General features: G+C 68.6%; 52 protein-coding genes (2 of these 52 running past the window's edge). 33 read left to right on the forward strand and 19 right to left on the reverse strand.

Translation table 11 applies throughout. The features are described from left to right. The 3 genes in view from ACSQ1W_RS17415 to hemF are tightly spaced (at most 9 nt apart) and all read left to right on the forward strand, a layout consistent with a single transcriptional unit that may run on beyond the window. A protein-coding gene (locus tag ACSQ1W_RS17415) for a prolyl oligopeptidase family serine peptidase (RefSeq protein WP_436044981.1) crosses the window boundary here: on the forward strand, positions 1-1,692 show its 3' portion. The gene continues 675 nt to the left of window position 1, outside the view; 1,692 of the gene's 2,367 nt are visible here — the last part of the coding sequence; its start codon lies off the left edge, out of view; it ends in the stop codon at positions 1,690-1,692. A 4-nt stretch (positions 1,693-1,696) separates the two neighbouring features. Next, on the forward strand, positions 1,697-2,266 hold the full coding sequence (locus ACSQ1W_RS17420; RefSeq protein ID WP_436044982.1) for a hypothetical protein: 570 nt from the start codon (positions 1,697-1,699) through the stop codon (positions 2,264-2,266). Positions 2,267-2,275: 9 nt separating this feature from the next. Continuing rightward, complete coding sequence (gene hemF / locus ACSQ1W_RS17425; RefSeq protein ID WP_436044983.1) at positions 2,276-3,205, forward strand: oxygen-dependent coproporphyrinogen oxidase; 930 nt, start codon at positions 2,276-2,278, stop codon at positions 3,203-3,205. Positions 3,206-3,222: 17 nt separating this feature from the next. On the opposite strand, the gene ACSQ1W_RS17430 is transcribed toward hemF, so the two are convergent. Next, entirely contained in the window at positions 3,223-3,711 is a 489-nt protein-coding gene (locus tag ACSQ1W_RS17430) for a DUF421 domain-containing protein (RefSeq protein WP_436044984.1), read from the reverse strand. 365 nt (positions 3,712-4,076) lie between these two features. After that, positions 4,077-6,854 carry a DNA polymerase I gene (gene polA / locus ACSQ1W_RS17435; protein WP_436044985.1) on the reverse strand — a complete coding sequence of 926 codons (2,778 nt, stop codon included), beginning with the start codon at positions 6,852-6,854 and terminating at the stop codon, positions 4,077-4,079. A 106-nt stretch (positions 6,855-6,960) separates the two neighbouring features. On the opposite strand from polA, the gene ACSQ1W_RS17440 reads away from it, so the two are divergent. Then, on the forward strand, positions 6,961-7,257 hold the full coding sequence (locus ACSQ1W_RS17440; RefSeq protein ID WP_436044987.1) for a DUF2782 domain-containing protein: 297 nt from the start codon (positions 6,961-6,963) through the stop codon (positions 7,255-7,257). A gap of 10 nt (positions 7,258-7,267) precedes the next feature. Here the strand turns inward: ACSQ1W_RS17440 and ACSQ1W_RS17445 are convergent, their stop codons facing one another. From ACSQ1W_RS17445 to ACSQ1W_RS17460, 4 genes are all read right to left on the reverse strand, one after another. Continuing rightward, positions 7,268-7,714, reverse strand: coding sequence for a universal stress protein (locus ACSQ1W_RS17445; protein ID WP_192273828.1), 447 nt, complete (start codon positions 7,712-7,714; stop codon positions 7,268-7,270). Positions 7,715-7,794: 80 nt separating this feature from the next. Continuing rightward, positions 7,795-9,996 (reverse strand): DNA helicase II, encoded by a 2,202-nt coding sequence (gene uvrD, locus ACSQ1W_RS17450; RefSeq protein ID WP_436044988.1) that lies wholly within the window; start codon positions 9,994-9,996, stop codon positions 7,795-7,797. A 49-nt stretch (positions 9,997-10,045) separates the two neighbouring features. Next, the gene (locus ACSQ1W_RS17455) at positions 10,046-10,546 is read right to left on the reverse strand and encodes a GNAT family N-acetyltransferase (protein ID WP_436044990.1); all 501 of its coding nucleotides are present in this window, start codon (positions 10,544-10,546) and stop codon (positions 10,046-10,048) included. A 3-nt stretch (positions 10,547-10,549) separates the two neighbouring features. Continuing rightward, a complete protein-coding gene (locus ACSQ1W_RS17460; protein ID WP_436044992.1) occupies positions 10,550-11,191 on the reverse strand; it encodes a TIGR00645 family protein in 642 nt (213 codons plus the stop codon). A gap of 114 nt (positions 11,192-11,305) precedes the next feature. On the opposite strand from ACSQ1W_RS17460, the gene ACSQ1W_RS17465 reads away from it, so the two are divergent. From ACSQ1W_RS17465 to ACSQ1W_RS17475, 3 genes are all read left to right on the forward strand, one after another. Next, positions 11,306-12,022: a glutathione binding-like protein gene (locus tag ACSQ1W_RS17465; RefSeq protein WP_436044994.1), complete on the forward strand. Its 717-nt coding sequence runs from the start codon at positions 11,306-11,308 to the stop codon at positions 12,020-12,022. Between the two features lie 64 nt (positions 12,023-12,086). Next, a complete protein-coding gene (locus tag ACSQ1W_RS17470) occupies positions 12,087-14,312 on the forward strand; it encodes a DPP IV N-terminal domain-containing protein (protein ID WP_436044995.1) in 2,226 nt (741 codons plus the stop codon). A 25-nt stretch (positions 14,313-14,337) separates the two neighbouring features. After that, positions 14,338-14,775, forward strand: a complete 438-nt coding sequence (locus ACSQ1W_RS17475) for a cytochrome c oxidase assembly factor Coa1 family protein (RefSeq protein ID WP_436044997.1) — start codon at positions 14,338-14,340, stop codon at positions 14,773-14,775. 49 nt (positions 14,776-14,824) lie between these two features. Here ACSQ1W_RS17475 and ACSQ1W_RS17480 read toward each other — a convergent pair whose 3' ends face one another. After that, on the reverse strand, positions 14,825-20,752 hold the full coding sequence (locus ACSQ1W_RS17480; protein WP_436044999.1) for an alpha-2-macroglobulin family protein: 5,928 nt from the start codon (positions 20,750-20,752) through the stop codon (positions 14,825-14,827). 87 nt (positions 20,753-20,839) lie between these two features. Next, the gene (locus tag ACSQ1W_RS17485; RefSeq protein ID WP_436045001.1) at positions 20,840-21,310 is read right to left on the reverse strand and encodes a hypothetical protein; all 471 of its coding nucleotides are present in this window, start codon (positions 21,308-21,310) and stop codon (positions 20,840-20,842) included. Between the two features lie 132 nt (positions 21,311-21,442). Here ACSQ1W_RS17485 and ACSQ1W_RS17490 point away from each other — a divergent pair, with 132 nt between their 5' ends. The 4 genes from ACSQ1W_RS17490 (at position 21,443) to ACSQ1W_RS17505 (ending at position 24,336) form a co-directional block, all read left to right on the forward strand. Then, on the forward strand, positions 21,443-22,468 hold the full coding sequence (locus tag ACSQ1W_RS17490; RefSeq protein WP_436045003.1) for a pteridine-dependent deoxygenase: 1,026 nt from the start codon (positions 21,443-21,445) through the stop codon (positions 22,466-22,468). 72 nt (positions 22,469-22,540) lie between these two features. Next, the gene (locus ACSQ1W_RS17495; protein WP_162338986.1) at positions 22,541-22,789 is read left to right on the forward strand and encodes a hypothetical protein; all 249 of its coding nucleotides are present in this window, start codon (positions 22,541-22,543) and stop codon (positions 22,787-22,789) included. 97 nt (positions 22,790-22,886) lie between these two features. Then, on the forward strand, positions 22,887-23,876 hold the full coding sequence (gene hemB / locus ACSQ1W_RS17500; RefSeq protein WP_436045005.1) for a porphobilinogen synthase: 990 nt from the start codon (positions 22,887-22,889) through the stop codon (positions 23,874-23,876). A gap of 1 nt (position 23,877) precedes the next feature. After that, positions 23,878-24,336 carry a GNAT family N-acetyltransferase gene (locus tag ACSQ1W_RS17505; RefSeq protein WP_436045006.1) on the forward strand — a complete coding sequence of 153 codons (459 nt, stop codon included), beginning with the start codon at positions 23,878-23,880 and terminating at the stop codon, positions 24,334-24,336. Between the two features lie 61 nt (positions 24,337-24,397). On the opposite strand, the gene ACSQ1W_RS17510 is transcribed toward ACSQ1W_RS17505, so the two are convergent. Continuing rightward, positions 24,398-25,147 (reverse strand): outer membrane beta-barrel protein, encoded by a 750-nt coding sequence (locus tag ACSQ1W_RS17510; protein ID WP_436045008.1) that lies wholly within the window; start codon positions 25,145-25,147, stop codon positions 24,398-24,400. A gap of 369 nt (positions 25,148-25,516) precedes the next feature. Here ACSQ1W_RS17510 and aroE point away from each other — a divergent pair, with 369 nt between their 5' ends. The 4 genes from aroE to ACSQ1W_RS17530 all read left to right on the forward strand — a co-directional run bounded on the left by aroE (position 25,517) and on the right by ACSQ1W_RS17530 (position 28,157). Continuing rightward, a complete protein-coding gene (aroE, locus tag ACSQ1W_RS17515) occupies positions 25,517-26,365 on the forward strand; it encodes a shikimate dehydrogenase (RefSeq protein WP_192273840.1) in 849 nt (282 codons plus the stop codon). Next, entirely contained in the window at positions 26,362-26,895 is a 534-nt protein-coding gene (locus ACSQ1W_RS17520; RefSeq protein WP_436045010.1) for a hypothetical protein, read from the forward strand. The genes aroE and ACSQ1W_RS17520 overlap by 4 nt, the downstream gene beginning before the upstream one ends. A 58-nt stretch (positions 26,896-26,953) precedes the next feature. Further along, the gene (locus tag ACSQ1W_RS17525) at positions 26,954-27,304 is read left to right on the forward strand and encodes a hypothetical protein (RefSeq protein WP_192273842.1); all 351 of its coding nucleotides are present in this window, start codon (positions 26,954-26,956) and stop codon (positions 27,302-27,304) included. A gap of 79 nt (positions 27,305-27,383) precedes the next feature. Then, positions 27,384-28,157, forward strand: coding sequence for a ThuA domain-containing protein (locus tag ACSQ1W_RS17530; protein ID WP_192273843.1), 774 nt, complete (start codon positions 27,384-27,386; stop codon positions 28,155-28,157). A gap of 10 nt (positions 28,158-28,167) precedes the next feature. On the opposite strand, the gene ACSQ1W_RS17535 is transcribed toward ACSQ1W_RS17530, so the two are convergent. Genes ACSQ1W_RS17535 through ACSQ1W_RS17565 form a run of 7 tightly spaced genes read right to left on the reverse strand, consistent with a single transcriptional unit; the run spans position 28,168 to position 35,921 of the window. Continuing rightward, positions 28,168-29,190, reverse strand: a complete 1,023-nt coding sequence (locus tag ACSQ1W_RS17535) for a DUF4380 domain-containing protein (RefSeq protein WP_436045012.1) — start codon at positions 29,188-29,190, stop codon at positions 28,168-28,170. A gap of 8 nt (positions 29,191-29,198) precedes the next feature. Then, the gene (locus ACSQ1W_RS17540; RefSeq protein ID WP_436045014.1) at positions 29,199-30,497 is read right to left on the reverse strand and encodes a DUF58 domain-containing protein; all 1,299 of its coding nucleotides are present in this window, start codon (positions 30,495-30,497) and stop codon (positions 29,199-29,201) included. Further along, a complete protein-coding gene (locus ACSQ1W_RS17545; RefSeq protein ID WP_225589540.1) occupies positions 30,494-31,495 on the reverse strand; it encodes an AAA family ATPase in 1,002 nt (333 codons plus the stop codon). The genes ACSQ1W_RS17540 and ACSQ1W_RS17545 overlap by 4 nt, the downstream gene beginning before the upstream one ends. Continuing rightward, positions 31,492-32,691, reverse strand: a complete 1,200-nt coding sequence (locus ACSQ1W_RS17550; RefSeq protein ID WP_436045017.1) for a DUF4350 domain-containing protein — start codon at positions 32,689-32,691, stop codon at positions 31,492-31,494. The genes ACSQ1W_RS17545 and ACSQ1W_RS17550 overlap by 4 nt, the downstream gene beginning before the upstream one ends. Further along, a complete protein-coding gene (locus ACSQ1W_RS17555) occupies positions 32,688-34,256 on the reverse strand; it encodes a DUF4129 domain-containing protein (RefSeq protein ID WP_436045019.1) in 1,569 nt (522 codons plus the stop codon). The genes ACSQ1W_RS17550 and ACSQ1W_RS17555 overlap by 4 nt, the downstream gene beginning before the upstream one ends. Beyond that, a complete protein-coding gene (locus ACSQ1W_RS17560; protein ID WP_436045021.1) occupies positions 34,246-35,244 on the reverse strand; it encodes a stage II sporulation protein M in 999 nt (332 codons plus the stop codon). The genes ACSQ1W_RS17555 and ACSQ1W_RS17560 overlap by 11 nt, the downstream gene beginning before the upstream one ends. Beyond that, the gene (locus ACSQ1W_RS17565; RefSeq protein WP_436045023.1) at positions 35,241-35,921 is read right to left on the reverse strand and encodes an RDD family protein; all 681 of its coding nucleotides are present in this window, start codon (positions 35,919-35,921) and stop codon (positions 35,241-35,243) included. The genes ACSQ1W_RS17560 and ACSQ1W_RS17565 overlap by 4 nt, the downstream gene beginning before the upstream one ends. A gap of 163 nt (positions 35,922-36,084) precedes the next feature. On the opposite strand from ACSQ1W_RS17565, the gene ACSQ1W_RS17570 reads away from it, so the two are divergent. Together ACSQ1W_RS17570 and ACSQ1W_RS17575 are read left to right on the forward strand one after the other, a co-directional pair. Next, on the forward strand, positions 36,085-36,369 hold the full coding sequence (locus tag ACSQ1W_RS17570) for a YkgJ family cysteine cluster protein (protein ID WP_436045024.1): 285 nt from the start codon (positions 36,085-36,087) through the stop codon (positions 36,367-36,369). A gap of 10 nt (positions 36,370-36,379) precedes the next feature. Continuing rightward, a complete protein-coding gene (locus ACSQ1W_RS17575; RefSeq protein WP_436045026.1) occupies positions 36,380-37,024 on the forward strand; it encodes a Pr6Pr family membrane protein in 645 nt (214 codons plus the stop codon). A 7-nt stretch (positions 37,025-37,031) separates the two neighbouring features. Here ACSQ1W_RS17575 and ACSQ1W_RS17580 read toward each other — a convergent pair whose 3' ends face one another. Both ACSQ1W_RS17580 and ACSQ1W_RS17585 read right to left on the reverse strand, forming a co-directional pair. Beyond that, positions 37,032-37,409 carry a VOC family protein gene (locus ACSQ1W_RS17580; RefSeq protein WP_436045028.1) on the reverse strand — a complete coding sequence of 126 codons (378 nt, stop codon included), beginning with the start codon at positions 37,407-37,409 and terminating at the stop codon, positions 37,032-37,034. A gap of 38 nt (positions 37,410-37,447) precedes the next feature. Beyond that, positions 37,448-38,008 (reverse strand): gamma carbonic anhydrase family protein, encoded by a 561-nt coding sequence (locus ACSQ1W_RS17585; protein ID WP_436045030.1) that lies wholly within the window; start codon positions 38,006-38,008, stop codon positions 37,448-37,450. A 49-nt stretch (positions 38,009-38,057) separates the two neighbouring features. Here ACSQ1W_RS17585 and ACSQ1W_RS17590 point away from each other — a divergent pair, with 49 nt between their 5' ends. From ACSQ1W_RS17590 to xth, 4 genes are all read left to right on the forward strand, one after another. Continuing rightward, the gene (locus ACSQ1W_RS17590; RefSeq protein ID WP_436045032.1) at positions 38,058-39,584 is read left to right on the forward strand and encodes a coniferyl aldehyde dehydrogenase; all 1,527 of its coding nucleotides are present in this window, start codon (positions 38,058-38,060) and stop codon (positions 39,582-39,584) included. Positions 39,585-39,590: 6 nt separating this feature from the next. Next, a complete protein-coding gene (locus tag ACSQ1W_RS17595) occupies positions 39,591-40,082 on the forward strand; it encodes a hypothetical protein (protein WP_436045034.1) in 492 nt (163 codons plus the stop codon). A gap of 75 nt (positions 40,083-40,157) precedes the next feature. Continuing rightward, complete coding sequence (locus tag ACSQ1W_RS17600; protein ID WP_436045035.1) at positions 40,158-41,717, forward strand: MFS transporter; 1,560 nt, start codon at positions 40,158-40,160, stop codon at positions 41,715-41,717. Between the two features lie 28 nt (positions 41,718-41,745). Then, positions 41,746-42,516, forward strand: a complete 771-nt coding sequence (xth, locus tag ACSQ1W_RS17605) for an exodeoxyribonuclease III (protein ID WP_436045037.1) — start codon at positions 41,746-41,748, stop codon at positions 42,514-42,516. Between the two features lie 116 nt (positions 42,517-42,632). Here the strand turns inward: xth and ACSQ1W_RS17610 are convergent, their stop codons facing one another. Beyond that, positions 42,633-42,890, reverse strand: coding sequence for a GlsB/YeaQ/YmgE family stress response membrane protein (locus tag ACSQ1W_RS17610; RefSeq protein WP_192273857.1), 258 nt, complete (start codon positions 42,888-42,890; stop codon positions 42,633-42,635). A 175-nt stretch (positions 42,891-43,065) separates the two neighbouring features. Here ACSQ1W_RS17610 and ACSQ1W_RS17615 point away from each other — a divergent pair, with 175 nt between their 5' ends. From ACSQ1W_RS17615 to ACSQ1W_RS17670, 12 genes are all read left to right on the forward strand, one after another. Then, positions 43,066-43,695: a 4'-phosphopantetheinyl transferase family protein gene (locus tag ACSQ1W_RS17615; protein WP_436045039.1), complete on the forward strand. Its 630-nt coding sequence runs from the start codon at positions 43,066-43,068 to the stop codon at positions 43,693-43,695. Continuing rightward, a complete protein-coding gene (gene rsmG / locus ACSQ1W_RS17620; RefSeq protein ID WP_436045041.1) occupies positions 43,692-44,348 on the forward strand; it encodes a 16S rRNA (guanine(527)-N(7))-methyltransferase RsmG in 657 nt (218 codons plus the stop codon). The genes ACSQ1W_RS17615 and rsmG overlap by 4 nt, the downstream gene beginning before the upstream one ends. A gap of 185 nt (positions 44,349-44,533) precedes the next feature. Further along, positions 44,534-45,331 carry a ParA family protein gene (locus ACSQ1W_RS17625; protein ID WP_192273860.1) on the forward strand — a complete coding sequence of 266 codons (798 nt, stop codon included), beginning with the start codon at positions 44,534-44,536 and terminating at the stop codon, positions 45,329-45,331. Further along, entirely contained in the window at positions 45,331-46,227 is an 897-nt protein-coding gene (locus ACSQ1W_RS17630; protein WP_436045043.1) for a ParB/RepB/Spo0J family partition protein, read from the forward strand. Before ACSQ1W_RS17625 ends, ACSQ1W_RS17630 begins: the two co-directional genes overlap by 1 nt. A 211-nt stretch (positions 46,228-46,438) precedes the next feature. Beyond that, on the forward strand, positions 46,439-48,178 hold the full coding sequence (locus ACSQ1W_RS17635; RefSeq protein WP_436046241.1) for a DUF885 domain-containing protein: 1,740 nt from the start codon (positions 46,439-46,441) through the stop codon (positions 48,176-48,178). A gap of 286 nt (positions 48,179-48,464) precedes the next feature. Next, complete coding sequence (gene rpmB / locus ACSQ1W_RS17640) at positions 48,465-48,701, forward strand: 50S ribosomal protein L28 (protein ID WP_192273867.1); 237 nt, start codon at positions 48,465-48,467, stop codon at positions 48,699-48,701. A gap of 13 nt (positions 48,702-48,714) precedes the next feature. Beyond that, positions 48,715-48,879 (forward strand): 50S ribosomal protein L33, encoded by a 165-nt coding sequence (rpmG, locus tag ACSQ1W_RS17645; protein ID WP_027070918.1) that lies wholly within the window; start codon positions 48,715-48,717, stop codon positions 48,877-48,879. Positions 48,880-48,994: 115 nt separating this feature from the next. Further along, entirely contained in the window at positions 48,995-50,404 is a 1,410-nt protein-coding gene (gene cls, locus ACSQ1W_RS17650) for a cardiolipin synthase (protein WP_436045045.1), read from the forward strand. 49 nt (positions 50,405-50,453) lie between these two features. Continuing rightward, positions 50,454-51,848 carry an FAD/NAD(P)-binding protein gene (locus ACSQ1W_RS17655; RefSeq protein ID WP_436045047.1) on the forward strand — a complete coding sequence of 465 codons (1,395 nt, stop codon included), beginning with the start codon at positions 50,454-50,456 and terminating at the stop codon, positions 51,846-51,848. Between the two features lie 63 nt (positions 51,849-51,911). Beyond that, positions 51,912-55,379, forward strand: a complete 3,468-nt coding sequence (locus ACSQ1W_RS17660; RefSeq protein ID WP_436045049.1) for a hybrid sensor histidine kinase/response regulator — start codon at positions 51,912-51,914, stop codon at positions 55,377-55,379. A 90-nt stretch (positions 55,380-55,469) separates the two neighbouring features. After that, entirely contained in the window at positions 55,470-55,898 is a 429-nt protein-coding gene (locus ACSQ1W_RS17665; RefSeq protein WP_436045051.1) for a hypothetical protein, read from the forward strand. 519 nt (positions 55,899-56,417) lie between these two features. Continuing rightward, on the forward strand, positions 56,418-56,710 hold the 5' portion of the coding sequence (locus ACSQ1W_RS17670; RefSeq protein WP_436045053.1) for a hypothetical protein. 253 nt of this gene lie beyond the right edge of the window; 293 of the gene's 546 nt are visible here — the first part of the coding sequence; it begins with the start codon at positions 56,418-56,420; its stop codon lies off the right edge, out of view.

Consider the following 56,710-nt stretch of genomic DNA (forward strand, 5'->3'; position numbering starts at 1 on the left):
GTGGAAATCGAATCCAGCTCGCTGTCGCCCAACGGGCGCTGGCTGCTGGTGGTGACGCGCAAGAAGGGCGCCGATGCCGGACAGGGCGGCAAGATGCCCAAGTACGTGACCGAGTCCGGCTACGAGGAATTCCAGGACGTCCGCACCCGCGTAGGCCGCAACGCGCCCCTGCCGCATGCGCTGTGGCGCGTGGACCTGACCGACGGCAGTGTCAAGCCGCTCGCCTTCGATCCACTGCCCGGCATCGACAAGGACCCGTTGGCTGCGCTGCGCAAGGCCGCCGGCAACGATCCGCTGAAGGGCAACCGCGACGTGCGCGTGGAAGGGGGTCGCGAGGGTGACGCCGTGGCCTGGACCAACGACGGCACGCAGGTCGCCGTGCAGCTCCATGCGGTGGACAACAAGGATCGCTGGATCGCCACAGTCGACCTGACGGGGGCACGCCTGCTGCCGCGCCATCGCCTGACCGATACCGCCTGGATCAACTGGGGCTTCAACGAGTTCGGCTGGCTACCGGACAACCGCACGCTGTGGCTGCTCTCGGAAGAGTCCGGCTACTCGCACCTCTACACCGCGGCCGGCACGGAGAAGTTCCGTGCGCGCACCTCCGGCAAGTGGGAAGTCTCCGAGCCGGAGATCGCGCCGGACGGCAACGGCTTCCTGTTCCTGTGCAACCGCGACTGGCCGGGCGACTACGAGGTCTGCAAGCTCGACCTGGCCAACAACGCGTTGCGCGAAGTGACTTCGCTGGACGGCGTAGAGAGCTTCAGCACGTCGCCCGACGGGCGCCAGTTGCTGGTCCGCCACTCGCGCAGCTACACGCCGGTGCAGCTGTCGGTGCTGGGCATCGACGGTGGCGACGCGAAGCAGCTGACGGATACCCGCAGCGCGGCGTTCAAGGCGCGCGAGTGGGTCGAACCGCAGTACGTGCAGGTGCCGTCGAAGCATGGCGCGGGTGTGGTGTGGGGCAAGTACTACGGCCCGAAGACGATGGAGCCGGGCAAGCGCTACCCCATCGTGATGTTCGTGCACGGCGCCGGCTACCTGCAGAACGTCACCGCGCGCTATCCCAACTACTTCCGCGAGCAGATGTTCCATCACCTGCTGGTGGAGCGCGGCTACATCGTGCTCGACCTGGACTTCCGCGCCAGCGAAGGCTACGGCCGCGACTGGCGCACGGCGATCTACCGCAACATGGGCCACCCGGAACTCGAGGACTACCTGGACGGCCTCGACTGGCTGGTCGAGCAGAAACAGGGCGACCGCGACCGCGCCGGCATCTACGGCGGCAGCTACGGTGGCTTCATGACGTTCATGGCGCTGTTCCGCGAACCCGGCAAGTTCAAGGCGGGCGCCGCGCTGCGTCCGGTCGTGGACTGGACGCAGTACAACCACGAATACACCAGCAACATCCTCAACACGCCCGAGCTGGATCCCGAGGCCTACCGCGCCTCGTCGCCCATCGAGTACGCCGCCGGCCTGCAGGACCACCTGCTGATCGCGCACGGCATGATCGACGACAACGTGTTCTTCAAGGATTCGGTGGTGCTGACGCAGAAGCTGATCGAACTGCGCAAGGACAACTGGGAGCTGGCGGCGTATCCGCTGGAGCGCCATGGCTTCACGCGCTCGGACTCGTGGCTGGACGAATACAAGCGTGTCCTCAAGCTGTTCGAGCAGAACCTGAAGTAGGACGATGGCCTCCATCCAGGCCAGCACCCTCGGTTCGGCCTTCGTCACCGTGACGGCGAAGGTGTCGATCGTGATCGGCGTCTTCGCCGCACTCTACGCCGCGATGCAGGTCATCGCGGCGGTGCTCCTGCTGGGCCATGTGGACATCGATGCGGTCCTCGGCTTCCTGTCGGCGCAGTCGGTTCCTGCCCCCGTGGTGTGGGTGCTCACGCACCTGACGACGATCGCCGTCGCCTTCCTGGCAATCTGCATTGCGTTCCTGGCGGTGTCGGTCGGGCTGCTACGCCGCCACGCATGGGGCTGGTGGGGCTTCGTGCTGTTCATGGTCATGGGCGCGGCCGCCAACTTCGCCGGCATTGCGGCGATGGATGCGGCGTTTTCCCTGGTGCAGGCCCTGCCGCACCAGCCCGAGACGGAGCAGTTGCGGACCGAACTCGCCGCGCTGCGGGTACTGACGCTGGCCACGCTCTGGGCGACCGCGATCGTGTTCGCAGTACTGCATGGCTTGGTGGTCTGGCAATTGTGCAAGCCTGCCGTGCGGTCGGAATTCGGGATGCCCCGCTCGCCCCGCTAGAATGTCGGCATGAACGACATCACGCCCGTCCGCGATTATCTGACCGACCTGCAGGACCGCATCTGTGCCGCCATCGAAGCCGCGGATGGCAGTGCGCGCTTCCACGAAGATGCATGGGCACGTCCACCGGGCGACGCATCGCCGATCCGAGGCGGCGGCCGCACGCGCGTGCTGCGCGATGGCGCGGTGTTCGAGCAGGCGGGCATCGGATTCTCCGATGTGTCCGGCGACCGGCTGCCGCCCTCCGCTTCCGCGCATCGCCCGGAGCTGGCCGGCGCGTCCTGGCGCGCCGTCGGCGTGTCGCTGGTCTTCCACCCCCGCAACCCCCACCTGCCGACCACGCACGCCAACGTCCGCCATTTCCGCGCCGAGCGCGACGGCGAGACAGTGGCATGGTGGTTCGGCGGCGGCTTCGACCTGACGCCCTTCTATCCTGTCGACGAGGACGTCCATCACTGGCACCGGACCGCACGGGATCTCTGCACGCCATTCGGCGGCCAGACGCGCTATGACGCGCACAAACGCTGGTGCGACGAGTACTTCTTCCTCAAGCACCGCAACGAGACGCGCGGCGTCGGTGGCCTGTTCTTCGACGACCTGAGCGAGGACTTCGACCGCGACTTCGCCTATCTGCGCGCAGTGGGCGACGGTTTCCTGGATGCGTACCTGCCGATCGTCGCGCGTCGTAAGGACACGCCGTACGGCGAGCGGGAGCGGCAGTTCCAGCTCTATCGCCGTGGGCGCTACGTCGAGTTCAACCTGGTCTACGACCGCGGCACGCTGTTCGGCCTGCAGAGCGGCGGACGCGCCGAATCCATCCTGATGAGCCTGCCTCCCCTGGTGCGCTGGGAATACGGTTATGCGCCCGAGGCAGGCAGCGACGAGCAGCGGCTCGCGGACTACCTGCGTCCGCGCGACTGGCTGGCCGAACTGGCCTGAAGCCGACCGGAGGGCGACTAGGCCTGTCGCGGGACCACCGTGATGTGCCCGTTGTTCTCCAGCACGGCGAGCCGGATGTCGGCCATGTCCAGGCAGCCTGCCTCGCGCATGGCCTTCTCGAAATCTTCGCGGCTGATCAACTCGCGGCGCAGCACGTCACGATAGACCTGGCCTTCGCGCGCGAGCAGTACCGGCGAACCTTCCACCCAGCGCTCCACCTTCGGCGAACGCGCCGACGCCAGGCCGACGAGCCAGTTCAGCGCGATCAGGGTGGCCGCGAGCAACAGGCCGCCGCCCACCGACGTGTCCTCGCCCAGCAGCGCGTTCTGCACGGCATTGCCCAACAACACGACCAGCAGCATGTCGAAGGGCGTGAACTGGCCCATCGTGCGCTTGCCCGTCATGCGGATCATCGCCAGCAGGATGAAGTACACCACGCAGGCGCGGAGCACGAAGGCCCACCAGGGCATGGCCAGCTCGAACATCTCGGCAAACGTCTCGTTCATGCACTACCCCACGGAGCGTAATGCGCGCACGGTAGCGCAGGCACCGCGGCAAACGACAGGCAATAAAAAGCCCCGCAGACCAGGGGGAGATCGGCGGGGCCAGGGGAGCGGGACCTGGGGAGGGGTCTTCGCTCCGGGGGAGATCGCTCCAGGGGATGGGAGAGATCAGTGACAGACGTTGCATCTGTCACGGGCTATATGACCACTCCGCACATGGATGGTTCGTGAAGATTCCGGTTAAAAAACCGTAAGATTCAGGAGGAATTCATTTTATTGAACTGCTCGGTATACAAATATACCTGACAGGGTTTTCCTGAACCTTCCGCAAGTCCATGTTCCGGAAGGGAAACCGTTTTCAGGCCCGTTCAATGGGCCTCTTCCCAGTTGTCGCCGACGCCGCTGTCGACCACCAGCGGAACGCTCAGTTGCGCTGCGGCGGCCATCCGGGTCGTCGCCTCTATCAGCAACGTCGGCACGAAATCGACTTCGGCTTCGAACACCAGTTCGTCGTGCACCTGCAGGATCATCAGTGCGCGTTCGCGGTGGTCGGCCAGCCACGCATCGACCCCGATCATCGCGCGCTTGATGATGTCCGCCGCCGTGCCCTGCATCGGCGCGTTGATCGCCGCGCGCTCGGCACCGGCACGCTGCCCCTGCGTCCCCTTGTTGATGTACTCCAGGTACAGGCGGCGGCCGAACACGGTCTCGACGTAGCCATGCTCGCGCGCCTGCTGGCGGGTGCTCTCCATGTAATCGCGCACGCCGGGGTACCGGCTGAAGTAGAGCGCGATGTAGTCCTGCGCTTCTCCACGCGCGATGCCCAGCTGGCGCGCGAGGCCGAAGGCGCTCATGCCGTACATCAGGCCGAAGTTGATGGCCTTCGCCGCGCGACGCTCGTTGCCGGTGACGTCCTCCAGCGCCCTGCCGAAGACTTCCGCCGCAGTGGCCTTGTGGATGTCGGCGCCGGATTCGAACGCACGCACCAGGCCGGGATCCTGCGACAGGTGCGCCATGATGCGCAGCTCGATTTGCGAGTAGTCGCAGGCGACCAGCTTGCGGCCCGCGGGCGCGACGAACGCCTTGCGGATCCGCCGGCCATCGTCGGTGCGGATCGGGATGTTCTGCAGGTTGGGATCGGTCGACGACAGCCGCCCGGTCGCCGCACCCGCCTGGTGATAACTGGTGTGCACGCGCCCGGTGGTGGAATTGACCATCTCCGGCAGTTTGTCGGTATAGGTACTGCGCAACTTAGCCAGGCCGCGGTACTCGAGGATCACGCGCGGCAGCTCATGCTGATCGGCGATCGCTTCCAGCGCCTCCTCGTTGGTGCTCGGTTGGCCGGTCGGGGTCTTCACCAGCGCCGGCAGCTTGAGTTCATCGAACAGCAGCGCCTGCAATTGCTTCGGCGAATCGAGGTTGAAGGTGCGCCCTGCGAGCTCGGTGGCCTTCTGCTGTGCGGCCAGCATGCGCTTGGACAGGTCGGCGCTCTGCCGGCGCAGTTCGTCGCCATCGATCTTGACGCCGTTGGCTTCGACGCGCGCCAGCACTGGCACCAGCGGCATCTCGATGTCGCGGTATACGCTTTCGAGACCCGGCTCGGCCGCCAGCTTCGGTGCGATGGCGCGGTGCAGTCGCAGCGTGATGTCGGCATCCTCGGCCGCATAGCGGGTGGCATCGTCGACTGCCACCTGCGAGAACGGGATCTGCTTGGCGCCCTTGCCGGCTACCGCTTCGTACTTGATCGTGTCGTAGCCGAGGAAACGCTTGGCCAGGCTATCCATGTCGTGGCGGTTGCTGCCCGAGTTCAGTACGAAGCTCTCCAGCATCGTGTCGTCCGCGTAGCCCTGCACGTCCACACCGTGGCGGCGCAGTACATGCAGGTCGTACTTGCCGTGCTGGCCCAGCTTGCGCTTGGCGGGGTCCGCCAGCGCCGGCGTGAGCGCCGCAAGGACGTCGTCGCGGTCGAGTTGTGGCGGGGCGCCCGGATAGTCGTGTCCGACCGGTATGTACACGGCCTGGCCCGGCTCGGTAGAGAAGCTCAGGCCGACCAGGGTGGCCTGCATCGGATCCAGGCTGTCGGTTTCGGTGTCAAAGGCGAACTCGTCGGCCTGCTGCAGGCGCGTGACCAGCGCATCGAGCTGCGACGGCTCCGTCACTGCGGTGTACTCGCCGGCAACGCCCAACGCCGGATCTATCGCGCCCTCGTCCACCGCGGCCGTGGCCACCCGGCCGGTACCGCGCGCACGGCCCGGCTCCTTCTCGGCGATCACCGACGAATCGATCGCACCGCCGTCAAGCTCCTTCAGTGCCTGCTTGAAACCATAGCGCGCGTACAGCTCCCGCAGCTGATCGACATGGCGCTCCCGGAGCTGAAGATCGGTAATCGCCTGATCCAGCACCACGTCCGTCTTGATCGTGGTCAGCTCGCGATTGAGCGGCAAGCGGGGCAACGCCTCGCGCAGGCTTTCTCCGATCTTGCCGCCGATCTTGTCGGCATTGGCAATGACGCCATCGAGCGTATCGAACTCGGCCAGCCACTTGGCTGCGGTCTTGGGCCCGCATTTGGGCACGCCGGGAATGTTGTCCACCGCGTCGCCCATCAACGCCAGGTAGTCGATGATCTGGTCGGCGCGCACACCGAACTTCTCGATCACCGCTTCGTCCGAATCCAGCCGGCTGCCGCTCATCGTGTTGACCAGCACGACGTGCGGACGCACCAGTTGGGCCATGTCCTTGTCGCCGGAGGAAACCGTCACCTCGATGCCCTGCGCCGCGCCCTGCAGCGCGAGCGTGCCGATCACGTCATCAGCCTCGACGCCCGGCACACGGAGAATCGGAAATCCGAGGGCCGCGACGATCTCCAGCAACGGCTCCACCTGCATGCGCAGGTCGTCCGGCATGGGAGGGCGATTGGCTTTGTACTCAGGGTACAGCTCGTCGCGGAACGTCTTGCCTGGGGCATCGACCACGAAGGCGGCGTAATCGGGTCGCTCCTTCAAGTAGGCACGCAGCATGTTCGCGACGCCGAACAGCGCGCCGGTGGGGAAACCGTCCGGTGCGGTCAACTCGCGGCCTTGTGCCTTGATGGCGTGATAGGCGCGATAAAGATAGTTGTAGCCGTCGATCAGAACGAGTCGTGTCATGCCCGCATTCTACGCCGCGCGTCCGGGCACGGCGTCACGCGCGCTTGCCCGCATTCGGCGCATAATCGACCGGTCATTCCCCCGACCGGACGCCACGATGAACCGCATGACGAGCCTTGCCCTGCCGTTGTCCTGCCTGTTGGCCGTGGCCGGCTGCGCCTCGACCGGCGGCAGCAACCCCGCCGACGTGGATCTGGCCAACGCCCAGGTGGCGGTGCGCACGGAAAAGAACGGCGACACGATCGAGGAATACCGCGTAGCCGGCAACCTGCGCATGGTCAAGGTCACGCCCGCGCGTGGCGCGCCCTACTACCTGTACGATTCCGACGGCGACGGCCGCCTGGACAAGAGCAAGGACAACAGCGACATCTCGCCGGTGTACTGGAAGCTCTACGGCTGGTGAGCCCCCGCGCTCAGCGGATCACCAGCACCGGCACGCCGCAGCGGGCCAGCACCTCGCTGGTCTGGCTGCCCAGCAGCAGGCGGCCGAGCGCGCGCCGTCCGTGCGAGGCCATGACGATCAGATCGCAGCCCTGCTGCTCGGCGGTATCGACGATCGCCTCCGCCGCATAGCGGTCGGCGACATGCAGCAGCTGAGGTTCCACACCCGCGTGTTGCGCCTGCGCCGTGACGCCGTCGAGCACCTTGCGCGCCGCTTCGTCACGCGCGTTCTGGAAATCCGGCAACGAAGTCGCGACCGCACTCCAGCCCAAAGCATCGTCGAAGCCGGTATTGATGGGTTCACTGACCGTCAGCACGGTCGTCTTCGCCTGCAGCTGCCGGGCCAGCGCGAAGCCTTGCGCAACGCCCTTTCCGGCCCGTTCCGAGCCATCGGTCGCGATCAGGATATGCCGGTACATGCCGCACCTCATGATGATGGGATGCGGGCATTACACGCGCTGCCGGCGTAGGACGCCGTGATCTGGATCAATCGCGACGACTACACCGCCTGAAGGTTCGCGTACGCCAGCACCAGCCACTTGCTGCCTTCGCTGTCGAAGTTGACCTGCACACGCGCATGCGCGCCACTGCCCTCGTAATCCGTGACCACGCCATGACCGAACTTCGCATGGGTGACGGTCTGGCCCAGCTTGAGGCCGGGTGTTTCCAGACTCGCGTGACCCGGCGTCACACGGGTGGCGAAGCCGGAGGCCGGCCGGCTGACCTGCACCCGCGGACGCACTTCATTGAGCAGATTGGCCGGAATCTCGCGCAGGAAGCGCGACGGGATGCCGTACATGTCCTGCCCGTGCAGGCGACGCGCCTCGGCGTAGCTGAGCACCAGCTTCGCGCGCGCGCGGGTGATGCCCACGTAGGCGAGACGGCGCTCCTCTTCCAGTCGCCCGCTTTCGTCCAGCGAACGGTTACTGGGGAACAGCCCCTCTTCCAGGCCCGCCAGGAACACCAGCGGAAACTCCAGCCCCTTGGCCGAATGCAGCGTCATCAGCTGCACGCCGTCCTCACCGGCCTCGACCTGGCCTTCACCGGCCTCCAGCGCGGCATAGGACAGGAAGGCGACCAGTTCGCTCATGCCTTCCTGGCCATCCTCTTCGGCCGCGATGTCTTCGCGGCGCACGAAGCGCGAGGCGACCGACACCAGTTCGTCGAGGTTCTCGGTGCGCGATTCTGAGTCGAGACCACCGCGGCTTTCGCGCGCCCAGTGCTCGCGCAGGCCGGAGCGGGCCAGCACATGGTCGACGCGCTCGGCCAGCGTCATCTCGGCGGTTTCTTCCGCAAGCTGGTCCACCAGCGCAGCGAAGGCGGCCAATGCGTTGCGCGCACGTCCGGCCAACTCGCTGCCCTGCGCCGCCAACGATGCTGCACCCCACAGCGAGACGCGTGCGCCGCGCGCCAGCCGGCGGACTTCGTCCAGCGTGCGTTCGCCGATGCCGCGCGTGGGCGTGTTGACCACGCGCTCGAACGCGGCGTCGTCGGCGCGGTTCGCCATCAGGCGCAGGTAGGCCAGCGCATCCTTGATCTCGGCGCGCTCGAAGAAGCGCATGCCGCCGTAGACGCGGTACGGCACCTGTTCGGACAGCAGCGCTTCTTCGAACGCACGCGACTGTGCGTTGCTGCGGTAGAGAATGGCGGCATCGCCCAGGCTGCCGCCGTCGCGCACCCACTGGCGGATGCGTTCGACGACGAAGCGCGCTTCGTCCATCTCGTTGTAGGCGGCGTACAGGTCGATCGGCTCGCCGTCGCCCGTGTCGGTCCACAGCTGCTTGCCGATACGTCCCGGGTTGTGCGCGATCACCGCGTTGGCGGCGCCCAGGATGTTGGCGCTGGAGCGGTAGTTCTGTTCCAGCCGGATGGTCCGTGCCGACGGATAGTCGCGCAGGAACTGCTGCATGTTCTCGACCTTCGCGCCGCGCCAGCCGTAGATGCTCTGGTCGTCGTCACCGACCACGAACACGTGCCCGGTATCACCCGCCAGCACGCGCACGAAGGCGTACTGGATGGCGTTGGTGTCCTGGAACTCGTCCACCAGGATCTGGCGGAAGCGCGTGCGGTAATGCGCCAGCAGCGCCGGCGTGTCGCGCAGCACCTCATGCGCACGCAGCAGCAGTTCGGCGAAATCGACCAGGCCGGCGCGATCGCAGCGCTCCTGGTAGCCGGCGTAGACCTGCCGGCGCACGTCCAGCCAGTCATCGTTCGGCGCCGGCTGGAGGTGCTCGGGCCGGCGACCTTCGTCCTTCTGCTCGTTGATCCACCAGGTGAGCTGCTTCGGCGGGTACTTGCCCTCGTCCAGCTCCATCGCCTGCACCACACGCTTCACCAGCCGCTGCTGGTCGTCGCTGTCCAGCACCTGGAACGTCTCGGGCAGCTTCGCTTCCTGCCAGTGCAGGCGCAGCAGCCGGTGCGCCAGGCCGTGGAAGGTGCCGATCCACATGCCACGGCTGCCGTTGCGCAGCTGCACGTCGGCGCGCGCCCGCATCTCGCCGGCGGCCTTGTTGGTGAAGGTCACCGCAAGGATGCCGTGGGTGGGCACGCCATGGACTTCGTTGAGCCAGGCGATGCGGTGGGTCAGTACGCGGGTCTTGCCAGAACCGGCGCCGGCCAGGACCAGGTAGTGCCCGGGTTCGGCGGAGACGGCGTCGCGCTGGGCGGGATTCAGATCGTCGAGCAGGTGGGAAACATCCATCCGCGCATTTTACGGCCTGCGGTGGCCCAAACCCTGAGACGCGGCGTGTTCAGGTCAGCTCGGCAACCTGCATGGAGACCTGCTTGCGCCCGCCATCAAGCCACTGCCGGCCGGCTTCGGCGAAGCCATGCCGAGCATGGAACAGGCGCGATGGCTCGTTCGGCGGCACCACGTTGAATTCGCAAGTAACGCGCGGAATGCCGTGTTCACGGGCGAAGGCGAACAGGTCCTCATACAGGCGCGAGCCCAGCCGATGCCCCTGTACGGACGCATCGACGACGATGCGGTCCACATACAGGAAGTCCGGGTGGCGCTCGGCAAACCAGCCGAAGTTGTCGTTGCGGTAGTCCGCGCCGGCGCGCATCGCCAGCAGGAAGGCCACCACGCGATCATCCAGCGTCACCACGCGGTGGTAGGCGGACAAGGACGCCAGCTGGCGCAGCCTGTCCTCATCCATCGGGCTGGTGTGCCGGACCTCGGCCGTGTTCAGCGCGACGATGGCGGCGTAGTCGCCCTCGTTCGCGTCGCGGATCAGGGGTTCGGCCGACACGGATCAGTGTGCGGTGTGCTTCGACGGTGTGGCCGTGCTCATCACCCTGTCCGTATAGGCGATGCCGATCGCGGACAGGATGAAAGCGCCGTGGATGATGGTCTGCCACATCACCGCCGTCGTCGTCACCGTGGTGCACTTCGCGGCCGCCATCGTGTAGCCGGCCTGCAACGCAGTCGCGACGGTGTTCAGCGAGGCCAGGTGGTCCGGCGAACCGCACAGCGGCAAGCCCAGCTCGCCCGCGCCGATGAAGGTCTTGAGCAGGTGGACCGAGGAGATACCAATGATCGCCATCGCCAGCTTGACCTTCAGCACCGAGGCGTTGACGTGGCTCAGCCACTCGGGCTGGTCCGGATGACCTTCCAGGCGCAGGCGCGACACGAAGGTCTCGTAGCCACCGACGATCACCATGACCAGCAGGTTGGAGATCATCACCACGTCGATCAGGCCCAGCACCAGCAGCATGATGCCCTGCTCGGTGAGATTGTTGGCATCCAGAACCAGATGCTTGAGTTCCTTCAGGAACAGGAACACATACACGCCCTGCGCGATGATCAAACCGAGGTACAGCGGCAGCTGCAACCAGCGCGAGGCGAAGATCAGGTTGGGCAGGAAGCCGAGGCGGGCGTTGGTGGGCTGCGACATGGGGGCGTGGGAACAGTCTTTTCCAAGGATGGCGCAGGGTACCGGCCGGATTTGACGCTGCCAAGTCTGTCCCGACCGCTAGACTCGCAGGCCTCCCCTCCTGCGGAAACCGCCATGATCGACCTCTATTACTGGCCCACCCCCAACGGCCACAAGATCACGCTGCTGCTGGAAGAGCTGGCGGAAGCCGGCGCGAAGCTCGACTACCGCATCGTGCCGGTGAACATCGGCAAGGGCGATCAGTTCAAGCCGGAATACCTCGCCTTCTCGCCCAACAACAAGATGCCGGCCATCATCGACCACACGCCCGCCGACGGCGGCGAGCCGATCAGTGTGTTCGAGTCCGGCGCCATCCTGTTGTACCTGGCCAACAAGGCCGGCCGCTTCTTCGGTACCGACACGCGCCAGAAGGTGGCGGTGAACCAGTGGCTGATGTGGCAGATGGGGGGCCTGGGGCCGATGAGCGGGCAGTACGGCCACTTCACCGTGTACGCACCGGAGAAGATCCCCTACGCCATCGACCGTTACACCCGCGAAGTGCAGCGCCTGCTTGGCGTGCTGGACACGCAGCTGGCGAAGCACGCCTTCGTCGCCGGTGAGGACTACAGCATCGCCGACATGGCGATCCACCCGTGGATCAACGCCTACGACAAGGCGCCGCTGGACCTTGCGCCGTATCCGCACCTGCAGCGCTGGCAGGCCGCCATCGCCGCACGCCCGGCCGTGCAGCGCGCGTACGCGCTGAAGACGCAGGTGAATCCGGATGCCGGCAAGCCGTTGACCGATGAGGAGCGGAAGCATCTGTTCGGCCAGGGTGGTCCGAAGGCCTGAGGAACCCGTCCGGGCGTTCGCGGCATAATCCGGGGCTGACCGGCCCTGCCGCCCGAGAAATCCGATGCGCCTTGCCCTGTTCGCCCTGATGACCCTCGCCACCACCCTGCCCGCCCACGCCGAAAAACTCACGCTGGAAGCCATCACCGGCAGCGCATCGCTGACCGGCCCCACGCTGACCCGGCCGCAGGTGGCGCCGGACGGGTCGCGAGTGACCTTCCTGCGCGGCAAGGACAGCGACCGCAACCGGCTGGACCTGTGGGAGTACGACATCGCCAGCGGGCAGACCCGCCTGCTGGTGGATTCGTCGGTGGTGCTGCCGGGCGACGAAGTACTGAGCGACGAGGAGAAGGCACGCCGCGAGCGCCAGCGCATCGCGGCGCTGTCGGGCATCGTCGATTACCAGTGGTCGCCCGACGGCAAGGCGCTGCTGTTCCCGCTCGGTGGCGAGCTGTACTTCTACGACCTCGCCAAGTCCGGCAGGGACGCGGTACGCAAGCTCACGAACGGCGGCGGTTTCGCCACCGATCCGAAGATCTCGCCGAAAGGCGGCTTCGTCAGCTTCATCCGCGACCGCAACCTCTGGGTCATCGCCCTCGCCGACGGTAAGGAAACACAGCTGACCCGCGACGGCAGCGACACCATCGGCAACGGCGTGGCCGAGTTCGTCGCCGACGAGGAAATGGACCGCCACACCGGCTACTGGTGGGCCCCGGACGATTCGGCCATCGCCTTCGCGCGCATCGACGAAACGCCGGTGCCGATCCAGAAGCGCTACGAGGTCTATCCCGACCGCACCGAAGTGATCGAGCAGCGCTATCCGGCCGCCGGCGACGCCAACGTGCTGGTGCAGCTGGGCGTGATCGCACCGAAGGCGGCGGCCAAGCCGACGTGGATCGACCTCGGCGCCGAAAAGGACATCTACCTGGCCCGTGTGGACTGGCGCGACCCGCAGCGCCTGACCTTCCAGCGCCAGTCGCGCGACCAGAAGAAGCTCGAGCTGATCGAAACCACGCTGTCCACCGGCAAGCAGCGCACGCTGGTGACCGAGAGCTCGAAGACCTGGGTGCCGCTGCACAACCACCTGCGCTTCCTCAAGGACGGGCGCTTCATGTGGTCGTCGGAGCGCAGCGGGTTCGAGCATCTGTACCTCGCGTCGGATGACGGCAAGACAGTGACGCCGCTGACACAGGGCGACTGGGTGGTCGATGGCGTGTTGGCGATCGATGAAGGTGCGGGACTGGCCTACGTCAGCGGCACGCGCGACGGCGCGACCGAAACACACGTCTATGCCGTGCCGCTGGCCGGTGGCGAACCGCGCCGCCTGACGCAAGCGCCAGGCATGCACGCCGCCAGCTTCGCCCGCAACGCCAGCGTCTTCGTCGACAGCTGGTCCAGTGACACCGTGCTGCCGCAGATCGAACTGTTCAAGGCCGACGGCACGAAGCTGGCGACGCTGCTGCAGAACGATGCCACCGACACCGGCCATCCGTACGCGAAGTACCTTGCCGCGCACCAGCCGACAACGTTCGGCACGCTGACGGCGGCCGACGGCAAGACGCCGCTGCACTACAGCCTGATCAAGCCGACCGGTTTCGACCCGAAGAAGAAGTATCCCGTCGTGGTGTTCGTCTACGGTGGCCCCGCCGCGCAGACCGTCACCCGCGCCTGGCCCGGCCGCAGCGACGCCTTCTTCAACCAGTACCTGGCGCAGCAGGGCTACGTGGTGTTCTCGCTGGACAACCGCGGCACGCCGCGCCGCGGCGCGGCCTTCGGCGGTGGGCTGTACGGCAAGCAGGGCACGGTGGAAGTGGACGACCAGCTGCGCGGCGTCTCGTGGTTGAAGTCGCAGTCGTTCGTCGATCCGGCACGCATCGGCGTGCACGGCTGGTCCAACGGCGGCTACATGACGCTGATGCTGCTGGCCAAGCACAGCGAAGCCTATGCCTGTGGCGTGTCGGGCGCACCGGTCACCGACTGGGCGCTGTACGACACCCACTACACCGAGCGCTACATGGACCTTCCCAAGGCGAATGAAGCGGGTTACCGCGAAGCCAGCGTGTTCACGCACCTGGACGGCCTGCGCTCCAAGCTGCTGCTGATCCACGGCATGGCCGACGACAACGTGCTGTTCACCAACTCGACCAAGCTGATGAGTGACCTGCAGAAGCGCGGTACGCCGTTCGAGCTGATGACCTACCCGGGCGCCAAGCACGGCCTGCGCGGCAGCGATCTGCTGCACCGTTACCGGCTGACCGAGGATTTCTTCGCCCGCTGCCTCAAGCCCTGATTCCGCACCCACCAGGAGCACCGCGATGTCGACGCACGTCCCCGCTCAACCCAACTGGTGGCAACGCAACTGGAAGTGGTTCGTGCCCGTGCTGGCGGCGCTGCTGTTGGCGCTGTTCGCCGCCTTCGTGTTCGGCATCGTGGCGCTGATCTTCGGCGCCCTCAAATCCTCGACGCCTTACCAGCACGCCATCACGCGTGCCCAGGCCGATCCTGCGGTGGTGGCCGCACTCGGGGAGCCGATCCGCGCCGGCTGGTTCGTGCAGGGCAATATCGGCGTCGATGGCGCCAGCGGCGAAGCCGACCTGGCGATTCCACTGGACGGTGCGCGTGCGGACGGCACGCTCTACGTGGTCGCGGAAAAGCGTGCCGGGGAGTGGCGCTACGAGACGTTGGCGGTGAACGTCGACGGAGGCGAGCGGATCGTGCTGACGGACGAATCCTCGCCCGCCACCGATCGCTGAAACCGCCGCGCCCCGCGCACGGCGGCCCGAAGGCCACCGTGCGTCCGGTTCACGGTGAAGGCGACGGTACGACGGGGAGGCGATCCGACGACGTGCGTCCGTGGCTGGCGTTGCCGTACATCAACTCCGCCGTCGCGGGCGCGGCCAGGTAGTCGCCCGCGTTCGCCACCCGCGCGAAGTAGTGCACCTCGTGCCGTCCCGCCGGCAGGTATTCGGCGTAGAACTTCGGCGCACGCGGGTCCAACCGGCGTGTCCGGAACACCGGGCTGCCGATCGAGGACACCTGCTTGAGGTCGAGCCCGGCCACGGCGGACAGTGCGAGATCGGTCGGCCGCAGGCCGCCGGGCACGTCATCGGTCAACGCCACGAAATGGCGTGCCGAGGTGGTCTGCACCGTCAGGGTCACGCGGATCCAGTCGCCTTCCTGCACGGGATGCGTATCCAGCGCCTGCCAGGCGCCGGCACGCAGGACCTCGTAGCGTCGCGTGAGCGACATCCCGACGGCGGATGCTTGCGCGCGCGCAGCGTCCTCGTGGTACTCGACTTCGGCCAGATAGCCCAGCCAGGCGTGCTGGCCCGGCGCCTGGGCGAGCGTCAGCGTGGCATCGTCCACCGCGTCCTGCGGCACGGCCCAGCGCGCCCGTACCTCGCCCACCGGCAGCGACAGCGTGGTCCGCTGTCCAGCGACGGCCGCCTGCACGGTGGCGGGATGTGCCGGCTCTGATGCCGTCGCGCCATCCAGGGCCACCAGGCAGTACGCACCGGTCTGGGTGTCGACACTGGCTGTGCCGCCAGCGTACAGATCCACCAGCCCCCGCAGCAGCCCATCGCGCACCTGCCGGTCGGCGAGCGCGGGATGCTCGTTGAGGACGCCGAGCAGCGCGCACTGCTCGCGCAGGCGCGAGCCCATCCAGCGCGCCCAGCCGTCGTCGCGGTCGATCTGCCGGGCAAGGCCACGCGTCGGGAAGTGCGCCAGCACCGATGCCAGTGCGTCGGGCGTCGCAGGATGTTGCGCGGCGGCCAGCGCACGCAGGCCGGCGATGCGCGCCGGCAACGCGAGCCCGCCCCAGACCCGCCACAGACGGTCCAGGCTGGTCCGGTCGGTGCGCACGGCCGCGACGGCGAGCGCGGTGTCGTTGTGGTCCCCGGGCACGAGGCCGCGGGATCGCGCCACGGTCGCATCGGCCGCCCTGGCGGCGGCATCCGCGGCGGCGGCCGCCGCCGCCGCGGCTTCGGCAGCGTCGTACTCGAGCTGCGTTGCGGCGTCCGCGCCAACGGGGGCCGCGATCCGGCGACGCGGGGCCTCGTCTTCCGGTGCGGGCAGGCGTTGACGGTCGAGGAAGTCGTGCGCCCCACGCGCCACCTGCTCCGGCACGGCATATCCGCGTTGGCGCAGCCATGCGAAGGCCTGCAGCGTGTACGCAGTCAGTGCAACCTGGCCGCGCGTGCCGAAACCGCCGTCGTCCATGCCGGCCTCGTCTGCGAAGAAGCGCATGCCCCCATCCTCGTCCTGGAAGACGGCCGCGTTGTCCAGCGCTTCCTGCACCGCCGCGGCGGCGTCCGGCCAGGCGGCGGTATCGCCACGTTCGACGGCGAGCGCCGCGCCCACCGCACGGCTGAGGATCTGTTCCCAGCACCGGTGCGGATAGGCATGCAGGTCGCGCGTCCAGCGCTCGACCAGTCCTGCGCCGCCACGGCTGACCTCCACCGCCAGACGGGGATCGCGGGCGTCGGCAGGCAGCGCCGGCATCTTCAGCACGACCGGTGCGTCGTCCAGCCAGCCGGCCTGCACGCGACGCGCGGCGACCAGCGGCGAGGCCACCTCGACCGGCGCGGCGATGGCGTCCCGTCCGGTCGCGGCCTCCACCGACGCCACAACCTGCAACGCCCCCACCGCAGAGGGCTGGATAGTGGTCGCGATGCCGGTCTGGCCGCGGGCGGCCAGCGTCAGCGCGTGCTCCCCGGCATCGGCCTGTGCGACGCCGTTGCCCTGCAGTGCGATGCGCGCCTGCACCGGGAGCGCGACATCACCCGACTGCCGCAGGTGCGCGGCGAGCCGCGCCCGGTCGCCCGGATAAAGGCGCACCGGCACCTGCAGCCGCGCTTCCACCGGCAGGCCGACTTCCAGTGCAGCGTCGACCTGCTCGAACCCGTCATCGGCATCTCCGCTCCATGCGACCGCGCGCCACCGGGTGAGATTGTCGGGCAACGCCACCTCGAAACTGCGCGACTCTCCCGGCGCGAGCACGATGCCGGCCTGCCAGAACGCCGTATCGGCGAAGCGCGTGCGCACGCGCGCCAGCGGCGACTGCGCGCTGACCTGCTCGCGGGGTCGCACGTCCGTCGCCGGACGCTCACCGGCCTGAAAGATATCGGCCGGATCGATGCGCGAACCGGTGACTTCGATCCTGTCGAGCGTGGCATTGCCGCTTTCGGCAAATCCGTCCATTCGATCGAGTGCGACGGCGGGCGCAGGGGGAGGCGGTGGCGGTGGTGCCGGCGGCGAAGGCGGAGTGACGATGTCGGACGGCCGCGGCTCCCAGACGTCCACGGGAGGCGCTTCGGGCGGCGGAGGCAGCGATGACGTGCCGGGCGGTGGCGCTTCACTGCTTTCAGCTTCTGTGCGTGGCCATGGCAGTACCCATGTCCAGCCATGGCTGCGCCATTGGTAAAAGCCGATGGGCCACGAAGATCCATATTCCTGCTCACGTCCCAGCCAGTGGGTGCCGAGAGGATCCGCATAGGCCAGCCACTGCCCCGCCATCGCCCGCAGGGCGTCATCGGTTACCGCCACGGCGACCTGCCGCGGCCGATCGCCGGTATTGGTCAGCACCAACCGCGCCGGTTGCCCGGGACGCGCGTCGTCCGCCCGCAGCGACACGCTCATGGCCGGCGCAGCTTTCGGACGGGCGACGGTGACGTCGACACCGGCACTGCGCAGCGGCAACGGCGCGCGATAGCCGGGCGCCGCGTCGGCGGCATCATCGCGGTCGCGGATGTGCACGCCGATGCTGAGCGGTCCCTGCGTGTTGGGCGGCAAGCGCAATGCGATCTCCTGCGTGCCGGCACGTACCTCGGCCACGTGGTGGCCAACCAGCGCGCCATGCTGGCGGAACACGAACAGCGCGGTCGCCCGCGATTGCGGTTGCGTCAGCACCACGTTGACCGGCCCGCCGGGAAGCGGCTCGCCACGTCCCGTCACCAGCGTGATCTCGCGCGATGCGGCGGCGACGGCATCGCCGGCCCAGACGTACTGCGTCATCGTCGCGGGCGCGGCATCGCCGCTGCGGGCCATCAGGCGGTAACGGCCGCTGCGTGTGCGGGGTACGTCGCACGTGGAGCGCTGTCCTGCGACCAGCGCACAGGTCGCCACACGCTCGCCCACGACGTCCTCGGATGCTCTCCAGTCCTGCCCCAGGTAATCGACCTGCACTTCGACGGGCGCGGCATCGATGTCGTTGCCGTCCGCGTCAATGACGACTGCCTGCAGGTGGAGAGGCGTGCCCGCATCCCACCAGTGCGGCTCGCTACGCAGGCCCACGTAGCGCGCATGCCCGGCGTAGCGCGCCTTGGCGGCATTGCTGACGGTGCCTTCGCGTTCGCTGGGCTTGATCTCCACCACCGCCTGCAGCATGCCGAAGGCAGGTGGCTCGAGGTGCGGCTCGCTTCCTCCCGGGAACGCCACCGGCAGCGAAACTCGTGCCTTGCCATCGGCATCGGTGCGGACGCGCGTAGCCGGCGGCGCCAGCGTCACACCGCCGCGTCCCGCGCCGGACAGGACATCGACGAAGGTGTAGTCGGCATAACGTGGATACGCCTCGCCCAGCGGCAGGCCGGTCAGCAACGTGCTGACCCGTTCGAGCGGCATGTCGGCGGCAGGGCCACCGGAGTAGTAGCCCGCCTCGACATCGAACGCGAACGTATCGCCCTCGCGCAACACACGTTCCTCGGTATCCGTACGCGCCCACAGGTCCTGCGCGCGATAGGTGCCGACGAAGAAGCAGGTGCCGTTCTCTTCATCGGCATCGGGCAGTCCGATGCAGTACGTGCCGTCTGTCAGGTGTACGGGCAATGCCAGTCCGGCATGGATGACGCCCTGGGCATCCGGCGTGGCCTGCCATCGCAGGACGGTCTTCGACTCCTCCATCGCGACCAGGGCCAGCTCGAGCGGCTCCGGCTGCGCGATCCGCTGCAGCCGGCCAGCGATGCGTTCGCGTTGCCACAGTTGGTACTGCACCGTGGCACCGGCGGTGTACAGCGGACGGTCGCTGACGCCCCACAGGTGACGGCGCGCCGATGCGCCCAGCCTCAAGCCGTAGTGCTGGCTCGCACCGAGCGGCAATACCGAGCGCTCGGCCCGCGCGCCGTTGCCGCGCGTCGCACGCAGCCACCAGCGCGGGTACTCGCCATCCAGGGCGTCGGGCAGGACGTGGCCCACCGGCAGCGCAAGCCGCGCGACGCCATCCCGATCGGTGCGGCCTTCCGCCAGCGTGCGCACCGACGCTTCAGGTGACGCCTGCAGCAGAAGCTCCACGCGTGCGCCAGCGATCCCCCCGTCCTCCGACCATGCCTGCGCCCAGGCGATCACCTCGCGCTCGCCGGTCAACGCGACCAGGTCGAACGCCGGTGCGGCGAACTCCACCCCGGCCTGACGACGCAGATAGGGCGAGCGACGGGCGTCGGCGGACTGGACCTCCCAGCGCGTCCATCCCCCTTCGCGCAAGGCGAGGTCGTCGACCGGCGAGGTCACCGCGACGCGGGTGTTGGAAGCTGCGGCCGGCACGCGTGCCTCGCCCGCCCGCAACGCCGTGCCGAGTGCGGTGACGTGCAACGGCGTACCCGTCGCGTTGATGCCTTCCAGGCGCGACGCCGGCAGCGCACGCGCGTCGAGCAGGACACGCTCACCCGACGCCTTCAGACTGGGCTGCGCATCGGTGGTGCGCACGCCGAGGGTGAGCGGAACCAGCGAAGCGCCCTCCGTCGTGGTCATGTCCTGCCACGCCAGCGAGAGCCGTGTGTTGGCAGAGGCGACGGTCAACTGCGCGATCGCTCCCGGCGCGAGTGCCTCGTACCGGCCACGCCCTCTCACGTAGTAGGGGCTGCCTTCATGCCAGCGCGTCACGGTCACGCCGGCAGGCAGGCGTGCCGCGAACCGCTCCCGTGATGCGGCATCCGGCATCCTGGACAACATTACCTGGATCGGCTCACCCGGCAGGCACGCGAGCGCCGCGTGCGCGACCGGACCCTCGAGCGTGCGCACCTCCTCGCGCTGCCGGCACGACAGCTGGCGCACGCGGAAGGATTCGTTGGCGAGCGCGCTCAGCAGCATTTCGTCCTGCGTTCCCCGCAGGTCGCCTGCCTCGCTCCGCAGCCCTGGCGCCACGTGCAGGTTCACACGTGCGTCGGCTGCGACTTCGCCCGACAGCCGGACCTGGAAGCGGTGCACTCCGCCGTCGTAGCGGAATCGCGGAAGACGTTCGATCGAATAGGGTATGTCGCGTTCGCCGACCCTGACGCGCAGTACCGCCTGCACGTCAGCAGCCGTCATTGCCATGTTCGCGGTGACGCTGAAACGCGGCATGCCGTCGTCCCACCCTTCCACGTAGGCACTCAGGGCCGGACGATCGGTTTCGACATGCAGCACCTGCGCCGGGATCGCCTTTCCCTGCTGGGTCAACAGGCCGGGGGCGAGGTCGATGCGATACCGGGTGGCGGGGCGGGGCGCGGCGGGTGGCTCGATCGCGCACAGCAGCAGGACGTCATCGCCCCAGTGGCAGGCCAGCGGCAGCGCGGGCGTCGTGCGTACGGCATCGCGCTGGACCTGGTTGTCCCAGACCCGCATGGGCGCTGCGAATTCCAGCTGCAACCCGCCATAGGAAAAGTCGGCTTCGACCGTTGGATCCGCCGCTTGCGCCGCGAAGGACCATCCCGCCATCCCCAACAGCCAGCCCCATACCGCAATGCGCGCGTGTCGCATGCCGCTCCCCATCGGTGTCCGTTCCGGACCCGATGCTGCCTGCGATCACGCGCGAACGCCACCCGGCCGGAGGGCCGGTGACGCAGGTCAGGGATTCTTCGTCGCCGGTGCGGACTCGGGCACCACGATGGTCGGATCTACCGGCGTACCCGGCGGCACGTAGATCGCTACGCCGGCCGCCTGCTTCTGCGTGGTGGGGATGCCCATGCTCAGGCCGCCGCCCGAGTGGCGTCCGTAGCTGCCCGCGCCCACCGACATGCCCACCGGCGAGCCACTGGAGCCGACACCCAGCAGCACGATGCCGTTGGCGCCGAGGGCGGCGGCTTCGCGCTTGAGGCGGGCCACCGCGGCGTCGGTCTGGCCCTGGGTGCCGAAGCCGACCGCGCTCTTGGATTCGAGCTGCGCGATCTCCAGCGACCCGGCGGGTGCCGTGCGATAGACCTGCACCTGCGCGGGATCGAGCGCGGGCCGCGCCTGGCCCAGCATGACCTTGGAACTGCTGGCACAGCCTGCGGCAAGCAGGACGGCGACCAAGACGGGGGCGATGCGGAACGTCATGACGGCTTCTCCCGGTGACCTGCGGCGATCTTCCGCCGGACGGCCTGAATGTTGGCACAGCCCGCGGGCGACCGGCGTGACGGGGTGGGCGGGTTATCATTTCGTCCAGACCATGTTCCCGTTTCCTGCACGATGAGCTCCGCCCCCGACCACCCACCCGCACCGCAGCGGCTGGCCGTCGACTACATCCATGCCCCGACGCCGCAGGCGTTGCTGGGCCTGCCGGAAACCCTGGCCGTGTTCGGCTTCGGCGCACTGGCACCCGCCACGGCCGCGATCGACGATCCCCGCTACCTGCGCGTGCCGCTGTCGCCGCTGCGTGAAGCCGCCGCACCCTACGAGGTGTGGCGTGCGAGCGGACCGGTGACGACGGGCCGCGACGGCGCGGTGCGCTACAGCCACGACGGGACGCTGATGTTCGGCGTGGTGGAGTGGGAGGAATCCGAGGGTGGCATCCTGCATGCCAGTGCGCATGCCTATGCGGCCATGGCGGCCTTCTGGCGCGACAGCGGGTATCCGCACCTGCTGCGGATCTGGAACTACTTCGACGCGATCACCGAAGGCGACGGTGACGGCGAGCGCTACCGGCAGTTTTGTGTCGGCCGCGTGCAGGGCCTCGGCGACGTCGACACCCGCGTACTGCCCGCCGCGACCGCGATCGGCGCGAAAGGCCGCGACGGACGCCGCGTGCTGCAGGTGTACTGGCTGGCCGCGCGCGAACCGGGCCTGCCGCTGGAAAATCCTCGCCAGGTCAGCGCCTACCGCTACCCGCGCGAGTACGGCCCGCAATCGCCCAGCTTCGCGCGTGCCCTGCTGCCGCCTTCGCCACGTGTGCCGCTGCTGCTCTCGGGCACGGCCAGCATCGTCGGCCACGCGTCGCAGCACGCCGATTCGTTGCGCGCGCAACTGGATGAAACGCTGACCAACCTGGACAGCCTGCTCGGCGCCGCGCGCGAGCATGCGCCGACACTGACGCCGCACATGGACGCCAGTTCGCGCCTGAAGGTCTATGTGAGCGACGCCGTCGACGCCGACACCGTCGCCGCGCAGCTGGAAGCGCGCCTCGGCACGCGGGTGCCCTGGTTGATGCTGCATGCCGACGTCTGCCGGCGCGAACTGCTGGTCGAGATCGAGGGCATGCACGGCGTCGTGGCTTGAAGCCACGGTCACGCGTCCGCATAGTGGGTCCATGAGGCGCCGCGTCGCGCGCCGTGTTGCGGAGGATGTTCGATGGGACTGATCAGTCTGCTGTGGGGCATCGTGGCGATGCTGTGGATGGTGCTGGCCCTGATTCCGCTGCTCGGGTGGGGCAACTGGTTCCTGATCCCGTTCGCCGCCGTCGGCGCGATCATCGCCGCCATCGGCATCCTGTTCACGCGCACCGAAAACCGCGGTCGCGCGAAGGCGGGGCTGGTGCTCAACGGCATCGTCATCGTGGTGGGCATCATCCGCCTGTCGCTGGGCGGCGGCTTCATCTGATCCCGGCGCGGACGCAGCGTTCCACGCTGCGACCGCCTGTCGCAGGCCGCCCCTCGGGCCACCGGCGTATCATTCGCCGCTCTGCCAGGAGCCCGTGATGGCCTATCCCCACATCCGCCCCCGCCGCATGCGCCGCGACGACTTCTCCCGTCGCCTGATGCGCGAACACGTGCTGACCACCAACGACCTGATCTACCCCGTGTTCGTGCACGAGGAAAAGGGTCGCGCGCCGGTGGCGTCGATGCCCGGCGTGGAGCGCCTGTCGATCGACGAGCTGCTGCGCGTCGGCGAAGAAGCGCTGGAGCTGGGCGTGCCGGTGCTGGACCTGTTCGGCGTGCCCGATCCGTCGGCGAAGACCGCCGACGGCCGCATCGCCTGGGACGAGGACGGCATCATCCCGCGCGCGATCCGTGCGCTGAAGGCGCGCTTCCCGGAACTCGGCGTGATGAGCGACCAGGCCCTGGATCCGTACACCACGCACGGTCAGGACGGCCTTATCGACGACACCGGCTACATCCTCAACGACGAGACCATCGAGGCGCTGGTGAAGCAGTCGCTGGCGCACGCCGCTGCGGGCGTCGACATCCTTTCGCCCAGCGACATGATGGACGGCCGTATCGGTGCGATCCGCACCGCGCTGGAGAATGCCGGCTACATCAACACCCGCATCATGTCGTACGCCGCCAAGTACGCCAGCGCGTTCTACGGCCCGTTCCGCAGCGCGGTGGGCAGCGCCGGCAACCTCGGCAAGGGCAACAAGTTCACCTACCAGATGGATCCGGCGAACTCGAACGAAGCGCTGCACGAGATCGCGCTGGACCTGGAGGAAGGCGCGGACATGGTGATGGTCAAGCCGGGCCTGCCGTACCTGGACGTGATCCGCCGGGTGAAGGACGAGTTCGGCGTGCCGACGTTCGCGTACCAGGTGAGCGGCGAATACGCGATGATCAAGGCCGCGTCGGCGAACGGCTGGCTGGACGAGAAGGCCTGCGCGCTGGAAGCGCTGACCGCGTTCAAGCGCGCCGGCGCCGACGGCGTACTGACTTATTTCGCGCTGGACGCGGCACGCTGGCTGCGGAGCGGCTGAGATGACGGCCGTCGTCATCCGCGATGCGCGGCATGACGATGCGGACGAACTGGCGCGCCTGTGCACGCTGCTCGCCTATCCGGTGGACGGCGATGGCATGGCGCAGCGACTGGCCAGCCTGCTGGGTTCGCCCACGCATGCGGTGATGGTCGCCACCTCCCCTGACGATGGTGGCGACCTGCTGGGCATGGTCGCCGCAGAGTGGCGGCTGATGATCGAGTTCGGTCACCGCGCCGAGATCACGGCGTTGATCGTCGATCCACGGGCGCGGCGCCTCGGCTTGGGTCAGCAACTGGTGGATGCCGCCTGCGACTGGATCCGTGGGCGGGGCGGCGGCGATGTCTTCGTCCGCTCCAACATCGTGCGGCCGGAATCGCATGCGTTCTATCCCTCGGCCGGCTTCGCGCTGGCCAAGACGCAGCACGTCTATGTGCGGCAACTGGGGCCTCCGGCGGACTGACCGGAGAGGCCGGCACCACAACGACAACGGGAGCCTGTCGGCTCCCGTTCTCGTTTCTGCATCAGAAGCGGGCTTCGATGCCCAGCATCACCGTGTCGGCACGGTTGAAGTCGCAGTCGAGGTCGTAGTCATCGCAGTCGTCATAGGCGTAGTCGTCGGCATAGACGAATGCGGTGTAACCGAGGCTGATGTTGAAGTGGCGGTTGATATCCACGCCGATCGCCACGCCCGCGTAGCCGCCGTCGATGGAGACCTCGCCGCCTGGACCTTTCAGCTCGGCATCGAAGTAGCCGCCACGGACGGTGGCAAACCACGGGCTGTCGCCGAAGTTCATCCGGGCGTTCGCGCCGATCGCCTGGTAGGTCGCTTTCGGATAACGCCAGTTGCCCTCGGTAGCTTCATCCAGGCGGCCGCTCGAAAGTTCCACGCCGACCTGTGCCCACGGACCGGCCTGCCAACGGTAGCCGGCGCTCACAGCGACGGCGTCCTGCTCGACATCCTCGAAGATCCAGCCCTGACCCGCCTGCACACCGACGAAGAAGCCGCCGTCCTCCTCATCTTCGGGGGCGGTGGCAGGCGCAACGTAAGGCGCCGGTGCGGCATAGGCCGGTGCAGGCGCGGGAGCCTGCGGTGCGGGGCTGACTGTCGTCGGCTGGGTCGCCGGCGTCGCCGGCGTCGCGGGCTGGGTGGGCGCGGGCTGCGCGGCGCTCTTGTTGCGGAAGGCCTCGTAGGCGGGCGAGACGGACTGCGCCTGCGCATGCAGGGCAAAGGCCGCCAGCGCGAGCGGCAGATAGCGGAACAACGGCTTCATGGTGAACTCCCCTTTCGGTGGTGGTGGCGTCCCCGCGTCCTTGCGGTACCGGCGGGGCGGATCGGTGTCGTACGGATGGCAGCACCGACGGGCGCGCATGCATGGACGCGGCGCCGCTCCGTTCCCGGTCGACACGCATCGTCGCAGTGGCAGAGTTCGATGGAAGGCGGTCGGACTCCCCAGCCCGCTCGCCTGTCGCCTTGCTCCCTGGCACACCCCCTTCGGCGGCGGCACAGTGCAGCGCAGGGCATCGCCTGTCAAGCGGGCGCCGGCGCGCGGTAGACTGCGACGAGGGCGGTGGCGGGCATCCGCATGTGCGGACGCTTCGCTGCGGCATCCGACTCACTCTATCCGACGGGGTTCCGCGCCATGTCCAGCCATCGCTACGCCGTCTTCGGACACCCCGTCGCCCACTCGCTGTCGCCCCGCATCCATGCCGCCTTCGCGCAGCAGGTCGGCATCGCGCTGGAGTACACGGCCATCGACACCGCGGCGCACGACTTCGTCGCCACGCTGGACCGCTTCGCCGGCGACGGCGGTGCGGGCGCCAACGTCACCCTGCCATTGAAGGAAGCCGCCTTCGCCATCTGCGCGCAGGCGAGCGATCGCGCCCGGCGTGCCGGCGCAGTGAACACGCTGACCCGCAACGACGGCCAGTGGCATGGCGACAACACGGACGGCGCCGGGTTGGTGCGCGATCTGACGGGACGCCAGGGCCTGGACCTGCGTGCACGCCGCGGTCTGCTGCTCGGCGCCGGCGGTGCCGCGCGCGGTGTGGCACCCGCGCTGCTGGACGCCGGCATCAGCGAACTGATCATCGTCAACCGGACGGCGGACCGTGCCGATGCGCTGGCCGATGCACTGGGCGAACCGGATCGCGCGCACTCGCGCTACTGGGACGACCTGCGCGACCTCGGCGACTTCTCGCTGATCATCAACGCGACCTCGGCGGCACGCCAGGACCAAGGGGCGTTCACCCTGCCGTTCACGCTGGCCACGCCACGCACGCTGGCGGTCGACCTCAACTATGGCGAAGCGGCGATCCCGTTCCTTGCCTGGGCGCGCGCTGCCGGCTGCCACGACGCCGTGGACGGGCTGGGCATGCTGGTGGAGCAGGCCGCCGAAGCCTTCGAGCAATGGCATGGCGTGCGACCGGAAACCGATGCCGTCTACGCCGCGCTGCGCGGCAAGGACAAGGTGCTGGTGACGGCGGATTGACCGCGATGCTCATCAGGCTCGCCTCAAGCGTCGCCCTGATGTTCGCTCTGGCCCCGCACGCCAAGGCGGGATGGATACACCAGGTGCGCGCGCCGTCGGCCGCCCTGCCGGCCACCTCCAGCCTTCGTTACGACGCGGCACCCGATGTCGGCACGCCACGCCTTGATGAGGCACTGCTCGCGCTGACCGACGCCAGCCGTGTTGAGCTGGATATCCTCGTGCTGCACGAACGGATGCTGGAAGCCGACTTCCAGCATGAGCTCTTCCTGCTCCTGCGCGCCTCGGCGCCATCGCAGCTTGAAGAAGCGCTTAGCTCTTCCGGCAACCACGACAATCCCGCGTTGCGGGCGCTGCGTCGCCCGTTCCTGCAGGCGGGTTCGGATTCGCGCGTCGTCACCGGGTATCGGCAGGATCTCGCCAAGCATGGCCTTCGTGTCGCCGATGTGCAGCTCGAGAAGCTCGCCCTAGACGCGAGTGGAGATACACCCCGCCTGCGTTGTTTCCTCTGGTTGACCCTCTTGCCCCTGTGAAGCGAAGCGGCGCCATCAAGTAGGCTAGGCTGCGACGAAACATTCCTGGAGGAAATGCATGGACGGACTTTTCACCCAACTGCTGACGATGCTCGGCTACCAGCTGCCCGAACTGCTGGCCTGCGTGGCCGGCACCGCAATGCTGGCGATGTGGGCACCGCCGGCGCCGGGTCGCAAGCTGGCGCTGGCCGGCATTTCGCTGATGCTGCTGACCACCCTGCTGCGCGGCGTGATGAGCGTGTGGCAGGCATGGGTGATCAACAGCGCCACCGACGGCTATGCCTCGGTGAGCAGCATGATGGGTCTGTTCAGCGCCGTCGGCATGCTGATCGGCGTCGTCTCCGCGGCCGGCCTGGTGATGCTGGCGTGGGGCGCCTGCAAGGCGATGCAGGCCACGCGCACGGCCTAGGCGATATCCGCATAGGCGCCGCTGAAAACGGAATAGCGCGACAGCACCCGGCGACAGGCGAGCGGGCTAGCATCGCGGGATGAAACGCTTCCTGCTGCTGACGCTCCTCTGCCTCGCCTCCCTGGCTTCCTCCGCGTGCGCGCAGGGCCAGTTCAAGGTGCTGGTGGTCGCCATCCCCAACCGCTACCACCACGACTACGCCGTGGTCGCCAAGCCGCAGTTCGAACGGATGGCGCAGGTGCATGGCTTCGACCTGACGTGGTCGTGGAACAGCACACCGTTCGATGGCGACCTGTCGCCCTATGCCGCCATCGTGCTGCTCAACACGCCAGGCGACGAACTGAAAGGCGAGCAGCGCGGCAAACTGGAAGCCTATGTGCGCGCCGGCGGCGGGGTGATGGCCGTGCACCGCGCGCTGATCTTCAATCCGCCCGGCGACTGGCCCTGGTTCGAGCGCCTGATCGGGCGGACGTTCCGCATCCATCCGATGGTGCAGACCGCCACCGTACGCGTGGAGGATCCCGCGTTCCCCGCCACGTTCGGTCTGCCGTCGCGCTGGGTGTGGACGGACGAGTGGTACGAGTTCAATGCCCCGGTCACGCGCGGCCTGCGCACCGTGCTCAGCGTGGACGAAACCAGCTACGACCCGACCCGCATCTGGCCTGGCCAGACCGCGCGCGGCATGGGCAAGGACCATCCCGTCGCGTGGTACCACGCCTACGACGGCGGCCGCGTCTTCGTCACCTCACTGGGCCACACGCCGGCGCTGTACGACGATCCGTCGTACCTGGCGCATCTCTACGGCGGCCTGTGGTGGACCGCGACCGGCAAGGGCATCGACGCATCGCGCTGATGCGCGACGATCAGTCGGTCGCGACGCAGAGCGCCAGGCGTTCGCACAGGAACGCGACCTGCGCATCCTGCGTTTCGGGTCCGTCGTACGCCAGCACGGTCCAGCGTTCCCGGGCCTGCATCGCCTCGCCGGCCGCGAGGATGCGGAACGGTGCGTGCACTTCCATTTCCAGCAGGCCGGCCTGGACGTCGCCGGCGTGGTCCAGATACAGCTCGACCTGGCCGTGCTCGGGATGGATGACGGCGCGCGGCTGGTGGTCGAAGCGGATCACGAACGCCTGCCCGTGGGCGAACCCCGCCATCCAACCGGCCGACGGCTGCAGGAACACCTTGCCGCGGCGCATCGGAAGATCCGGCGACATGGGCTGGAACGAGAAGACGCCACGCTCGATCCGCCACACAGGCACCGCACCGTCCTCGCCTTCGACACGCACGTCACGCGCATCGGCCACCGGCACGTAGACGCGCGTCGCCGCAGAGGTCCGCGTGTTGAACCACAGGTCGCGCGCGACGGGACGTCCACGGATGTTGCGTGCGGTCGCCGTCACGATGAGGGTAGCCGGATCGGCCGGATCGAGTGCGAACGATTTCAGCAGCCGCACCCCGGTGACGGGGCTGTCGATGCCTTCCAGCACCAGCCGCTCGGGCGAACGCGCGACCACGCGCGTCCCTGCGAAGGCCAGGTACGGGTCCGGCGGCCACACCGCCTTCGCCGCGCGACGCGATGGATTCGCGTCCTGATCGGACCACCAGCCGCTCTGCGGCCCCAGCCACACGTCATGCCCGAGATAGCCGATGTCGTCGGCGTCCGCCGAGACGGCCGGCGTCGGCTGCGACGCGACGGGTTCGCCGATCCTGATCAGGTTGGGACGATCGACGCGCCCGGCATGCAGCACACGACCGCCCAATGCCGGCGTGATCTCGACGACGATCTCCGTCGACTGCAACCGGATGCGTTCGACGTCCGTGGCGTTCGCAGGTCCGGCACCGAGGCACAGCGCGACGAGGACGAGCGGCGTGACGAACGTGCGCATACGCGCCACTACAGCACGCCGTCGCGCTTCACCGCCAGGTAGCGCTCCACCAGCGCACCCGGCAGTTCGTCGCTGGTGACATCCAGCACCATCACGCGATGGCTGCGCAGCGCATCGTGCGCCGCCGTGCGCTGCTCCCGGTAGCGGGCGACCGCGCCGGCATGGATCGCACCCTGCAGGTCATGCACTTCTTCATCGAGGGCATCGTCCAGCGAGGTCTCGCGCAGGCTCGCCACGCAGACCAGGTGCCGCTTCTGCAGCAGGCGCACCGCGGCCAGCAGGTCGTCGATGTCCTCGTCGCGCACGTTGGTGACCAGCATCACCAGCGCGCGACGGCGCTGGCGCAGGCTGAGCTCGGTGGCGGCGGCCAGATAGTCCGTGGCGACCGGGCGCGGCTGCAGGTCGTAGCTGGCGCGCAGCAGCGTATCGATGGCCGCCATGCCGCGTTGCGGCGCGACCCAGCGGCTGTCGCCACCGGCGGCGAACAGGCCTACGCCGTCGCCCTGCCGCAGCGCCAGGTAGGACACCACCAGCGATGCGTTGAGCACGTGATCGAAGTGGCCCAGTTCGTCCTCGCGCGCCATCATCCGGCGGCCGGTATCGATCAGCATGACCAGTTGCTGGTTCTTCTCGTCCTGGTACTCGCGCGAGATCAGCTTGCGTGAGCGCGCAGTGGCTTTCCAGTCGACCTGGCGCAGGCTGTCGCCGACGCGGTACTCGCGCATCTGGTGGAAGTCGGTGCCTTCGCCGCGTCGCCGCTTCAGATGCGCGCCCACCAGGCGCGACGCCTGTTCGGCACTGAACAGCGCGAAGCGCGTCAGCGGCGCGAAATTCGGGTACACACGCACCCGCTGCGGCGCACCGGCGACGCGCGACTGCCGCCACAGCGCCAGCGCGGAACGCAGGCGCAACTGCACGCCCTCGAAGTGCGCATCACCGCGCGCCGCAGGCCGCAGCCGATAGGTGACGCGGGTAGCCGACATCGGGGCCAGCGTCAGCCGGCGCGGCAGGCCCGACGAGGCCCAGCCACCCGGATGCAGGTCGAACACTTCCAGCCGCTGCTTCACCCGCGACTCGAACACCAGCGCGACGTCGCGTTCCATGCCCAGCGGCAGCGCCTCAGGCACCTCGCGCACGGTGTCCGGCGTAGGCCGCCCGCGCAGCCACCAGCCGTCCAGCAGCGCGACCGCCAGCATCGCCGCGCCCACCAGCTGCCATTGCCACAGCGGCCAGCCGAGGAACGGCACGGCCAGGCCTGCCAGTCCCCAGCAGGCGATCAGCGCAATGAGCAGCGGAGCCGGCCTCATTTGCGGGGTGCGTCCACCTTGGCCAGCAGCGCACGCAGCGCATCGTCCGGCGACTGCCCTTCGATCTGCAGCTCGGGCGCGAGGGTGATGCGGTGGCGCAGCGCCGGACGGGCGATGTCGCGCACGTCGTCGGGGGTGACGAAGTCGCGCCCCTGCAGCACCGCCTGCGCACGCGCCGCGCGCACCAGCGCGATGCTGCCGCGCGGACCGGCGCCCAGTGCGATGCCGGGCCACTTGCGGGTGGCCGCGACGATGCGGACCGCGTAGTCGACGACTTCCGGATCCACGCGCACGGCGGCGGTCTCGCGCTGCATCGCGGCGATGTCGGCGGCGCCGAGCACACGCTTCACCTGCGAGAGATCGAAGTCGGCGGCGGTGCGCCCGGTGGTGATGGCATCGACCATGCGCTTCTCGTCTTCCAGCGCCGGATAGTCGATCAGCACCTTCAGCAGGAAACGGTCCAGCTGCGCTTCCGGCAACGGATACGTGCCTTCCTGCTCCACCGGATTCTGGGTGGCGAGCGCGATGAAGGGGGGCGACAGCTGGAACGACTTGCCCTCGATCGTGACCTGGCCTTCCTGCATCACTTCCAGCAGCGCGGACTGGGTCTTGGCCGGGGCGCGGTTGATTTCGTCGGCCAGCAGGATGTTGGTGAACACCGGACCGCGGCGGATCTGGAAGCTCTCGGTCTTCGGGTCGTAGACGGCATGGCCGCTGACATCGCTCGGCATCAGGTCGGGCGTGAACTGCACACGCGCATAGGTCAGCTCCAGCGCCTGCGCCAGCGCGCGCACCAGCAAGGTCTTGCCCAGTCCCGGCACGCCCTCGATCAGCACGTGGCCGCCGGCGAGCAGCGCGATCAGGATCTGGTCCAGCACGTCGGGCTGGCCGATGAAGGCGCGCGAGACTTCCTCGCGCACGGCCTCGACGCGCTCGGACAGCGCATTGGTCGGTGTCGGCGGGAGCGCGGGCGGCGCGGCGGCGGTCTCGTCGTTCATAGGCGGTTTCTCAGTTGGATCAGCAGGGAAATGCGGTCGCGGAAGGCCTGCCGGTCGTGCGAGGCAGGAACGTTGAGGGCGGTGCGGATGCGGTCGGCCGGCTGGCCGGTGCGCTCGGCGATGGCGGCGACCTGCGCCTCGCCGGCGAGCGCGGCGGCGACCGGATCGCGACGGCGCAGGCGCGCCAGGAACGCCTGCCGGACCGCGGAGTACAGCATCACGCCGCGGCCGTAGCGGTAGAGGTGTTCGCCGCTGGCGCGTACGTGCTCGAGCAGCGAGCGGCGTTCGCCGGCCGGCGACGGTACCGGTGGTCCGAAGCGCTGCATGCGCATCCACAACCAGGCGGCCAGCGCGAGCAGCAGCGGCGCCCACACCATCCAGCCCTGCAGGTACAGCGTGCGCCACAACGACGGCATCTCCGCGGCGTAGACCAGATGCATGGTGCCCTGGCGGTAGTTGGGCGCCAGCACCTGTCGCGCCAGCGCGCGATGGGGACCGTCGCGCAGGCCGCCGTTGGGCGGCGCATCCAGCGCTTCGTCCATGAAGCCGCGCGTGGCCGTGTTGGCCAGGAAGTCGAAATCGGCCAGCACGTCGACGTGCCCCTTGCCCGCCGCCACGCGGGCGTAGACATAGCCGTGCTTCAGGTCGCCCCACGCCAGTTCGGGCACGGTATCGTCGAAGGCGAAGCGCCGGCCACGGCAGAACTCCACGTGATGGCCCTCCCCTTCCACCTGGAAGTCCTCGCACGAGGGGGTTTCGTCCACCAGCCAGGCCGACAGCTGGTCCAGCATCGCGGCCTGCGGCGCATCCGGCCCCGTCGTGGCATCGCCGGGCGAATAGGCCGGCGTGCGGATCAGCAGGTGGCCGCCTTCCTCCACCCACGCCAACAGGCGTTCGGCGTCGGACGGCGACAGCACGCGCGGATCGTTGAACAGCAGCAGCGTGTCGCCGCTGGCCATCGGATGATCGTCCAGCATCAGCCGCTGGCGTGCCTGGACCTTCACGCCATCGGCTTCCAGTGTCTTCGCCAGTGCGTACAACGGGTTGTAGGCGGCCTCGCCGGTGGGCGGCAGGTACAGCGTCTTCTCGACGCGATGGAAGGTGTGCCGGAACCACAGCCCTACCAGCGTCAGCAGCACCAGCGCGACCAGCAGCGTCGCGCCCACCACCCGGCCGTTGCGGCGCGCGTAGGTCATGACGCCCACCCGTAGCGCTGCTGCAGGTCACCCACCAGCAGGTCGAACTCGTCCTCGCCCGGCAGACGTTCGGCATAAGCGGCGTACTGCCAGGTGCGCACGATACGGGCGAACACGGTGCGGTCTTCGGCCTGCGGCAGACGCCGCGAGGCACGCAGGCATTCGGCCTCGGTGGCGCCCGGCGGCAGCACGATGTCGACGCGCTGGCTCATGCTTTCGACGCTGGCGCGATAGAGCAGGGCCAGGGCATCGCGCCGACGACCGTCACGCCACAGCGCGCGCGCGGCCGTGGCGATGTCGTCGGGCAGCGCCTCGGGCAACACCAGCGCATCGGACTGCGGTGCGTCGGGAAGCGCCCGAGGGGGCCGCGCCATGCCGCGCATCCATGGCCACCAGTGGCGCGCGGTCGCCAGCAGTATCAGCACCAGTGCACCGGCGACCAGCCACAGCCCCCACTCACCGATGAAGGCCATCACCTTGCCGATACCGGACAACCAGGCGTGGTCGAACTCGGGCGCCTCCTTCGCTTTTCTGTCGCGGGGATCGCGCCGTTCCCAGCCGGACTGCACCTGCCTGCGGTCCAGCAGCGGGTCGCGGTAGGCCCGGTCGGCCGCCTCGCGGAAGGCGCGGTCGTCCACACGCTCGTCGCCGAACACGACGGGCAGCGTCGGCGGCGTCGCCTTGCCGTCTTCTTCGGCGGCGGCCGGCGCCATGGGCGCCGCCGGCGGCGCGCCATGGCGTTCCTGCGCGCCGGCGATGTCCATCCCGCCCAGCCACAGCACCGCCACCAGTGCGATCGGTGCGGCGGCCGCCAGCCGTGAGCGCAGCTTGCGGAACACGATTTCCAGGTCCCACGCCTCGATCTGCGTGCGGCGGTTGAGGTACAGGCCGAAGCCGGCACCGACGTAGAACGGCTCGATCACGCTGATCGCCGCCCACAGCAGCGCGTTCCATGCGAGCTTGAACCAGCCGTTCCATTCGATGGCCGCCACGCGGAACGCCGCCTGCACGCTGTCCGGCAGCAGGTCCTGCGGCAGGTACATCACCACCGCGAGGATGCCGCCCAGCACCAGCACGCCCTGGAACACCAGGCAGATCCAGGTCAGCAGGATCGCCGTGCCGTAGGCCTGTCCGCCCAGCACGCGGCGGCGCTGGCGCAGCCGGTCGCCCTGCACGCCCTCCAGCAGATCGATCGGCATGTACAGCGAGCGCACCGGGCTGAGGCGACGCCACGTGAGCAGGTGCGGCAACGTGCGTGTGCCCCAGTGGAGCTGCGCGCGGAGCGTTTCGCGCGTACCGGGCACGCTGCCGAACACCGCGCGCGACATCACGTACAGCGGGATGCGGTCGAAGGCCGGCTTCAGCCACCACATCAGCAGGGCCGCCAACCAGAACTGGTCTATCCACCACGCGCCGAGGTTCAGCAGTGCGAACACCGGCAGCGTCAGCCAGAGCCAGGGTTTCCAGATCGCCCCGGCGTGCCGGCGCACCAGCGCCATGCCCAGTTCCACGGCCTCCCAGTCCGAGCGAGCGCGCAGGCGGACCGTCAGCTGCTCAATCCTCATCGGCCACCCCGCGCCCGCCCATCCCCAGCCACAGCGCCACCAGCGTCCACAGCACGCCGGACACGCTGTACTTCACGGCGGCGGGGATGGATTGCGTCGACGACCAGAACGCTTCGATGAACGCCGCCACCAGCAGCATGAACGCCACGCCCAGGCATAGCCGCGCGCCCTTCGCGCCCGCCTTCGCCAGTGCATCGATGCGCCGCAGCCGGCCCGGCGCCACCAGGCTCAGGCCGAGCCGCAGGCCCGCCCCGCCGGCCAGCACGATGGCGGTCAGTTCGAACGGGGCGTGCCCGCAGACGAAGCGCCACAGCGGATCGCCGGAACCGATCTGCTGCAGGTGCCCGAACACCGTGCCGATGCTGATGCCGTTGACGATCAGCACGAACAGCGCGCCCACGCCGGCCAGCAGTCCACCGGCGAACGTGCGCAGGCCGATGCCGATGTTGTTCCAGATGTAGTGGCCGAACATCTGCCAGTCGGTCCCGCTTTCGCGGCCGAGCGCGTGCCGTTCGTCGCTCGGGTCGTACATGCGTTCCCACATCGCGACCTGCTCGGGCGAGACGATGCTGTAAACCAGCTCCGGCCGGAACTGCAGCAGCACGAACATCAGCACCAGCGGGAACACGAACACCACCGCCGCCACCCACATGCAGCCTGCTTCGCTGCGCACCAGCCGCGGGAATTCCGCCAGCAGGAAACGCAGGGCACGCTGCCAGCGCGGCGGCGGCGTGCGGTACAGCACGCCATGGCCCTGCTGCATCAGTGCCTGCAGGCGGTCCACGACCACCGGGCTGTAGCCGCGCCGGCGCGCCAGGGCGAGGTGCTGGCAGATGCGGCGGTAGCGCGCGGGCACGTCCTCGTCGGTCAGTTCGCCGGTGTTGCGCTCGCCGCGCGCGCGTCGCGCATTCCCGCCGCGCGCGTGCAGCCACGACTCGAAGGCGAGCCATTCGGCCTGGTGGCGGGCGACGAACTGCTCCTGCCTCATCGCCGCCCCAGCAGCCAGTTGGCCATGCCGTACAGGCGCAGCACGCCGGCCTGCCCCTGCGCGGCGGTGATGGGCTGGGCGAGATTGGCCAGTTCCTCCTGGCGCGACGGGGTCAGCTGCGGCGCGCGCTCGCCGAACGCGACGATCGCGCCCTGCTCCTCCGGCAGCAGCTGCGCCGGCGGCACGAACACCGTGTTGACCGGCGCGGGGGTGTGGTCGCGCTCGCGCCCGACGTGGACCACCAGCGTGCCAGCGACCATGTCGCCCAAGCGGCGCGCATGCGGATCGGCCAGGCAGGCGACCAGGCCGGCGGCATAACCGAACGGCAGCATGTCGACCGTGCGCAGCAGGTTGCGGGTGATCGCCGCCAGCCAGCCCACCGGCGCACCGTCGGCCGACACCACGCGCAGGCCGAGCGCCTTCTTGCCAGGGGTCTGCCCGCGCCAGACCGACTCCAGCACGATCGGGTACGCCCAGAACACCAGGAACATCACGATCAGGTGCAGGCCGGCACCGGCCTCGCCGAACAGCGCCAGCAGCATCGCCATGACGAAGACGATGGCCAGACGGATGCCCAGGTCGATGCCCCATGCCAGCGCGCGCGGTACCGGGCCGGCCGCCGGCAGGTGCAGGCCCACGCCCTCGGGCGTGACGACTTCGCGATAGGTGTCCAGCATCAGCCGCTCACCACGGGCAACGTCCCCAGGGCGGTATGCCGGCCGCAACCGGATCGATGTGGTGGAACCCGACTGTTCCGCTGTCCATGCGCCTTCCCCATGCCTGCCGACTTTAGCCGGACGCGCCATCGTTGCCCAGCCAAGCCCTACACTTCGCGCCATCGTGGACACCGTCTTCTCCTGCCGATCGGGGTGCGCGGCCTGCTGCACCGCGCCGTCGATCACCTCGCCGATCCCCGGCATGCCACAGGGCAAGCCGGCCGGCGTGCCGTGCGTGCAGCTGGACGACGCGTTGCGCTGCCGGCTGTTCGGCAGACCCGAACGTCCCGCGTTCTGCGGCACACTGAAACCGGGGCCCGACATGTGCGGGAACAGCCGGCAGGACGCGATGGCGCTGCTGACCGCCCTCGAACATGCCACCGCGCCGACCACGCTTTCCCCTCCCTAGGAGACATCGCATGCAGCGGACCTGGAACCTGATCCTCGCCGTTGTGGTCGCTGCGACGGTCATCGCGCAGCTCGTGCTGCTGGTCGGCGGCGGGCAGGACGTGAATACGACTGCGGCGGCCGCGCCGGTCCCGCTGGCCACGAAGCTGCTGCGGTTCTTCAGCTACTTCACCGTGCAGAGCAACCTGCTGGTGCTCGCTGCGGCCGTCAGCCTGGTGATCCGCCCCGATCGCGACGGCCCCGTATGGCGGGTGCTGCGGCTCGATGCGCTGCTGGGCATCGCGGTGACGGGCGTGGTGTTCGCGACCCTGCTGTACGACCTGGTGCAGCACAGCGGCATCGGTACCTGGATCAACGCCGGCTTCCACCAGTTCTCTCCGGTGTGGACGCTGGTGGGCTGGCTGTTGCTGGGCCCGCGTCCACGGATCGATGCGCGCACGATCCGCTGGGCATTCGTCTGGCCGGTCGCGTGGCTGGCCTACACGATGGCGCACGGCGCGATCACGGGCTGGTATCCGTATCCATTCCTCAATGCCGACAAGCTCGGCTACGGACAGGTGGGCATCACCCTGGCGATCATTCTGGCCGCCGCGCTCGCCACCGCGGTCGTGTTCCACCTGCTGGAGCGCTGGCTGCCCGCAACGCGCACGCGCTGACCGCGGCTTACGTCACCTGCGAGGAGATCCACCAGGTCGTGCCGCCGGCATCGCGGAAGCCGCCCCGACGGTCGCCATCGCCCTTCTCTTCCGGCGCCTGCACGGCCTCGGCGCCCGCGGCGAGCGCGCGCTCCCACGTCGCATCGACATCGGGCACGTAGAGATGCACGTGGCTGGCGATGGGCGGCCAACCTTCCATGCCATCGGCCAGCATCACCACCGTATCGTCGATGCGGACTTCGCCGTGGCCGAGGCGATCGCCCATCGGATGCATGCGCAGCGGCTCGGCGCCGAACACCGTGACGAGGAAGTCGATCGTGCGCTGTGCGCCGTCGACCACGAGGTACGGGGCCACCGAGGTGTAGCCCTCCGGTTTCCAGGCCATGCGGGCCTCCCAGGCGGCGCGGCATGCGCCGCCGCCGATCATGCCGCAGGCGGTGTCGGCTGCAGGTAACGGTCCTTCAGCTTCACGTAGTGCGCGGCCGAGTAATGCAGGCTCTCGATTTCCTTGTCGGAGAGCGTGCGCACGAGCCGGGCGGGATTGCCGAGCCACAGCTCGCCCTCGCCGACCACCTTGCCCGGTCCCAGGATCGCGCCGGCACCCAGGAAGCCGTATTTCTTCACCGTCGCGCCATCCAGGATGCAGGCACCCATGCCGATCAGGCACAGGTCCTCGATGGTGCACGCGTGGATGATGGTGCCGTGGCCGATGGTGACGTCGGCGCCGATCAGCGTGGGATAGCCGGCCTTGTTGAACGGACTGTGGTGGCTGACATGGACGATGGTGCCGTCCTGCACATTGGTCCGTGCACCGACACGGATGTAGTTGACGTCGCCGCGCAGAATCGTGCCCGGCCAGATGGAGACATCCTCGGCCAGCTCGACATCCCCGATGATCGTGGCGGCGGGATCGACGTAGACCCGCGGCCCGAGGACGGGAAAGCGGTCAAGGTAGGGGCGCAGGGCGGTCAGATTCGGGTCCATGCCCGGATTGTAGTGCGCCCGCCCTGGAACGAAGGCATACACTCGGCCCATGACGACCTTTCCGCATGCCGCCACGACCGCCGCGAACGCGGCCATCACTGCTGCCAACGCCGCGATCACGGCCGCCTCGGCGGACACTGCGCCCCGCGCCGGCAACGGCACCCGTGCCCCCGACGGCGATACGCCGGTTGGGGACCTTGCCCCCGTGCTGCAGCGGTTGCGCGACACCTGGCAGGCACGCAAGCCCGACTACGCCCAGCGCCGCGACGACCTGCGGCGGCTGCGCGACGCGCTGAAGCGCCGCCTGCCGGAGATGGCCGACACCGTCGCCGCCGATTTCGGCCACCGCTCGCGGCACGAATCGCTGATCGCCGACGGCATGACGGTGCTCAACGAGATCGACCACCTCGCCTCGCACCTGCGCCGCTGGATGAAGCCGAAGCGGGTCGGCGTGGGCTGGCGCTTCTGGCCGGCGCGCGCCGAGATCCGGCAGGAACCCGTCGGCGTGGTCGGCGTGATCGCGCCGTGGAACTACCCGGTCAACCTGGCGCTGATTCCGTTGGCGACCGCGATCGCCGCCGGCAACCATGTCTACCTGAAACCGTCGGAGCACACGCCGCGCACGACCGCGTTCCTGCGCTCGCTGCTGACGGAGGTGTTTCCGCCGGAGCGCGTCAGCGTGGCCGCCGGTGGCGCCGACGTGGCGGGCGCGTTCGCCGCGCTGCCGTTCGACCATCTGGTGTTCACCGGCTCCACCGCCGTGGGCCGCAAGGTGATGGCGGCCGCCGCACCCAACCTGACGCCACTGACGCTCGAGCTGGGTGGCAAATCGCCGGCGATCGTCTGCGACGACTTCCCGGTGGAGCAGGCCGCCGCGCGGCTGGCGACCGGCAAGTGGTTCAACGGCGGACAGACCTGCATCGCACCGGACTACGTGCTGCTGGTCGGCCGCCAGCGACGCGATGCACTGGTGCAGGCGCTGCGCGACCAGGTCGCGGCGCGCTACGGCGACCTATCCGACGCCGGCGACTTCACCCGCATCATCAACGACGGTCAGTTCGCGCGCCTGGATGGCTACCTGGACGATGCGCGCCAGCGAGGCCATGAGGTCGTCCCGCTGGCAGCGAAGCACGACCGCGCACAGCGGCTGTTCGCGCCGACGGTGGTGATCGAACCGGGCGACGATGCGAAGGTGATGCAGGACGAGATCTTCGGCCCCATCCTCCCGATCCGCACGGTCGACTCGCTGGACGACGCCATCGCGTACGTCAACGCACACGACCGGCCGCTGGCGCTGTATCCCTTCAGCCATGATCGCGCACGCGTGGAGAAGATCCTGCGCACCACGCTGGCCGGCGGCGTCACCGTCAACGACACCGTGCTGCATTTCGGCATCAACGCGCTGCCGTTCGGCGGCGTCGGGCCGAGTGGCATGGGGGCGTACCACGGCCGTGCCGGTTTCGACGCGATGAGCAAGGCGCTGCCGGTGCTGTGGCAACCGCGCCGCGCCGGCAGCGACCTGCTGAAGCCGCCTTACTCGAAGGTCGCGCGGTTCATCGACTTCATCATCCGCTAGCCACGCATGCGCAAGCTCCTCCGCAGCAACAGCACCCGCACCGACCTGCGCGTCTACATGCTGTTGCTGGTTGGCGGCATGTTCGTATACGCCGGCCTGACCGTGGACCCGGCCAGCAACTGCGACCCCAGTGGACGCGAGTGTGCCCCGTGGCTGGTGCCGGTGGTCTTCGTGATGGGGTTCGTGTTTGCCGGTGCGGCGCTGGCGATGCTGGTGCATGTGCGTCGCTGGGGCAGCCGGCTGGATCTGGAGGCGCGCACGCTGTGGTGGTGGGACGACGAGATAGCACCTGGCGAACATGCGATCACGCTGGACCGGATCGCGCGGATCCGCGTGCAACGCCCGGACGAAAGCGACGACCGCGTGTTCCTCTACGACCACGACGGTGCGCCGCTACGCTTCCCGCCCGAGCGGGGCGTCCCCTATGACGCCGTGCAGTGGGCGAAGGATCTGGCTACGCACTTCCCGCACATCCGGGTCGATCTGGAAGGCACCTGACGCGGATCGGTATCCTTCGTCGAACTACGCCATGCCCGTTCGTCGAACGGTATGACACGCCACCGACGGACCGCCATGCCGACCACGCCCGCCCCTGCCAAAGCCACCCGCCGCGAATGGATCGGGCTGGCCATCATCGCCCTGCCCTGCATGGTCTACGCGATGGACCTGACGGTCCTGAACCTGGCACTGCCGGCGATCAGCGCCGAGCTCGACCCCAGTGCCAGCCAGCTGCTGTGGATCGTCGACGTGTACGGCTTCCTGGTGGCGGGCTTCCTGATGACGATGGGCACGCTGGGCGACCGCATCGGGCGGCGCAAGCTGCTGCTGATCGGTGCGGCGGCCTTCGCGGCGGCCTCGGTGCTGGCGGCCTTCTCGCGCAGTGCGGAAATGCTGATCGCCATGCGCGCCCTGCTCGGCATCGCCGGCGCCACGCTGGCACCGTCGACGATGTCGCTGATCCGCAACATGTTCCATGACGAGCACGAACGCCAGTTCGCCATCGGCGTGTGGATCGCGGCGTTTTCGGTCGGCGGCGCCATCGGTCCGCTGGTCGGCGGCCTGCTGCTGCAATGGTGGTGGTGGGGCGCGGCGTTCCTGGCGGCGGTGCCGGTGATGGTGCTGCTGCTGGTGCTGGGTCCGAAGCTGTTGCCGGAATACCGCGACCCGGACGCCGGCAGGCTCGATCCGCTCAGCATGGTGCAGTCGCTGTTCGCGGTGCTGGCGGTGGTCTATGGCCTGAAGCGCATCGCCGAATACGGCGTCGATCCACGCGGCATCGCCGTGCTGCTGGTGGGCGTGGCGCTGGGCGTGCTGTTCGTGCGGCGGCAGAAGCACCTGGCGTATCCCTTCCTCGACGTCACGCTGTTCCGCCGGCCGGCTTTCTCCGCGGCGATCGTCGCTTATGCGCTGGCGGGCCTGTCGATGATGGGCGTGTACATCTTCATGACCCAGTACCTGCAGCTGGTGCTCGGGCTGACGCCGTTGCAGGCCGGCATCGCGACGATTCCGTGGTCGGTCTGCTTTACCGTTGGGTCGCTGCTGGCACCGCGTCTGGCACGACACTGGGGGGCGCGACGGGTGATGGTGCGTGGCCTGTTGTTCGCCGCGCTGGGCTTTGGCATCACTGCGCTGGTCGTGCCGCCCTACGGCCTGTGGATCCTGATCGCCGGCATGCTGGCGATGAGCCTGGGCATGGCGCCGGTGTTCACCGTCGGCAACGAGCTGATCATCACCACTGCACCGCCGGAACGCGCGGGCGCCGCGTCCGCGCTGGCGGAGACGAGTGCCGAACTCAGCGGCGCGCTGGGCATCGCGATCCTCGGCAGCCTCGGCATGCTGGCGTACCGGCTGTGGCTGGATCCCGCCCTGCCGGCGGCGCTGCCCGATGCGGACACGACGCGCGCGCTGTCGACGCTGGGCGGCGCGGTCACCGTCGCGGGCGAAGTCGGCGGGGCGGCGGGGACCGCCATCGCCGATACCGCGCGTACCGCCTTCACCGACGCCATGCGCGCCATCGCGGTGTTCGGCATGGCGATGATGCTGGTCGCCGCCTGGATGGCCGCCCACCTGATGCGCGACGGTGAAGGCGACGGTCACGCCGCATCGGCGCCCGACGGCGTGGCGGATGCCTGATCGACCGTCCTCGCCTAGAATCCCCGCCATGAAGATCGCCAGCTGGAACGTCAATTCCCTCAACGTGCGCCTGCCGCACCTCACGCAGTGGCTGGGCGCGTTCGCACCGGATGTGGTCGGCCTGCAGGAAACGAAGCTGGAAGATCACCGCTTCCCCGATACCGCACTGGCGGAAGCGGGGTACCGCAGCGTGTTCGCCGGACAGAAGACCTACAACGGCGTGGCGCTGCTGTCGCGTGAACCCATCGGCGACGTGCAGGTCGGCATCCCCGGCTTCGAGGACGAACAAAAGCGCGTGATCGCCGCGACGGTCGGCGACGTCCGCATCGTCAACCTGTACGTGGTCAATGGTCAGGACGTCGGCACCGACAAGTACGCCTACAAGCTGTGTTGGCTGGACGCCGTGCACGACTGGATCGCCGCCGAACTGCAGGCGCATCCGAAACTGGTGGTGATGGGCGACTTCAACATCGCGCCGGACGACCGCGACGTGTTCGATCCCAAGGTGTGGAACGACGACCACATCCTGACCTCCACCGCCGAACGCGCGGCGCTGCAGCGACTGTACGCGCTGGGACTGCACGATGCCTTCCGCCTGCACAGCGACGAAGCCAACGTCTACAGCTGGTGGGACTACCGGATGGGCGGCCTGCGCCGCAACCTGGGCCTGCGCATCGACCTGACGCTGGTGTCCGATGCGCTGCGGGCGAGTGCAGTGGAGTCGGGTATCGACCGCGAACCGCGCACCTGGGAGCGGCCAAGCGACCACGCGCCTGCCTGGGTGCGATTGGGCGGCTGAACCGTCGCCGCAGACGGTGCGTCCGGATGAACAAAGGCCCGGCATCGCTGCCGGGCCTTTGCATTGCCACGGACCCTGGGTGCGTCTCGAACGCGCACGCGGCCGCAGCGGAACCGTTACCTCGCCCTGCCCCTCGAGAGCAGGTTGACGATGAGCAGCAGGACCACGGCACCGATGAATGCGGTGATCAGGAAGCCGACCCAGCCGCCTCCCAGCCCGAGCCCCAGCGCCGGCAGCAGCCAGCCGCCGAGGAAACCGCCGATGATGCCGACCACGACATTCAGGATGATGCCTTGCGAGCCATCGCGCTTCATCACGATGCTGGCCAGCCAACCGGCGATGCCACCCACGATCAGATAGATGAGAAAATTCATTGCTTCGCTTCTCCCTCGATGGACAGGACCCCATGGCGCGGGGCACGCTTGAATCTCCGACCTACGACGTGAAGCCGTCGTTATTCCGCATGGGGGAAGCGTCCGTGCCCGCGTTTGATAGCGCCATCCTTGCCGGCATGCACGCTGTGCCGCACCACGCCATGGAGACCGGAACGTGAGTTGGCGCGACGCGTCCGCCGACTGGCGGCTGGACGGCATCGCGCTGTGGCTGCTGCCGCACGCGCCACGGCAACGCGGCGAACCGGCGGCGCGCGAGCAGCTGTCGCGCGTGCTGGACATCGCGCCGCACGCGCTGCCGATCACCCGCGACGCCCAAGGGCGCCCGCACTTCATCGCGCCGCTGCACGCACTGGAAACCGGCTGGAGCCACAGTGGCGAAGCGCTGCTGCTGGCGCTGGGCGAAAACATCGAGCTGGGTGTCGACGTGGAACGGTTGCGTCCGCGCCCGCGGGCGATGGAACTGGCCCAGCGCTTCTACCACCCCGAGGAGACTGCTTGGCTGCGGTCGCTCGAGGGCGACGATGCCCGCATGCTCGCGTTCGTGCGCCTGTGGTGCGCCAAGGAAGCGGTGCTCAAGGCCCATGGGCAGGGCATTTCCTTCGGCCTGCACCGGTTCCATATCCGGCTCGATGGCGAGGGCGCCCACCTGGTCGCCTGCGATCCCGCGCTTGGCCGCGTCGAGGACTGGCGCCTGCACGAATGGGCCGCGACGCCGGAGTACCGCGCCGCACTCGCCTGGCATCCGCGCGGCGCCGCGTGGCGGCCTGCGATAATGGCTCCATGAACGACACCACCTTCCCTGCCGACCTGCGCGACGAGCTGCACCGTGGCCTCGCCACGCTGGACCTCGATGCCGACGCGCTGGCCCCGCGCCTGCTCGCCTACCTGGCCCTGCTCGACCGCTGGAACAAGACCTACAACCTCACCGCCATCCGTGACCCGCGCGAGATGGTCACGCGCCATCTGCTGGATTCGCTGGCGATGCATCCGTTCGTCGACACTCTCGCAGCACGCGGCGGTGCGCTCGCCGACCTCGGCACGGGCCCGGGCCTGCCCGGCATTCCGCTCGCGATCGCCCAACCCGGCCTGCGCGTGACGCTGGTGGAGAGCAACGGCAAGAAGGCGCGCTTCCTGCGCGAAGCGGTGCGCACGCTGAAGCTGGACAACGCGCGCGTGGCGGAATCACGTGCCGAAGCACTCGACGAACCGCAGGCCTACGACGCGCTTACCGCGCGCGCGCTCGACGTGCTGGCCGGCATCATCGAAGTGGGTGGTCACCTGCTGAAGCCCGGTGGAGCGCTGCTGGCGATGAAAGGCGTCCGTCCCGACGACGAGATCGCGGCCCTGCCCAGCGGCTGGTCGGTGGCCACGATCGATCCCCTGGCCGTCCCCGGGCTGGTCGGCGAGCGCCATATGGTCGTCGTCCGCCGCGACTGACCCGCGCACCGCCCCGGTGCGCGCCGTGTAACTCCTTGATATGACTGAGCGCTCGCCGACACCGTCGCGCGGAAACGCGACCCGATGACCGCACGCGGGCCGTGCATCCGTTGGGATGATTTCGCACGCCCGCTCCCGACCCCGCATAATCCCCCCTCACCCCGGATTCGATAAGGCGCCCTCGCATGGCCCGCATCATCGCCGTCGCCAACCAGAAAGGCGGAGTCGGCAAGACCACCACCGCCGTCAACCTGGCCGCCGCGCTGGCGCGCGCGCCACAGCGCGTGCTGCTGGTCGATCTGGATGCGCAGGGCAATGCCACGATGGGCAGCGGCGTGGACAAGCGCGAGGTCGAGGCCTCGACCTGCGACGTGTTGCTGGGCGAGGTGGAAGCGAAGGCCGCGGTGGTGACCACCGCCGAAGGTTTCGACCTGATGCCGGGCAACATCGACCTGACCGCGGCGGAAATCCAGCTGATGGAATCCGACGGTCGCGAGCAGCGCCTGAAGAGCGCGTTGCAGCCGATCCGCGGCGACTACGACTTCATCATCATCGACTGCCCGCCGGCGCTGTCGCTGCTCACGCTCAACGCGCTGACCGCCGCCGACTCGGTGCTGGTGCCGATGCAGTGCGAGTACTACGCGCTGGAAGGCCTGTCGGCGCTGATGGAAACCATCGACGCGCTGCGCGCGCGCCTCAATCCGGGCCTGGAGATCGAAGGCGTGCTGCGCACCATGTTCGACATCCGCAACAATCTGGCCAATGCCGTCTCCGGCGAACTGACCACGCATTTCGGCGACAAGGTGTTCCGCACCATCGTGCCGCGCAACGTGCGCGTGGCCGAAGCGCCCAGCCACGGCCAGAGCATCGTGGGCTACGACCGCGCCTCGCGCGGAGGCGTCGCCTACCTGGGCCTGGCCGGCGAGATCCTGCGCCGCGCGGCCGACCGCAAGAAGCAACAGCAGCACATGGAGCACGCGTGATGAGCGCCCCGAAGAAGCGCGGCCTGGGTCGCGGACTGGAAGCCCTGCTCGGCCCGAAAGCCGCCGAGACGCCGCCGCCGGAAGCGCAGCCGGGTGAAGCCCTGCGCACGCTGCCGGTGCAGCAGCTGCAACCGGGCAAGTACCAGCCGCGCATGCAGATGGATGCCTCCAAGCTCACCGAGCTGGCGGAATCGATCAAGGCGCAGGGCGTGATCCAGCCGATCGTCGTGCGCGAGCTGTCGCCGGGCAAGTTCGAGATCGTCGCCGGCGAACGCCGCTGGCGCGCCTCGCAGGAAGCCGGCCTGGCCGAAGTACCGGTGGTCGTGCGCGAACTGGACGACCGCACCGTCATCGCGATGGCGCTGATCGAGAACATCCAGCGCGAAGACCTCAACCCGCTGGAAGAAGCGCAGTCGCTGCAGCGCCTGATCAACGAATTCTCGCTGACCCACGCCGAAGCCGCCGAAGCCGTCGGCCGTTCGCGCGCCGCGGTCTCCAACCTGCTGCGCCTGCTGGAACTGCCGCCGGCGATCCGCGCGCTGCTGGAAGCGCGTCGGCTGGAGATGGGTCATGCCCGCGCGCTGCTGACGCTGTCGCCGGAGCTCGCCAGCAAGCTGGCCTCCGAGGCCGCCGAACAGGGCTGGTCCGTGCGCGAGGTCGAACACCGCGCGCAGCAGTTCGCCGCCGGCAAGGTGCCGGTCACCGGCAAGAAGGCCAAGCCCGCGAAAGCCGCGCCGCAGCCCGACATCGCCTCGCTGGAAACCGAACTGTCCGAAAGCCTCGGCACCCGCGTGACCATCGCGCATGGCCGCGGCGGCAAGGGCAAGCTGATCATCCAGTACACCGACCTGGACACGCTGGACGGCGTGCTCGAGCGCCTGCGCCCGAAGGCCTGACCCGCGCAGGCTGTTGTGGGGATGTGGGATGTGGGAGCGACGTAAGTCGCGATAGCGGTGAGGCTGATTCACCGCCAAGCGAAAAGCTCGCGACTTACGTCGCTCCCACAAAGGCGGGCGTAGCCGCCCGGACGGGCACAGTGCCCCTGCATTACCATCCGGATTCCGCTTCCACCGGATCTCCGCCTTGAACCTCCGCACTGCCGCCCTCCTGCTCGCCTGCGCCCCGCTGCACGCGCTCGCCTTCGCTCCCTCCGATGCCGACAAGCGCTTCCAGGCCTTGTATGAGAAGGAATGGAAGTGGCGACAGGAACAGACCGGCCAGGCGGACGAAGACACCGACACCAGCGGCGACAAGCGCCGCCTGCCGGACGTCGGCGCCGAGGCGCAGCAGGCGCGGCTGAAGGTGTGGGAGCAGGTGTTGAAGGATCTCGACGGCATCGATGCCAAGGCGCTGTCGCCGGAGAATCGCATCAACCTGGCGATCTACCGCCCGCAGGTGGAGAACCTGGCCGACGAAGTGCGCCTGGGCGCGTACGAGATGCCGTTCAATTCGGACTCCTCGTTCTGGTCGAACCTGTCGTTCATGGCGCGCCGCCCGATGAAAACGGCGAACGACTATCGTGCTTATGCCGCGCGCCTGCGCGACGTACCGCGCTACTTCGACCAGCACATCGCCAACATGCGCAGCGGCCTGAAGCGCGGCTTCACCGTGCCGCGCGCGGTGCTGGACGGGCGCGACGTGTCGATCGCCGCGGTCGCGGAGCTGAAGGATCCGGAACAGTCCACGTTCTACGCGCCGTACAAGAAGATGCCGGCCAGTATCCCGGCCGCGGAGCAGGAAGCGCTGCGCAAAGACGTGCGTGAGGCGATCAGCCAGCAAGTGGTGCCGGCGTTCGGCACGCTGCTGACGTTCTTCCGCAGCGAATACGTGCCGCAGGCACGCACCACGCTGGCCGCGGAGGCGATGCCGGGCGGCAAGGCGTTCTATGCGCAGCAGATCCGCGAATACACCACGCTCGACCTCAGTGCCGAGCAGATCCACCAGATCGGCCTGAAAGAAGTCGCTCGCATCCAGGCCGAAATGCGGGAGGTGATCAAGCAGACCGGCTTCAAGGGTTCGTTCGCCGAATTCCTGACCTTCCTGCGCACCGATCCGCAGTTCTACGCCAAGACGCCGCAGCAACTGCTCGACCGCGCCGCATGGATCTCCAAGCGCGTCGATGGCGAAGTCGGCAAGTACATCGGCACGCTGCCGCGCGGACGCTTTACCATCGTCGAGGTGCCGGCCGACATCGCACCGTTCTGGACCGCCGGCCGCGGCGGCCTGGGCACGTACTGGCTGAATACCTACGACCTGCCGTCGCGTCCGCTGTACAACCTGCCGGCGCTGACCCTGCACGAGTCCTCGCCCGGCCATTCGCTGCAGGCCGCGCTGGCGCAGGAACAGGGCGAGCAGCCCGCGTTCCGCCGCGACAACTACATCTCGGCCTACGGCGAGGGCTGGGCGCTGTACACCGAGAAGCTGGGCAAGGAGATGGGCATCTACGAGACGCCCTACGAGGACTTCGGCCGGCTGACCTACGAGATGTGGCGCGCCACCCGCCTGGTCATCGACACCGGCGTGCACCACAAGGGCTGGACCCGCGACCAGGCCCTGGCCTACCTGCGCGACCACACCGCCCTGTCCGAGCACGAGGTCACCACCGAGGTGGACCGCTACATCTCCTGGCCGGCGCAGGCGCTGAGCTACAAGCTGGGCGAGATCGCCATCGTCCGCCTGCGCGGCGAGGCCGAACAGGCGCTGGGGGCCAAGTTCGACGTGAAGGCCTTCCACGACGCCGTGCTGAAGCAGGGCTCGGTGACCCTGCCGGTGCTGGAAAGCCAGATCCGCGCCTTCATCGCCGAGAGCAAGGCCGGCCCGGCCAAGCCGGCGGCAGCCGCGCCCTGACAGGGTTCTCAGGCGGGCCGGAGACATAACCCGGCCCGCGCAGCAGCGTCGACAGGCTTCCACGGCCCTCCAACGGGCCGTAAGTGGTTGCGGCACAAGGAAAACCTCGGCATAATGCGCGGCTCGCTGCGTCCGGCCCTGCCGGATCTGCGGCCGGAAACGCGATTCCGGCTTGTGTCCGCAGCGGTTTACCTACCGTATCGCGTGGTGTCCGACCTGTTCGCAGGCCGCCGCCGGGCCGCCGTCTCCCGGGCTATGGGCGACACAATTATCTATCGAGGTGCGTATGTCCCGCGTATGCCAAGTGACCGGCAAGCGTGTGATGACGGGTAACAACGTCAGCCACGCCAACAACAAGACCCGTCGTCGTTTCCTGCCCAACCTGCACGAGCGCCGCTTCTGGGTCGCCAGCGAAAACCGCTGGGTCAAGCTGAAAGTTTCCGCGCACGCGCTGCGCACCATCGACAAGAACGGCATCGATTCCGTTCTGGCCGAGCTGCGCGCCCGCGGCGAAAAGGTCTGAGGAGTAACTACACATGGCATCCAAGCGCGACAAGATCCGTCTGATCTCCTCGGCCAACACCGGCCACTTCTACACGACGGACAAGAACAAGAAGAACACCCCGGGCAAGATGGAAATCAAGAAGTACGACCCGGTCGTGCGCAAGCACGTGATCTACAAGGAAGGCAAGATCAAGTGAGCCTTGGGCGAAAGCCCGGCCCACCGCCTCCAGGAAACCCGCCTCACGGCGGGTTTTCTTTTGCCCGTCCGCGACGCCAGAATCACCGCACCCCCTTCCTGGACGGATGCGCCGCATGGAGTGGTCCTTCGGCACCGCCCTGCTGATCGTCGACTGGCTGATCCGGCTGGCCGCGCTGTGGTGGATTCCCAGCCGCACCACGCCGGCCGCCGCGCGCAGCTGGCTGCTGCTGGTCGGCTTCGTGCCCCTGCTCGGCCTGCCGCTGTACCTGCTGCTCGGCCATCCGTGGCTGTCGCGCGAACGCATCGAGCGGCAGGCGCGCGCCTCGGACGTGATCCGCGAGGAACAGCGTCCGCTCAGCGCGCTGCGCTGGAACCCGCACGATGGCGCCGCCGCCGAAATGGCCCCGTTGATCGAACGCCAGGGCGCCTTCATGCCCACGCACGGCAATGCGGTCGCGCTGCTGGACGACTACGACGCCTCGCTGCGCGTGCTGCTCGACGATATCGACGCGGCCACGCAGCAAGTGCACCTGCTGTACTACCTGATGTTCGACGACGCGGTAGGCGAAGCCGTCACCGCCGCCCTATGCCGCGCCACCGCGCGGGGCGTGACCTGCCGCCTGCTGCTCGATGCGGTCGGCGCCAAGCGCGGTCTGCGTGCCTATGCTTCCCGCCTGCGCGCAGCCGGCGTGCAGGTACACGCGATGCTGCCGGGAGGCCTGCAATGGCGACGCAGCGGACGCATGGACCTGCGCAACCATCGCAAGGTGGCGGTGATCGACAACCGCGTCGGTTTCGTCGGTTCGCAGAATCTCGCGAACGCCACCTTCGTGCCCGGTCACCCGAACCGCGAACTGGTGGCCCGCGTGCAGGGACCGGTGGTGTCGCACCTGGAGGGCGTGTTCGCCAGCGACTGGTACATCGAAACCGGCGAACGCCTCGACGTGCAACCCGACCTCAGCGTGCAGACGCAGGACGTCGCCGCCCAGCTGCTGCCCAGCGGGCCGGCCTATCCGTTCGAGAACGCACGCGACACCGTCAATGCACTGATCCACCTCGCACGCCGCCAGGTCGTGCTGACCACGCCTTACTTCGTACCCGACGACGCCACGCTCAGCGCGCTGCGGATCGCCGCACTGTCCGGCGTCGACGTGCAGCTGGTGCTGTCAGCCACCAACAACCAGGCGCTGACCGCGTGGGCGCAGCAGTCGTACTACGAGGAACTGCTCGCCTGCGGCGTGAAGATCGCGCTGTACCGGCCACACTTTCTGCACGCCAAGCACCTGACGGTGGACGACGACATCGCCCTCGTGGGCTCGATCAACCTGGATATCCGTTCGTTCGCGCTCAACGCGGAGATCGGTCTGGTCTGCTACGACACCGACGTGGTCGCGCGGATCCGCGCGATCGAGAGCGACTACCTGGCGCACTCCGACAGGGTGGATCGCGACACGTGGCGGCGACGGCCGGGCTGGCAGCGCAGCCGTGAGGGCGTCGCGCGACTGGCGGACTCAGTGATGTAGCGGCATCGCGCCGCAGGGACGGCGACGCCCGTTCGCCTACAATGGCGGCATGACTGCCGCGACCGACACACCCCTGCCGCCCTGCGACCTTGCGATCATCGGCGGTGGTGCCGGTGGCGTCCTGGCGGCGATGCAGGCACTGCGCCGTGCCACCACGCCGCTGCGCATCGTGATGATCGAACCCCGCGACGTGCTGGCCCAGGGCGTGGCCTATGCGACGACCTATGGCGAGCACGTGCTGAACGTCCCCGCCGGTCGCATGAGCGCGTTCGACGACCGCCCCGCGGATTTCCTCGACTACGTCGTCGCCACCACGCCGCCCGGCGGTCCTGACCGCGAGACGCTGGCGCACGCTTTCATCGAACGCCGCCGCTACGGCGAGTACCTACGCACCCGGCTGCAGGAGGCGATCGCCGCCAGCCCGGCCTCGCTGCAGGTCGTGCACGACACCGTCACAGAACTCGACGCGCGCGATGACGGCGCGACGCTGCACCTGACCGCGCACGGTCCGCTGGATGCACGCGGCGTGGTGCTGGCCGTCGGCAACACGCCGAAGCCATTGCCCGCACGCGGCGCACCTCAGCTGCCGGACGGCCGTTCGCTGGCGGCGTGGGACTTCGATGCGGTGAAGGCGATGCCGGCCGATGCCGAGCTCTGCATCATCGGCTCCGGCCTCAGCATGGTCGACACCGTGCTCAGCCTGGCCGACAACGGCCACACGGGCACCATCCACGTGCTGTCCCGGCATGCGCTGCTGCCGTTGCCGCACTGCCATGGCGCTGCCGCGACGTTCGATCCCGCACCACTGCAGACGATGGACCTGCGCGCGCGCATGCGCTTCCTGCGCAACGCAGCGAAGCAGGCCGTCGCCGACGGTCTGCCGTGGCAGGCCGCGATGGAACGCATCCGCCCGCACGGGCAGACGCTGTGGCAATCGATGTCGCTGCCTGATCAGCGCCGCTTCCTGCGCCATGTGGTGCGCCAGTGGGATGTGCACCGCCACCGCATCGCGCCGGAAGTGCACGCCACGCTGCAGGCCCTGCTCGACCGCGGCCAGTTGCGCCTGCATCGCGGCCGCCTGGACACCGTGATGAACGAGGGCCGTGGCCTGCGCGTGACCACGCATACCCGCGACGGCCGCACCGACGAATTCGATGTCGACTATGTGGTCAACGCCACCGGCGTGGAGATGCGCGCGCAGACCATGCGCAACCCGCTGCTGCACGACCTGCTCGGCAAGGGTCATGCGCAACCGGGGCCGCACGGTATCGGCCTGAAGGCGGCCCGCGATGGCCGCATGGTCGATGCCGACGGCAATGCGCAGCCGCGCGTGTTCATCCTCGGCAGCCTGCGTATCGGTTGTGTGTGGGAAAGCATCGCCATCCCGGAACTGCGCGGCCAGGCCGAGACCGCCGTGCACGAGCTGCTGTTCCCGACGCCCTGACCGGGCGCCGCGACCCGCGGCAGCCGGTACACTCGACAGCGTTCTGAGCGCCGGGAGAGGGCGTTGGTTTCCAGCTGGATCCTGCTGTTGGTGTCGGTCGGCTATGCCGCGCTGCTGTTCGGCGTGGCGTGGTGGGGCGACCGCCGCCCGATGTATCCCGACCGCCCCTGGCTGCGTCCGGTGGTCTACAGCCTGGCGCTGGCGGTGTACTGCTCGTCGTGGACGTTCTACGGCGCGGTCGGCAGCGCGGTGCGCAACGGCCTGGGTTATCTGCCGATCTACCTCGGCCCGGTCCTGTTGCTCCTGTTCGGCTGGCGCATCATCGAGCGGCTGGCGCTGATCGCACGCAGCGAGAACACCGTCTCCATCGCCGACTTCATCTCCTCCCGCTATGGCCGCTCGCGCCGGCTGGCGGCATTGGTCACGGTGATCGCGCTGATCGGCGTGGTCCCATACCTGGCGCTGCAGTACAAGGCGGTGGCGATGAGCCTGAGCGTGCTCAGCGGCGACGGCGGCGACAGCACGCACGGCTTCTTCACCGATCCCGCGCTGTACGTCGCGCTGCTGATGGCGCTGTTCGCCGCGCTGTTCGGTACCCGCCAGGTCGATGCCACCGAACACCACCACGGCATGATGCTGGCGATCTCGCTGGAATCGGTGGTCAAGCTGGTGGCGATGATCGCCGTGGGCGTGTTCGCCTACCTGTGGCTGGACGACAACGCCTTCCGCGTCACCGACTCGGCGCGCACGCTGTTCGAGAACGCGCCCCCCGTGGGCTTCATCGCGCAGACCCTGCTGGGCTTCCTCGCCATCGTCTGCCTGCCACGCCAGTTCCACGTGGCGGTGGTCGAATGCAGCGATGTCGGCGACATCCGCAAGGCGCGCTGGCTGTTCGGCGGCTATCTGGCGCTGTTCTCGCTGATGGTGGTACCGGTCGCGGCCGCGGGCGCATCGCTGTTCGGCGGCACCAGCGTGGCCGACGACAGCTACGTGCTGGCGCTGCCGCTGGCGGAAGGGCGCACTGCGCTGGCGATCATCGCCTACGTCGGTGGTTTCTCGGCCGCCACCGGCATGGTGATCGTGGCGAGCATCGCGCTGGCCACGATGGTCAGCAACGACCTGATCATGCCGGTGCTGCTGCGACGTGGCTGGGGCAAGCACCATGCCGAAGCCGACGTCGCCTCGCGCGTGCTGTGGATCCGTCGCGTGGCGATCCTGCTGCTGGCGCTGACGGCGTACTCCTACTACCGCAGCAGCAGCAACGACAGCACGCTGGCGTCGTACGGCCTGATGGCATTCGCCGCGGTCGCGCAGTTCGCGCCCGGCCTGATCGGCGGCCTGTACTGGCGCGGTGCCAGCCGGCGCGGCGTGGAGGTCGGCATGGTGCTCGGCTTCGCCACCTGGATCTACACGCTGCTGCTGCCGACGATGACGCAGGCCGGCTGGTTCGACCTGCTGTGGCTGCATGACGGCCCGTTCGGGATCCGCTGGCTGCGCCCGCAGCAGCTGTTCGGCCTGAGCGGCTGGGACACGCTGACGCACGGCACGTTCTGGTCGCTGCTGGTCAACACGGGCGCGATGATGATCGTGTCGGCGCGCTCGCGCCCCGGCGTCGACGAACGCCTGCGTGCCGCGCCGTTCCTCGACCCGTACGCGCAACGTCCCGCACTGGTGGCGGGCGAGTGGCCCGGCAGCGTGCGCGTCGGCGACCTGCGCACGCTGGCCGAGCGCGTGGTCGGCGAGCGGCACGCGCGCCGCGCGTTCGCCGAGCAGGCGCAGGTGCTCGAACGCGAATTCCAGCCCCATGCGCCGGCCGACCGCGCCTGGGTGCAGTTCACCGAGCGCCTGCTCGCCGCCGCGATCGGTGCCGCTTCCGCGCGCATCGTGCTGACCAGCGTGCTGCGCGGCTCGGGCATGGAACTGGGCGAAGTGGTCGCGGTGCTCGACCAGGCCGGCCAGGAACTGCGCTTCAACCGCGAGATCCTGTCGACCACGCTGGAGAACATCAGCGCCGGCGTCAGCGTGGTCGACCCCGACATGCGCCTGGTGGCATGGAACCGCCGCTACCAGCAGATGTTCGGCTATCCGGACGGCATGCTGTACGTGGGGCGCCCGGTCGCCGACCTGATCCGCTACAACGCCGAGCGTGGCGAACTCGGCGACGGCGACATCGACGCGCAGATCAACAAGCGTATCCGCTACATGCGCGCGGGCTCGCCGCATATCTTCGAGCGCGTGCGCGCCGACGGTCAGGTGATCGAGATGCGCGGCCAACCGCTGCCGGGCGGCGGCTACGTCACCAGCTACAACGACATCACCGACTTCAAGCACGCCGAAGCGCAACTGCTGGAAACCAACGAGACACTGGAGCAGCGCGTCGCCGAGCGCAGCGAGGCCGCCGAGCACGCGCAACAGTCGCGCACGCGCTTCCTGGCGGCGATCAGCCACGACGTGCTGCAGCCGCTCAACGCGGCCCGCCTGTTCGTCAGTGCGCTGCGCGACAGCGAACAGGGTGCGGACGAGCAGGCACAGGAACGCAAGCATCTCGCCGAGCGCGTCGATGCCTCGCTGCGCGCCGCAGAGGAACTGCTGGATGGCTTGCTCGACGTCTCGCGCCTGGACGCGGGCGGCCTGCACACGCAGATCACCGACTTCGACGCGGGCGAACTGCTGCGCGAGCTCGCCGCGCAGTACGCGCCCGTGGCGGCCGGCCGCGGCCTGAAGCTGCACGTGCACGCGCGCGCGATCCCGGTGCGCAGCGACCGACGCCTGCTGCGCCGGGTGCTGCAGAACTTCCTCGCCAACGCGCTGCGCTACACCCGCGAGGGCCGCATCGTGATCGGCATGCGCGCGCACGGTGAGCGGATCGCGCTGCAGGTCTGGGATACCGGCCCCGGCATCCCCGAGAATCACATGCGGCAGATCTACAACGAGTTCCACCGCTACCAGCAGCCGTTCGACTGGGGCGAGCGCGGTCTCGGCCTGGGCCTGTCGATCTGCCAGCGCATCTCGCGCCTGCTGCAGCATGAGCTGGACGCGCGCAGCACGGTGGACCGGGGCAGCATGTTCTCTATCGTCGTCCCGCGCGGTGCCCCGCTCAGCGAACGACGCACATCGTCGCGCCGCACGCTGTCCAGCGACTCGCTGTCCGGCCTGCGCGTGCTGTGCGTGGACAACGACCGCGAGATCATCGACGGCATGCAGGCGCTGCTCGGTCGCTGGCAGGTGGACGTCATCACCGCCACGACGGTGGACGAGGCACTGGAGAAGATCGCCGAAGGCCCGGCGGTGATGCTGGTCGACTACCACCTGCATGACCGGCTCGACGGCCTGGCCACGCTCGACGCCCTGCGCGCGGCCAGCCCCGGCCCCATCGCCGGCGCCCTGCTCACCGCCGACGGACGCGACGAGCTGAAACGCGAAGCCCGCGAACGCGGTTACCGCCTGCTCACCAAGCCGGTGAAGCCTGCGTCGTTGCGTGCGTTCCTGGCGGCGCATCATCTGCCTGCGCCGTCCCCCACGACAGAGTGAGCGGGAAGCATCCCTCACACCCGCTGGATGGGTGACCTACGTTTCAGTGTTCCTTTTGCAACATGGACATACGCGAGGAAGCCGGACGCCATGAAGATCATTCTTGCCCTGCTGCTGTATGCGCTCTCCTGCCTGGCATCCGCCGCGACACTCGATGCGCGCGACAGGATCGGGGCATGGATCAGTCCGGAACCGCAGGGCTTTTTTGCGTCGCTGGCGCGGCTTTTCAGCACGCCGCCAAGGGATCGCCTTGAGATCCGGAAGGACGGGACGGTCACGCTCGTCCGGGAGCTCGGCGGCGGAAAACGCCAGACGCTCGTGGCGACACCCGCCGACGTCAGCCTCCACGATGACCTGATGATCGCCACGTTCCCGCTGGGCGCGGGCCACGCCAGGCTCGTGGTGACGGGCTGGAGCACCTCGCACTCGAAGCGCTTGATGGGCCATCTCTATCTCTACGATGCCAACGGCCTGTTCAACGGCATCCCGGTCGCGTTCGATCCGTCCCGTCATCCCTAGTCGATGCATGCCTCCCGCCTCAACGGGATCTCCATGTCGGTACACGCGAAGCACGGGCATCGACCGTTCACCGGGCCCGTGAATCACGCGTTCCCACGTGCCTTCTTGAAGGCGCAACAGTGGCCGCGCCCTGACCGAGCCCGCTTGACCGGACGTCCGCAGCCCACTCACTCTCGGCGCCTGAACGACCGCGCGGAACCGCGCTGACGGCCGGCTTGCCATCCTCCCTTCGAACGGCCGGGATCCAGACATAAACGTCCGCGATCATTCCTCATTCCCGGGACCGGCGGCGAACCGCGTTATCACCCCAAGTACGCCCTGATAATCCAGCCGACACCGCATCTCCGCAGAATATCGCCGGTGCCGCGAAGCCCCCCCCCCCCAGACGAGCAAGCGGCAAGCTGCTGATTGGAAAGTCCCCGCAGCATTGACGCCCTGCCTGTGCCAGCTGAATACTCCGGGTTATCACCCCTGTTTGGGGTCTATTAGGCGTTAGCTGACATGGAGAGGTCATCGCAAATGAAGTCAGAACAAGAACTGATTGCCGAACTTCAGAAGAGGTTTGCTGGAAGGAAAGGCTGGCTGCTTGGCGTTGATGGGGAGCAACGGGTCGGCAAGACCACGCTCGCTACCGTCTTAGCGAAGGAGCTACACGCCACCAAGCTGAGTGGCGATGATTTTGTTCGCCAAGGCCGCTTACCCTATCCAAAGGCGCTAGCTTTAGATGAACTGTCAGACGCAGTGGCCAACGTTCGTGCAAGCAATGGCTCCGTAATCGTCGAGAGTGTCATGCTGCAACTCATACTTGAGGG

The organism is Pseudoxanthomonas sp. LjRoot143 (genome assembly GCF_964252945.1).
Classification (GTDB): Bacteria; Pseudomonadota; Gammaproteobacteria; order Xanthomonadales; family Xanthomonadaceae; genus Pseudoxanthomonas_A.

Bases quoted from the DNA above. Each gene is read 5' to 3' on its own strand.
- hemB (WP_436045005.1), top strand. From the start codon at position 22,887: ATGGCCTATCCCCACATCCGCCCCCGCCGCATGCGCCGCGACGACTTC.
- ACSQ1W_RS17590 (WP_436045032.1), top strand. From the start codon at position 38,058: ATGACGACCTTTCCGCATGCCGCCACGACCGCCGCGAACGCGGCCATC.
- aroE (WP_192273840.1), top strand. From the start codon at position 25,517: ATGTCCAGCCATCGCTACGCCGTCTTCGGACACCCCGTCGCCCACTCG.
- ACSQ1W_RS17475 (WP_436044997.1), top strand. From the start codon at position 14,338: ATGTCGACGCACGTCCCCGCTCAACCCAACTGGTGGCAACGCAACTGG.
- ACSQ1W_RS17580 (WP_436045028.1), bottom strand. From the start codon at position 37,409: ATGGCCTGGAAACCGGAGGGCTACACCTCGGTGGCCCCGTACCTCGTG.
- ACSQ1W_RS17610 (WP_192273857.1), bottom strand. From the start codon at position 42,890: ATGAATTTTCTCATCTATCTGATCGTGGGTGGCATCGCCGGTTGGCTG.
- ACSQ1W_RS17550 (WP_436045017.1), bottom strand. From the start codon at position 32,691: ATGACCTACGCGCGCCGCAACGGCCGGGTGGTGGGCGCGACGCTGCTG.
- rsmG (WP_436045041.1), top strand. From the start codon at position 43,692: ATGAACGACACCACCTTCCCTGCCGACCTGCGCGACGAGCTGCACCGT.
- ACSQ1W_RS17505 (WP_436045006.1), top strand. From the start codon at position 23,878: ATGACGGCCGTCGTCATCCGCGATGCGCGGCATGACGATGCGGACGAA.
- ACSQ1W_RS17575 (WP_436045026.1), top strand. From the start codon at position 36,380: ATGCAGCGGACCTGGAACCTGATCCTCGCCGTTGTGGTCGCTGCGACG.
- ACSQ1W_RS17600 (WP_436045035.1), top strand. From the start codon at position 40,158: ATGCCGACCACGCCCGCCCCTGCCAAAGCCACCCGCCGCGAATGGATC.
- ACSQ1W_RS17535 (WP_436045012.1), bottom strand. From the start codon at position 29,190: ATGCGCACGTTCGTCACGCCGCTCGTCCTCGTCGCGCTGTGCCTCGGT.
- polA (WP_436044985.1), bottom strand. From the start codon at position 6,854: ATGACACGACTCGTTCTGATCGACGGCTACAACTATCTTTATCGCGCC.
- ACSQ1W_RS17595 (WP_436045034.1), top strand. From the start codon at position 39,591: ATGCGCAAGCTCCTCCGCAGCAACAGCACCCGCACCGACCTGCGCGTC.
- ACSQ1W_RS17510 (WP_436045008.1), bottom strand. From the start codon at position 25,147: ATGAAGCCGTTGTTCCGCTATCTGCCGCTCGCGCTGGCGGCCTTTGCC.
- ACSQ1W_RS17665 (WP_436045051.1), top strand. From the start codon at position 55,470: ATGAAGATCATTCTTGCCCTGCTGCTGTATGCGCTCTCCTGCCTGGCA.
- ACSQ1W_RS17440 (WP_436044987.1), top strand. From the start codon at position 6,961: ATGACGAGCCTTGCCCTGCCGTTGTCCTGCCTGTTGGCCGTGGCCGGC.
- ACSQ1W_RS17630 (WP_436045043.1), top strand. From the start codon at position 45,331: ATGAGCGCCCCGAAGAAGCGCGGCCTGGGTCGCGGACTGGAAGCCCTG.
- ACSQ1W_RS17565 (WP_436045023.1), bottom strand. From the start codon at position 35,921: ATGCTGGACACCTATCGCGAAGTCGTCACGCCCGAGGGCGTGGGCCTG.
- ACSQ1W_RS17490 (WP_436045003.1), top strand. From the start codon at position 21,443: ATGAGCTCCGCCCCCGACCACCCACCCGCACCGCAGCGGCTGGCCGTC.
- ACSQ1W_RS17470 (WP_436044995.1), top strand. From the start codon at position 12,087: ATGCGCCTTGCCCTGTTCGCCCTGATGACCCTCGCCACCACCCTGCCC.
- ACSQ1W_RS17495 (WP_162338986.1), top strand. From the start codon at position 22,541: ATGGGACTGATCAGTCTGCTGTGGGGCATCGTGGCGATGCTGTGGATG.
- xth (WP_436045037.1), top strand. From the start codon at position 41,746: ATGAAGATCGCCAGCTGGAACGTCAATTCCCTCAACGTGCGCCTGCCG.
- ACSQ1W_RS17545 (WP_225589540.1), bottom strand. From the start codon at position 31,495: ATGAACGACGAGACCGCCGCCGCGCCGCCCGCGCTCCCGCCGACACCG.
- ACSQ1W_RS17420 (WP_436044982.1), top strand. From the start codon at position 1,697: ATGGCCTCCATCCAGGCCAGCACCCTCGGTTCGGCCTTCGTCACCGTG.
- ACSQ1W_RS17655 (WP_436045047.1), top strand. From the start codon at position 50,454: ATGACTGCCGCGACCGACACACCCCTGCCGCCCTGCGACCTTGCGATC.
- ACSQ1W_RS17465 (WP_436044994.1), top strand. From the start codon at position 11,306: ATGATCGACCTCTATTACTGGCCCACCCCCAACGGCCACAAGATCACG.
- ACSQ1W_RS17480 (WP_436044999.1), bottom strand. From the start codon at position 20,752: ATGCGACACGCGCGCATTGCGGTATGGGGCTGGCTGTTGGGGATGGCG.
- rpmB (WP_192273867.1), top strand. From the start codon at position 48,465: ATGTCCCGCGTATGCCAAGTGACCGGCAAGCGTGTGATGACGGGTAAC.
- ACSQ1W_RS17445 (WP_192273828.1), bottom strand. From the start codon at position 7,714: ATGTACCGGCATATCCTGATCGCGACCGATGGCTCGGAACGGGCCGGA.
- hemF (WP_436044983.1), top strand. From the start codon at position 2,276: ATGAACGACATCACGCCCGTCCGCGATTATCTGACCGACCTGCAGGAC.
- ACSQ1W_RS17460 (WP_436044992.1), bottom strand. From the start codon at position 11,191: ATGTCGCAGCCCACCAACGCCCGCCTCGGCTTCCTGCCCAACCTGATC.
- ACSQ1W_RS17555 (WP_436045019.1), bottom strand. From the start codon at position 34,256: ATGAGGATTGAGCAGCTGACGGTCCGCCTGCGCGCTCGCTCGGACTGG.
- ACSQ1W_RS17530 (WP_192273843.1), top strand. From the start codon at position 27,384: ATGAAACGCTTCCTGCTGCTGACGCTCCTCTGCCTCGCCTCCCTGGCT.
- uvrD (WP_436044988.1), bottom strand. From the start codon at position 9,996: ATGGATGTTTCCCACCTGCTCGACGATCTGAATCCCGCCCAGCGCGAC.
- ACSQ1W_RS17540 (WP_436045014.1), bottom strand. From the start codon at position 30,497: ATGAGGCCGGCTCCGCTGCTCATTGCGCTGATCGCCTGCTGGGGACTG.
- ACSQ1W_RS17560 (WP_436045021.1), bottom strand. From the start codon at position 35,244: ATGAGGCAGGAGCAGTTCGTCGCCCGCCACCAGGCCGAATGGCTCGCC.
- rpmG (WP_027070918.1), top strand. From the start codon at position 48,715: ATGGCATCCAAGCGCGACAAGATCCGTCTGATCTCCTCGGCCAACACC.
- ACSQ1W_RS17430 (WP_436044984.1), bottom strand. From the start codon at position 3,711: ATGAACGAGACGTTTGCCGAGATGTTCGAGCTGGCCATGCCCTGGTGG.
- ACSQ1W_RS17485 (WP_436045001.1), bottom strand. From the start codon at position 21,310: ATGACGTTCCGCATCGCCCCCGTCTTGGTCGCCGTCCTGCTTGCCGCA.
- ACSQ1W_RS17525 (WP_192273842.1), top strand. From the start codon at position 26,954: ATGGACGGACTTTTCACCCAACTGCTGACGATGCTCGGCTACCAGCTG.
- ACSQ1W_RS17625 (WP_192273860.1), top strand. From the start codon at position 44,534: ATGGCCCGCATCATCGCCGTCGCCAACCAGAAAGGCGGAGTCGGCAAG.
- cls (WP_436045045.1), top strand. From the start codon at position 48,995: ATGGAGTGGTCCTTCGGCACCGCCCTGCTGATCGTCGACTGGCTGATC.
- ACSQ1W_RS17585 (WP_436045030.1), bottom strand. From the start codon at position 38,008: ATGGACCCGAATCTGACCGCCCTGCGCCCCTACCTTGACCGCTTTCCC.